Below are 57432 nucleotides of genomic sequence, written 5' to 3'. Positions count from 1 at the left end.
GAGGCGTGCGGCGTTCCGGGTTGGCCGATATCAAGGGTTTTATGTCCTGGCTGGTGCCTCCGCAAGCGCGATAGCCTCGTCAATGCTGAGCGCATCGTTCTCGGCGCCCTGATCCGCGTTATCAACATTCCAGCCGTAGACCTCCCCGACGTGCAAAAAGCCCGGCAGACGCCGAGGCCATCGCGTTGCCGCGAGGGGGGACATGGACTAGATTTTTTGACCGGCACGCCGTGATTTGCCGGTCTTCAGCAAGGAGACAAGATGAGTTCGTGGTCGCAAACAACTTCGACCAAAAGCACATGCGAACAGAAGGACCCCATGGTTTATGTGGTCGATGACGACGAGTCGATGCGGCTGGCGCTCGAGGGTTTGCTGCGCTCCATCGGATTGCGCGTCGAGACGTTCGAATCGTCCCAGGAATTCCTGGCCTTCCCGAAGAACAATGTCCCCAGCTGCCTGATACTCGACGTCAGGCTGCGCGGTGAGAGCGGCCTTGCCTTCCAGGAACAGGTGGAGAAGAGCGGCTTGCGCATGCCGATCGTGTTCATGACCGGGCATGGCGACATCGCGATGACGGTCAAGGCCATGAAGGCCGGTGCGGTCGATTTCCTGGCCAAGCCGTTTCGGGACCAGGACATGCTGGATGCAGTGGCCAATGCACTGGCGAAGGATGGCGAACGCCTGGCCGCCGAGCAGTCCATCGCGACGCTGCGTACCGCATTCGATTCGCTCACCGTGCGTGAGCGGGAAGTCATGGGGTTCGTGGTCGCCGGCCTGATGAACAAGCAGATCGCCTCCGAACTGAACCTCAGCGAAGTCACCGTGAAAGTCCATCGCGGACAGGTCATGAAGAAGCTGGCCGCGCGCTCCGTCGCGGACCTCGTCAGAAAATCGGAATCCCTGGGCATCCAGCCGCAGTCACGCAAGTCGTCCTGATTTCGGCATCAGCGGCAGCGCCCTTGCGGCCCTGTCGCTGACCCGCCGAGGCGCCAGCGTCCATCGCAATGACGGGCGGCAGCCTGATGGCAGGGTGCGTCATTCAAGAAATCCTACTTATGGCTCCGATACCAATGGGCAACAGACTCCAGATTTGCTGGGACGATGGCGAGCGTGCCTTCTGCCGAGGACCGCACCCGAAGGAGGGGGGCGACGACGTGCTGGTGGCGCGGGCCGCCGCTGAACAGCCTTTGCCGGCCAGCCTCGAGCGCCTCGCACATGAGTTCGGCCTCAAGGACGAGCTCGATGGCGCATGGGCTGTCCGGCCGCTTGAGCTGGTGCGGGAGAGCAGCGGGCTGCTGCTGGTGCTGGAGGACCCGGGCGGCGAGCCACTCGAGCGGTTGCTCGGCGCACCCATGGAGATGGGCGCTTTCCTGGACATCGCCGTGGGCATTGCCACGGCGCTGGGCAAGCTCCACCAGCGCGGGCTCGTTCACAAGGACCTCAAGCCCACGCACATCCTGGTCAATTGCACCGATGGCCAGGTGCGTCTCACCGGCTTCGGACTCGCCTCGCGGCTGCCGCGCGAGCGCCAGGCGCCCGAGCCGCCCGAGACCATCGCCGGCACGCTTGCCTACATGGCGCCGGAGCAGACCGGCCGGATGAATCGTTCGATCGATTCGCGCAGCGACCTCTATGCGCTCGGCATCACCCTCTACCAGATGCTGACGGGCGTATTGCCGTTCACCGCCACCGACGCCATGGAATGGGTGCACTGCCACATCGCCAGGAAGGCGGTGCCCCCGAGCGAACGGGTGACCACGGTGCCGGCGGTGATCTCGAACATCGTCATGAAGCTGCTGGCCAAGACCGCCGAGGAGCGCTACCAGACGGCAGCCGGCGTCGAACATGACCTGCGCCGCTGCCTGGAAGACTGGCAATGCCGTCAGCGCATCGACGACTTCCCCCTGAACGAGCACGGCACGCCCGACCGCCTGCTGATCCCCGAGAAGCTGTATGGGCGGGCTTACGAGGTAGACACGCTGGTCGCTTCGTTTACCCGCATCGTCAACAGCAGTGCGCCGGAACTGGTGCTGGTGTCCGGTTACTCCGGCATCGGCAAGTCTTCGGTGGTCAATGAGCTGCACAAGGTGCTGGTACCGCCACGGGGACTCTTCGCCTCCGGCAAGTTCGACCAGTACAAGCGCGATATTCCCTATTCGACCCTGGTACAGGCTTTTCAGAACCTGGTGCGGACGCTGCTCGGCAAGAGCGACGCGGAGCTGGAGGGCTGGCGCGGGGCGATGCTGGAGGCGCTGGAGCCCAACGCGCGGCTGATGACCGACCTCATTCCCGAACTGAAGCTCATCATCGGTGAACAGCCGGCGGTCCCGGAGCTGGAACCGCAACAGTCGCAACGCCGGTTCCTGCTGGTGTTTCGGCGCTTCATCGGCGTATTCGCGCAACCGGAGCATCCGCTCGCGCTGTTTCTCGACGATCTTCAATGGCTCGACGCGGCAACCCTCGACCTGCTGGAGGACCTGCTGACCCGTTCGGACCTGCGCCACCTGATGCTGGTGGGCGCCTACCGGGACAACGAGGTGGATGCCGCACACCCGCTGACGGCCAAGCTCCAGGCCATCAGGAACGCGGGTGTCAGGATCGACGAGATCAGGCTGGCGCCGCTGGCCAAGGCGCATATCGAACAACTGATTGCCGAAGCCCTGCACAGTCCGCAGGAGCGCATCGAGTCGCTGGCCCGGCTGGTGCAGGACAAGACCGCCGGCAACCCGTTCTTCGTCATCCAGTTTCTCCAGGCTCTGGTCGAAGAAGACCTGCTGACGTTCGACCATGACGCTCGGCATTGGCGCTGGGAGCCTGATCGCATCCATGCAAAGGGCTACACCGACAATGTCGTGGACCTCATGGTCGGCAAGCTGGCGCGCCTGCCCAGCGACACGCAGCTGGCGTTGCAGCAACTGGCCTGTCTCGGCAACGTCGCCGAGATCACCGTCCTTTCAAGCGTCCTGGGCATTCCCCAGGCCCAGGCTCACGCCGTGCTGTGGGAGGCGATCCGCCAGGAACTGGTGGAGCGGCAGGAGAGCGCTTATGCCTTCGTCCACGACCGGATTCATGAAGCTGCCTACTCACTGATCCCCAAGGCGTCGCGCGCCGAGGTCCATCTGCGTATCGGCTGGTTGCTCGCCGCGCAGACCGCCCCGAAACGGCGCGAAGAGGCGATTTTCGAGATTGCCGGCCAGCTCAATCGGGGCGCCGCGCTGCTGACCGAAGTCTCCGAGCGTGAGCAACTGGCGGAGTTCAACCTGCTGGCCGGCCAGCGTGCCAAGGCATCGACGGCCTACGCGTCGGCGCTTACCTATCTGTCCGCCGGTGCGGAACTGCTGGGTAGCGATTGCTGGGCGCGGCGCCATGAGCTGAGCTTCGCCCTGGAGCTGAACCGGGCCGAATGCGAGTTCCTCACCGGGCAGCTGCCGGCGGCGGACGCGCGCCTGGTGACGCTGGCCGAACGCGCCCGTACGACGGTGGAAAAGGGACTGGTTGCGTGCCTGCAACTGGATGTCTGCCTGGTCCTCGACCAGAGCGACCGCGCCGTCGCGGTGTGTCTCGCGTACCTCCGGCATGTCGGTATCGACTGGTCGGCGCATCCCGACGATGAGGAAGTGCAGCGCGAGTACCAGCGGATCTGGACGTTGCTGGGCGAGCGGCAGATCGAGGACCTGATCGATCTGCCGTTGATGGAAGATGCGGCCTCGCTGGGGACCGTGGAGGCGCTGAGCAAGCTTTTCGCGCCGGCCTTGCAGACGGATGCGAACCTGGCTTGCCTGACGATCTGCATGGCGGTGAGCATCAGTCTGGAACGTGGCAACTGCGATGCCTCGTGCGTGCTCTATGCCAACGTCGGCCGGGTGGCGGGGCGGCGCTTCGGTGATTACCAGGCCGGCTTGCGCTTTGGCCAGCTCGGCTGCGACCTCGTCGACCGACGCGGGCTGAAGCGCTTCGAGGCCAAGACCTATCTGTGTTTCTCGATCTTCGTCATGCGCTGGCTGCGGCCCGTGCGGGAATGCCGTGCGCTGCTGAGTCGCGCCTTCGCCGCGGCGAACAGGATCGGCGACCTTCCATATGGTGCCTATGCCGGCAACAGCCTGGTCTCGGACCTGTTGTACTCCGGCGAATCGCTGCCCGCGGTGCAGGCAGAAGCCGAGCGCGGACTGGCCTATGCGGAGAAGGTGGGTTTCGGCCTGGTGGTCGACTTCATCGCCACGCAACTGGCGCTGGTACGCACACTTCGTGGTCTGACGACGGCATTCGGCAGCTTCGACGACGCGAACTTCACCGAGCTTTCAACCGAACGGCATCTGGCCGGCAGTCCCGACCTGGCGCTCGCCGAATGCTGGTACTGGACGCGCAAACTGCAGCTGCGCTACCTGGCCGGCGACTATCCCTCGGCCATGGAGGCTGCCAGGAAGGCGGAGGCGTTGCTCTGGACCTCATCCTCATTCTTCGAGGAGGCCGAGTATCACTTCTACAGCGCGCTGGTCCACGCGGCTGCGTGCGATGCGAGCCCGGCGGTCGAGCATTCGACGCACCGGGTTGCCATGGCCTCGCATCACCGGCAGTACCAGGTCTGGGCAGACAACTGCCGCGAGAACTTCGCGGACCGTGCCGCCCTGATCGGCGCCGAGATTGCCCGCATCGAAGGCCGTGTGGCGGAGGCCGAGCAGCTTTATGAGCACGCCATCCTGGCGGCGCAGCAGAACGGCTTCATCCATGTCGAGGCGCTCGCCAATGAGCTCGCGTCGCGCTTCTACGCGGCGCGAGGCCTCGGCAAGATCGCCCGTTTGTACATGCGCGACGCACGCTATGGCTACCTGCGTTGGGGCGCCGATGGAAAGGTGTGGCAACTCGAGACGAAGTACTCCTACCTGAGAACGGAAGAGCCTGCCCTTGGCGCGACCACCACCATCGCGACTCCGGTGGAGCACCTCGACCTGGCGACCGTACTTAAGGTGTCGCAAGCGGTCTCGGGTGAGATCGTCCTGGAGAAACTGATCGACATGGTCATGCGCACGGCCATCGAGCAGGCCGGTGCCGAGCGGGGCCTGCTGATCCTCTCGGATGGCGGCGAACATCTGATTGCGGCGGAAGCGACGACCGCCGGCGACGCGACGGAGTTGCTACTGAGAGCTGTGCCGGTGAGTGCGGCGCTGCTGCCGGAATCGATCCTGTTCAACGTGCTGCGTACACGCGAGAGCGTCGTCCTCGACGATGCCGTGGCCGAACCCTCGTTTGCCGCGGACCCTTATATCCGCGAGCGGCGCACCCGTTCAATCCTCTGCCTGCCCCTGATGAACCAGGCGAAGCTCACCGGCGCGCTCTATCTCGAAAACAACCTGACAGCCCGCGTGTTCAGCCCGACCCGCATCGCCGTGCTGAAGCTGGTGGCCTCCCAGGCGGCGATCTCCCTGGAAAACGCGCGTTTGTACCGTGATATCGCGGAGCGCGAGGCGAAGATCCGGCGTCTCGTCGATGCCAACATCATCGGGATCATTGTCTGGAATGCCGAAGGCGACATCATCGAAGCCAACGACGCCTTCCTGCGCATGGTGGGGTACGAACGGGAGGACCTGGTATCGGGCAGCGTGGGCTGGCGCGACCTGACGCAGCCGGATTTGCGACCGCAGAGCGAAACAGCCCTGGCCGAGGCGTTGCGGGTGGGGCATGCGCAGCCCTTCGAGAAGGAGTACGTCAGGAAGGATGGCAGTCGCCTGCCGGTTATCGTCGGCCTGGCCACGTTCGAAACCAGTCGCAAGGATGGCGTGGCGTTCGTACTCGATCTCACCGAGCGCAAGCTGGCGGAGCAGAGGGTCCGCGAGGGCGAGCAACGCTATCGCGAGGTGCAGGCGGAACTGGCCCATGCGAACCGGGTGGCGACCATGGGACAGCTCGCCGCGTCGATCGCCCATGAGGTCAACCAGCCGATTGCCGCGACCGTGACCAATGCCTACGCCGCACAGCGTTGGCTGAACGCGCAGCCGCCGGAAGTCGGTGAGGTGGGGCAGGTCCTGGGCCGCATCATCAAGGATGCCAACCGGGCGGCGGACGTCCTTGGGCGGATTCGTGAACTGATCAGGAAGGCGCCGCCGCAGAAGGAGCCTGTGGACATCAACGCGGCGATTCGCGAGATGGTCGAGTTCACTCACGGCGAGGCCAGCAAGTGCGGTGCGGTGGTGCAGACGCAACTCGCGGAGGGCTTGCCACTCATCGAAGGCGACCGTGTCGAGCTGCAACAGGTGCTGCTCAACCTGATCATCAACGCGCTGGAGGCCATGGGTGGCATCAATGATGGCGTACGGCAACTGCACATCAGCACCGGACCCGACGAGTCAGGCGCTGTGCGGGTAACGGTGAGCGATTCGGGGCCGGGCTTCGCGGAAAGCGCCGAACAGGTGTTCGCACCTTTCTACACCACCAAACCCACCGGCCTCGGGATGGGCCTTTCGATCTGCCGATCGATCATCGAGACCCACGGTGGCCAGTTGTGGGCGAGCGCCAATCAGCCTCGCGGAGCCGTCGTCCAGTTCACCGTGCTTGCCCATTCGCCGGTCTGATCGTGCCCCCGTGGTGTCCGCCCGGCAGAAGCCACGTTTTTGTAGGAGCGAGCTTGCTCGCGAACAGTCCGAGCACGATCCTTCGCGAGCAAGCTCGCTCCTACAGTCAGTCCACGTTACGACTTGCCGGCCGCTATCGCCGTGACTTCCACGCGCATGCCTTCCACGGCCAGCTCGGCCACGCCCACAGCGGCGCGAACGGGCCAGGGCTTGGCGAAGAAACGCTGGTAGACCTCGTTGAAGGCGGGGCGGTCGGCCATGTCGGTGAGGTAGATGGTCAGGTGCATGACCCGGTCCATGGAACTGCCGGCGCGCTCCAGCGCGACCTTCAGCGCCTGCAGGGTGCATTCGCTTTGCGCGACGATGTCACCCAGTTCCAGGCTGCCGTCGGCGCGGGTTGGAATCTGGGTGGAGACCAGCAGGCCGCCGAAGCTGGCGACGTCCGAGGAGATGGATTCCGGATCGGGATCGGGGAGGAACGTGAGGTCGTAGTTTGCCATGGCTATCTTGCTCGAATGGAAGGGAGGTGGCGGCTCCAGATGGGAGCAGTTCCGTCAGGTTTATGCAGAATCAGGTGGGACAAGGTTGGGCGGGATTGGGACGCGCAGCCCCAATCCCGTCCGTTCCATCTTCAGCCGCGCGCCAAGGACGGGGTGCGCGGGGGAATCAGGCGCTTCGAGCCGGTCGACTCGAAGGCCGACGCAAAGCGCAGCAGGGCCGAATCATCGTAGGCGCGGCCGGCGAAGGTCAGTCCGATGGGCATGCCGATATCCGCCATCACGCCCATCGGCACGGTGACGGTGGGTACGCCCAGGTGACGGATGGCGAGGTTGCCGTTGGCGACCCAGATGCCGTTGCTCCAGGCGATGTCGGCCGATTCCGGGTTCACGTCGGCGTCCGCCGGGCCCACATCGGCTACGGTGGGGAACAGCACGGCGTCCAGCTTCAGGCCGTCCATCCAGTCTTCCAGGTCGAGCTTGCGGGTCTTTTCCAGGCCGCGCAGACCGTCAGGCAGGGTCTCGATCTGGTCCCAGGTCTTCAGGCCGCGCTTGGCCATGTTGACGTATTCGTCCATGCCCGCGCAGAGGTCGTCCTCGCGGTTCGGCAGGGTGCCCGGGTCGTGGGGGAAGATCTGCGGCCCGTCGACGTCGGCCAGCGTGTTCAGCTTGGGATCGCCGTTGGCACGGAGGAAATCGTCGAAGCCCCAGCCGGACAGTTCCCAGAGCTCGTCATGGAGGAACTGCTCGGAAACGAAGCCGCGGTTGAACACGGTCGGCGCGCCGGGGCGGTCGCCCTCGCAGTTGGAAACCAGCGGGAAGTCCACTTCGATGACTTCGGCGCCAGCCGCTTCCAGGGCCTTGCGGGCTTGTTCCCAGAGGTCGATGACCGAGGCACGGGTGTTGATGCGCTGGCCGGTCGGGCCGCCGATGCCGGGCTTCTCGCTGGTACCGGCCAGTTCGTCCTTGTTGATGAACATGCGCGGCACGCCCAGCCGCTTGCCCTTGAGGGCTTCGGGGCCGGCGGCGAGGTCCAGGTAGGACGCCGGGCGCACTTCGGAAACGGCGGGGATCGGCACCCAGGGCTGCAGGCGCCACAGGTCGCCTCGCTTGTCGGTGTCTTCGGCGACCACCACGTCGAGCACTTCCAGCAGGTCGGCCATGGTGCGCGCATAGGGCACTACGACGTCCATGGTCGGCGTCAGCGGCCAGTTGCCGCGCACCGAGATCACCCCGCGCGAAGGCGTGTAGGCGCAAAGGCCATTGTTGGATGCTGGTCCGCGTCCGCTCGACCAGGTTTCTTCGGCCAGGCCGAATGCCGAGTAGCTGGCTGCGGTCGCGGTGCCCGCCCCGTTGGACGAGCCCGAGGCGAAGGGGGCGGTGAGGTAGTTCGCGTTGTAGGGACTCTCCGCACGGCCGTAAACGCCGCGCTGCATACCGCCGTTGGCCATGGGCGGCATGTTGGTCTTGCCCAGGCAGATGGCGCCGGCAGCGCGCAGGCGTTCGATGGTGAACGCATCGCGATAGGCGACCAGGTCCTTGAAGGCCGGGCTGCCGGACGCGGCGGTCAGTCCCTTCACCAGGTAACTGTCCTTGGCCGTATAGGGAATGCCATCCAGCGGTCCGAGCGTCTCGCCGCGCGCGCGGCGGGCATCGGAGGCTTCGGCTTCCTTGAGCGCCTCGGGATTGCGCACCACGACGGCGTTGAGGGCGGTAGGCGTCTCGGGACCGTCGTAGGCATCGATCCTGGCGAGATAGGCCTTGACCAGCTCGACGGCCGTCGTGCGGCCGGACTCGAGCGCGGCGCGCAGTTGGGCAATGGAAACCTCGGTTACCTCGATCATGCTGTCACCGCCGGTGGTTGTTGGGTTGTGCATCGAATCTCTCCATCACGCTGGACCCAGGGTCCAGGAACATCAACTTGCCAGGAAACGGTACTCATCTCGGCCCCCGTTGCAGCGCATCATGCGGCAGGGGCGGCACTGGAACCAGGGCCGGAAAATTCAGCGCACTATTTTGCACCAAGCGCGAAGCCGCGGCATCGCTGGCGTGCATCAGCTAACGAGGTTCCTCGCATGACGATGTGGGGAGGGTAGTCGGATCGTGGCCAGTCGGACGGCTGAACCTGAAATGACGAACCGCGACGCTCACACGGAAACGTCGCGGCTCATGGCTATACCGAGTGCGATGACCCAGCAGTCGTTCGGAGCCTTTCGGGAGGAAAAGCCACGAATGGCTCCTCAGTCGACGGGGATTACCGGCGGCTTGCCCACGTCCTTCAGCAGTAACACCAGGAACTTCGCAGGCTTGTCCTGGCTGGCGTTGCGTCCGACCGTGTGCAGGTCCTGCGGGCCTTCATGGAAACTCTGTCCGGGTATCAGCGTCACCTCCTGCCCGCCTTTCACGCCCATCACGATGGTGCCTTCCAGCACGTAGATGAAGCCGTGGGCATCGTGGCGATGGACCGGGTCGGCGCCACCGGGGGGATATTCAACCGTAAGCATCAGCACTTCCTTGCCGGGGTAGTCCGGAAGCGCCTGGGTCATGACCGGCTTGACGATCGGGTGCGGGGCGGACGTTCCCGTGTCCTGCGCGATGGCGACCGTGATGCATGAGAGGGAGAAGAGGGCGACGAGGTGAGGGATTGGCATGTGGCGCTCCTGGTTCCGTCGAGCGGGAAGTGGTGGCCCGGCCGCTAGCGCGGTGCGGCGGCTTGCTTGAGCCATTCCTCGAAGTGGGTCTCGCCGACGATCGGGTTGGCCCCTGGGGTCAGCGACTGGTCGTCGACCGGTGCACCGAAGTAGGTGGCTCCGGAATCCGCAATCACCTCCCGCCGGTCGTTGTTGTGGTCGAGGTAAGCCTTGACGAACCAACCCATGGGCTTGCGGTCAGGCCCGGCGACTTCCGTCGTCTGGTTGCTCGGCGGTTGCCCGGCGAGGTTGGCCAGGGCCTCTGCGACATCCGCCGAGGCGATTGGCTGCAGGGCGGCGGGCGGCAGGCGAACGCTATTGCCCTCGGTGCCGGAATGCGCGATGGCACCGACGAACTCGAAGAATTGCGTGGCCCTGAGGATGGAGTAGGGGACGCCCGATTCCTTGATCAGCTTTTCCTGGGCCATCTTGGCGCGGAAGTAACCGCTGCTGAGCATCCGCTCCGTACCGACGACCGAAAGGGCGACATGGTGCTTTACCCCTGCAGCCTTTTCCGCAGCGGCCAGGTTGCGTCCGGAGGCCTCGAAGAATGCCAGTACGGCAGCGTCTTCGAATGACGGTGAATTCGCGACGTCGACGACCACATCGGTACCTTGCAGTGCCGCCTGCAGCCCTTCGCCCGTCACGGCGTTGACCCCGGTCTTCGGTGACGCCGGCAGGACGTCATGCCCCTGCTGGCGAAGGTTGTTGCAGAGCTGGGTTCCGATCAGGCCAGTTCCGCCGATAACGACGATCTTCATGTGCATGCCTCCTGTTGGATGACGCAGCGCAGGGTGCATCTGTCGGGGGGCAGCGGGTGCATGGCAGCCCGGAGCTACACTCGTGGCTGTATGGCGTGCGGGAACCGCAGCGGTCGCCAGGTGGCGTGACGCGCTTCGCCGCATCGCCAGTGATCTGCAATGACGATCACGTTATGGCCGGGGACTTTTCCCGGAAAGGACATTGATCGTGGGATTTCAGCCATGAACCGGCACATCGGTTTTCTGGTCTATCCGGGCTTCGAGTTGCTGGACCTGAGCGGCCCGCTCGAAGCCTTCTCGAACGCCAATCAACGCTCATCCGCTGACTACCAGCTGACCACCGTATCCCTGGACGGGGGGATGGTGAGCAGTGCCTGCGGCCTTTGTGTCCATACGGAGCCGTTGCGGGTGGTTGCCTTCGACACCTTCATGGTGGTGGGCGCGCCCGAGCCTCCCGAAGGTGAATGGGCTGCGGTGCTGGCCAGGGCAGTTGGCAACGTCGCTCTGCATGTGCGCCGAACCGCCAGTGTCGGTACCGGCGCCTTCCTGCTGGCGGCGAGCGGACTGCTCGATGGGCGCACCGTGACGACCCACTGGCATTACGCAGCGCAGTTGCAGGCGTGCTATCCGACTGTGAGGGTCGATGGTGACCGGACCTGGAGCGAGGACGGTGGTTTCTGGACGTCGGCGGGGATGGCCGCCGGCATCGACATGAGCCTGGCGATGATCGAGCAGGACATGGGGCGGGAAATGGCGCTTTCCGTGGCACGCATGCTGGTCGTCTATTACTGGCGACCGCGTGGGCAATACCAGTTTTCGTCGTTGCTGGATTTCGATCCGGGGTCGGACCGGATTCGTTCCACGCTGAGCTTCGCGCGTGAGCACCTGCGGGAGAACCTCTCGGTCGAGCGCCTGGCCGAGGTCGCGAACCTGAGCGTCCGCCAGTTCGGGCGCGCCTTCACCTCGTCGACAGGCGTGACGCCGGCCAGAGCGGTCGAACGCATGCGGGTAGAGGCGGCACGGCCGCAAGTCGAGGATGGGCGGCAGACGTTCGAGGAAATCGCGCGCCTGAACGGCTTCATCGATGCGGGACGCATGTGTCAGAGCTTCCTGCGGGTCGCGGGTCGAACGCCCCAGGAGCTTCGACGCAGCGCACGAGGTGAACGTGGAATTTTCCGGTCTGCGTCATGACCTCTCTCAGCGACGCCGCCTGGCGACTCCACCGCCGGTTTCGGGAGAATCGGTTGTAATGAAAGAAGCGGTTACCCCAAGGTCAGAGGAGGTTCACGTCATGCCTGTTACTCGATTCCCCGTATGGGTGGTTGCCATGTGCCTGACGGTTTCGGCAGGCGCATCCTGGGCCACCGAACAGGCCAATCAACGCCGCGCCGCCCGCGATGTAAGGCAGGAAACACGGCAGGATGCACGCCAGATCAAGCAGGACTGCCGTGCCGCCGACCAGCAGTACAACGCCCAGTGCCGACAGGACAAGCGCCAGACCAAGCAGCAGGGGCGGGAGAGGGCGCGGGACATCAAGTACTGAGTATCCAATGGCCTGGTGGCTGTGCTTTGTGTAGGAGCGAGCTTGCTCGCGAATGGTCGGGCTCAGGAGGTTCGCGAGCAAGCTCGCTCCTACAGTACGTATGCCCACATGGCTTCGCGATTGCCGGAGGGCATGGTGCATCCGGCGCGAGTCACCCCTCTCCTGCGGGAGAGGGGCTGGGGGGGAGGGGTTAGCCGGCCGGCTCGGATTCTCGGGTGCAGTCCAGATTCGCGAGCAAGCTCGCTCCTACAGTACGTACCCCCCCCACATGGCTTCGGGATTGCCGGATGACATGGTGCATCCGGCGCGAGTCACCCCTCTCCTGCGGGAGAGGGGCCGGGGTGGGCGGGGGTGTCAGTGCTCCGCCATCGATCGTTCGTGGACGTACTGCCTGAACTGTTCGGCCGGCAGTGGGCGGGAGAACAGGTTGCCCTGGTAGGTGTGGCAGCCGTGGCTGACGAGGAAGGCACGCTGGGCCTCGGTTTCCACGCCTTCGGCAATCACCGAGAGCCCGAGGATCTGGCTCAGGCTCACGATGGCGCAGGCGATGGCCGCGTCGTTGGGGTCGACCAGCACGTCGCGGATGAAGGATTTGTCGATCTTCAACTGGTCCAGCGGCAGGCTCTTGAGGTAGGAGAGCGACGAGTAACCGGTGCCGAAGTCGTCCAGTGACAGGCCGATGCCGATCTCCTTCAGTTCGATCATCTTGGCAACGGTATTTTCCATGTCTTCCACCAGCATCCCCTCGGTCAGCTCGAGCTTGAGCCTCCTCGGGTCGGCACCCGTGAAGCGCAGCACGGTCAGCACTTCTTCGACGAAATCGGGATGGTGGAACTGGCGCGCGCTGACGTTCACCGCCATGACCAGGCGGGCGGTTTCCGGCTGCTTGGCCCAGGTCACCAACTGGGCGCAGGCGGTGTGCAATGCCCAGCGGCCGAGTGGCAGGATGAGCCCGGTTTCCTCTGCCAGGGGAATGAACTCCGCCGGCACCACGTTCCCACGCTCAGGGTGCTGCCAGCGCATGAGCGCTTCCGCCCCCACGATCCTGCCCTGACTGTTCACCTGCGGCTGGAAGTGCAGTGACAGTTCCTTGTTCTGCAGGCCCTGCCGCAGGTCGGACTCCAGCCGTGCGCGGGCGGTGGCGACCGCCTGCATCTCCGGGTCGAAGAAGCGCATGGTGTTGCGACCGGCGGCCTTGGCGCGGTACATCGCCAGGTCCGCGCGCTTCATGATGTCGTCGACGGTATTGAGCTGTCCCTGGAACAGGGCGATGCCCAGGCTGGGCGTGCTGTGATGCTCGTAACCATCCAGTTCGTAGGAGAGGTTCAGCGAGCTGAGAATCTTCTCGCAGATGGTCTTGGCCTGGATGGCGGCATCCGGGGGATTCTCGCTGAGGCCCTCCAGCAGGACCACGAATTCGTCTCCGCCGAGGCGGGCGACGGTATCGCTCTCACGGATGCAGGCGGACAGGCGATGGGCGACCTGCTGCAGTAGCACGTCGCCGCGGTCGTGACCGAGGGTGTCGTTGAGGGCCTTGAAGTTGTCCAGGTCGATCAGGATGACCGCGCTCGTATGCTGGCTACGTGCGCTGCTGGCCAGCGCATGCTGCAGGCGGTCGAGCATGAGCCGCCGGTTGGCCAGACCCGTGAGCTGGTCGTAGAAGGCCAGCCGCTTGACCTCCTGTTCCGCGGCCTTGCGATGGGAAATGTCGGTGTTGATGGAGAGGACGCACTGGGGCAGGCCGCTGTCATCGCGAACCAGGGTGCGGTGGCTCTCGAAGTTGATGGTGCTGCCGTCGCGGCGTCGCAGCGTCACTTCGCCTGACCAGTCGCCCAGTTCGATAAGACTGTGGGTGGTGGTTTCGATGAAGGCATGGCTCGGGTAGATCAATCCCTGGGCCGATTTGCCCAGCGCCTCGTCCCTGGGCAGCCCATAAAGGCGCTCGGCGCTCTTGTTCCAGTAGAGGATGCGGTGATTCATGTCGTGCACGACGATGGCGTCCTGCGCCTTGTCCAGCAGCGATGCCTGCTGGCGGAACTGCCGTTCGCTCTCGCGCAGCACCGTCAGATAACGTTCGCGCTCGGCGGCGTGGGATTCCATCTCACGGCGGATGCGGCGCCCATAGAACATGGCCGCAGTCACCATCAGCAGCACGAACATCATGATGGCGTATTCGATGCGGCGCAGTTCATCGACCGACTCCAGTTCCTCTTCGAGCAGCTTGCTCTGGATCAGGCCGACGCGCTCGCGCACGGTGGCGAAGGCGGCGAGCAGCAAGGCGTACTTCCGGTCCATGGTCGCCATGCGTTGGGCTGCCTCATCCGACTTGCCATCTCGGAAGAAGGAGAAGATCAATGTGGCCTCTTTCACCATCTCGTCCATCGCGGAATCGATCTCCGCCACTTCTCCCTTGAGCGCGAGCGTAAAGGTCTGGATGTCTTCGCTGTGCTCTGCCTGATTGGCAATTCGCACTTCCAGTTGTTCCTTGACTTTGGCCAGGTGCGCGTCGAATGCGTGCAAGGCTGCGGTCATGTTCCGCGACTCGGATTCGGCATCAAGCGTGTCGAACACGTTGTTGCCCGGCGCGTTCACTTCCGACGCGAGGCTGCCCAGCGTCGAATAGGACGAAAGCTGCTGGACCCAGGATTGGTTGGCCTTGATCGAGCGGTGGTAGGTATCGACGATCAGGTGGTTCAGCAGGACGCTCAGCACCACGACCAGCACGTCGAAGCCCGCAAGGAAGAAGTACATGCGGTGCCATCGGGTCGTGGGTTGAGTGTTCGAGTGCGCGGATATGACCTGGTTGGCGGCGCTTTCCCTCTCGAACGAATCCATTTCGCGATCTCCAGCGAACGTCCTTCTTATGGACTTGATAAGCGAAGCTCAAGAAAGCCAGGCGTCCTGTCGTTTGAATTTCAGCGCCGGAATCCCCCGGGACGGGCGCCGCATGCCCAATCCGTTCGGCATGATGACACTCAAAGCATAGCCACGGATTTGCCATTATTTCGCGGCCCGACTGCTGGTGTGCAGGCGGCGACGGGATGTCGTGTGAATATTCTGCCCGCTGTGGCTGAGGTGTCAGGAAAGCAGGGGCCGACACCCCGAGGCGCTTTCGCGCGCAGCTGGTTTGAGGGGAAAAAGTGGTCGGGCGTTAGATTGAATATTCACTAGGGTTATTTGCTAATTCCTGAAGTGCATATCCATTGCGCGGACAATGACGTTATCGATTCCACGTCGTTCGGGATTGCGTTCATGCCGCTGCTATCGCAGACAGAAGCGCTGTCATCGGTGGCGAAAGTTTTGGCAGGACGTACCCCATCGACGCTGCCTCGTCATCTTGTTCGACGGATTCGCCTCCCTAGAATCGGCCCCATTCCGGTTACACATTCCATCCTTTGAGGGAGCGCCACCATGATGAATGCCATGCAAATGCCGATGTCCGCCAACTCCATGATGCCGATGATGGGCATGCCCATGATGATGGCCACCATGCAGTGCGACATGCAGGACGACGGCATGATGTGCACGATGATGCCGGCCATGGGCATGGACATGACGATGTTCCGCAACAGCGCGGAAATGATGGCGATGATGATGAACTGCGGCATGCCGATGATGATGCACTGCGGCAACATGTCGATGATGTGCATGTCCCAGGCCGGCATGGCCATGATGCCGATGATGGGCATGATGAATATGATGCCGATGATGGGAATGGGCATGGGGATGGGCATGCCCATGCCCATGCCGTCCATGAAGTGCATGATGGAGTGCTCCATGCAGGGCGACGCCATGATGTGCAAGATGATGCCGATGCAGGGCATGAACATGGAGATGTTCAAGAGCTGCTGCGCGCTGATGACGAAAATGATGGAATGCGGCATGCCTATGATGATGAGCTGCAACGGCATGCCGATGATGTGCTGCACCTGCTGATCGGCAGGATGTAAAAAAGCCCGGCCGGGAAACCCGCCGGGCTTTTTTGTGCTCGCCGGGGCTCCTATGGTGGATCGATGAAGCGTGATCCACCCTACACACCGCCTCGGCTCGGGGCTTTGTGTAGGAGCGAGGGGGACGCCCAGTTCTTGCTCGCGAAAGGTCTGCTCAGGAGCTTCGCCAGCAAGCTGGCTCCTACATTTACCTCAGTCGAGTCTTTCGGCGTAGGTGGTGACGAGGTAGGCCACCGCTTCGCTGTTGGATGGGTTGCGGTAGGCGTGGGGCTGGTCGGCGTAGAACAGGATCGAATCGCCAGTGGCGAGCAGGAAGCGTTCCTCGTTCACGCTGATTTCCAGCACGCCCTGGGCGATCACCAGGTTCTCCTGCGTGCCGGGGGCGTGGCCGGGAGAGTCCTCGGTGGCCAGACCCGCCAGCCGCAGTTCGTAGAATTCCACCTGGCGCGAGCAATCGAAGGGGAACAGCGCGCGGCTGACGAAGCTGCCGTCGCCGTTCACCAGTCGCTTGCTCTGGCTGGCCGGCAGCACCGAGACGCCATCGAAGGCTCGGTCATCGAGAAATGCCGCCACCGAGACCTTCAGACCCTGGGCGATCTTGCACAGGACCTTGATCGAGGGAACGCTGCGCCCGGACTCGATCTGCGCCAGCATCGCCCGGCTCACGCCGGAAACGCGGGCCAGGCCGTCCAGTGAGAGATTGCGCTTGGCGCGCAGGCGCAGCAGGTTGCTGGCGACGCGCTGGCCCACCGGGTCGTCCACGGCGGCGGCCGCGAGCAACACCTGGTCAACGGCGTCGACAGGTAGCGAATGACCCATGACTCACGCCTCGCGAATGCCGTTTTCCCGCTGTTGCTGGATGAGCTGGAACGCACCGTAACCGGCCCGGCAGGCATACATCGTCCACATCAGCTCGGCCATGCGGCGCGCTTGGCGGCGCGTGCGATAGCGGGCGAGGTCGATGACGTTGTCGGTGCGGTCCATGGTGCAGCTCCTTGGGGAGTCCTGAGGGGTGACGGGGCTAGACTAGCCGCTCCTCCTTTAGACCGATAAATACTTAATTAGTATTTATTAATTCCTTTTTGAGCTATTTGGGCCGGAAGCTGCTGTGGGAATCAGTCCGCAGCAGCTCGCGAAGATCAGATCTCGACCTGGGTGCCCAGTTCGATCACCCGGTTAACCGGCAGCTGGAAGTAGCGCAGGCTGCTGTTGGCATTCTTGTGCAGGAAGGCGAATAGCCCTTCGCGCCAGAGCGACATGCCCAGGCCCCGCGTGGGAATCACTGTTTCACGGCTCAGGAAATAGGTGGTGCGCATGGGGGTGAAGTCCAGGCCCTCCAGGCGACAGGAATTCAGGGCTTCCGGCACGTTGGGTTCTTCCATGAAGCCGAAATGCAACAGTACCCGGTAGAAGCCGCCGTCGTAGCGGGTGACTTCAAAGCGCTGGGCATCCTCGATACGCGGCGTGTCGCGAGTCATGACCGTGAGCAAGACCACCTGCTGATGCAGCACCTGGTTATGCAGCAGGTTGTGCAGTAGCGCATGGGGGACGGCGTCGGGGCTGGCGCTGAGGAACACCGCGGTGCCCTCGACACGGTGCGGCGGCTGCAGGCAGATGCTGTCGATGAAGCCGCGCAGGGGCAGGGCGGTTTCGTCGAGGCGTTCGATGAGGATGCGCTTGCCGCTTTTCCAGGTGGTCATCAGGACAAAGAGGATCACCCCGGCGATCACCGGGAAGGCCCCGCCCTGGAATATCTTCGGCACGTTGGCGCTGAAGAACAGCGTGTCGACGAACAGGAAGCCCAGCAGCAGCGGCACCGCCAGCCAGCGCGGCACGCGCCAGAGCAGCAGCATGACGGCCGAAACCAGCAGGGTGTCGATCAGCATGGTGGTGGTCACCGCCACGCCATAGGCCGCCGCGAGTGCGCCGGATGAGCCGAAGCCGATAACCAGCAGCACGACGCAGGTCATCAATGCCCAGTTCACGACACCGACATAGATCTGTCCCTGCGCCGCACTGGAGGTGTGCTGGATCTGCATGCGCGGAATGTAGCCGAGCTGGATGGCCTGCTGGCTCAGCGAGAAGGCGCCAGAAATCACCGCCTGCGAGGCGATGATTGTCGCCAGGGTGGCCAGGCCGATCATGGGCAGCAGCGCCCAGTCGGGGGCCAGCAGATAGAACGGGTTGCGGGCAGCTGCCGGATTGTCGAGCAGCAATGCGCCCTGGCCGAAGTAGTTCAGCACCAGGCCAGGCAGGACCAGGCTGAACCAGGCGTGGGCGATGGGTTTGCGGCCGAAGTGGCCCATGTCGGCGTAGAGGGCCTCGGCGCCGGTCAGCGCCAGCACCACTGCACCGAGGATGGTGACGCCGATATCCGGGTGGGCCAGGAAGAAGTTGAAGGCCCACCAGGGATTCACCGCCTGGAGCACTTCGGGATGCCGGACGATGCCGTGGATGCCCAGAACGCCCAGCACCACGAACCAGACCACCATCACCGGGCCGAAGAGAATGCCGATGCGCGCGGTGCCGTGCTTCTGGATCAGGAACACGCCGATCAGCAGCACCACGGTCACCGGCACCACCCAGTGGCTGACGCCAGGCAGGGCGACGTCCAGGCCTTCGACTGCGGAGAGTACGGAGATGGCCGGGGTGATCATGCTGTCGCCGTAGAACAGCGCCGTACCGAACAGGCCCAGCAGCACCAGTATCCCGCTCAGTTTCGGGTACGCCGCCGTGGCGCGACGGGCCAGGGCGGTCAGGGCCATCACACCGCCTTCGCCGTCGTTGTCGGCGCGCAGCATGAACATCACGTACTTCAGCGACACCACCCAGAGCAGCGACCAGAGCACCAGGGACAGGATGCCGTAGACGCCTTCCGGGTTGACCTGCACGCCGTAGTGGCCGGCGAACACTTCCTTCAGGGTGTACAGCGGGCTGGTGCCGATGTCGCCGTAGACCACACCGGCCGCGGCCACGAGCAGGCCAAGCGAAGAATGTGGGCGAGCATGGCTGTGCTGCTCCAGGGCGTTGGAACTCATTGGATCACTCCTGGGGTGGGGCGTGGTGCGGATGTCGAAGGGGAAAGAATGAGAGCGCGAATCGCGTATGGCGGCTGGCCACAATGGGGAGGCAAGTATCCATTCTGGTTGGACCCAGCGGCGTAAAAAATGCGTAAAAAGTCAGCGCACGACCGGTTGGCGCCCGCCACTTGTGGGCGTGTGCGGGGCTTGTAAGCTGACTGTTGTAATCGGTTGAATGAGTCGGAGGTGTGCGATGAGCGTCAATGCACTGGGCCTGATCGTCATCGGTTGCCTGTTCTTCGGTTGCATCGGCATGGTGCTGTGGGGCAACCGTCCGGAAATCAAGGAGTGGTTCGAGCACCATCATTGGCACTGGCCACGGTTCCACTGATGCAACGAACCAGCCCCTCTTTGGAGGGGCTGGGTCTTTCGGTGGGATGCGTCGCCCAGAGAGGGTCCTTAAAAAGGACCGTCACGGTGCCAAGGCGCAATGAGGCACTTCATACCGTGACGGCCAAGCTCAAGAACGATGAGCAGCTCTAAAATGCATCTTTTTCGCATCTGGCGGTGTGCCACTAGTGCTGGCCAATCGACCGTAGAGCGCGTGCTGTATCCAGATACCGTGCCCGCCGATGACAGCCCTCATCCGAACGCGGCCCGCCCCGGCCCCTCTCCCAGAGGGCGAGGGGTGACTCCCGGCTCACCTTCGGCACAGTCCTGTGGGGGCGAATTCATTCGCGAAATGGCGAGGCACGGAGCCTGCCCGTAGGCGTCGATTTTCATTCGCCAACCAGGGCGGTGGCCGTGCTGCTCCAGTGGGCCGACTCCAGGCGATTACGGCCGCGCTGCTTGGCCTGGTACAGCAGCCGGTCGACGGCCTGGATGAAGGGCAGTGACGACTCGTCATGGCGGGGTACGACGGTACCGACGCCCAGGCTGATGGTGAGCAGTGAGGCGATGCTGGATTTCTCGTGTGGAATGCACTGCTCGCGGATCAGCTTGCGACAGCGCTCGGCCACTTGGCGGGCTGCGGGTTCGTCGGTGCCCGGGAGGATCAGGACGAACTCTTCGCCACCGAAGCGGGCAACAAAGTCACGGGGGCGGATGGCCGCATTCATCAGCGCGCGACCGACGCTCTTCAGGCAGTCATCGCCCTGAATGTGGCCATAGTGGTCGTTGTACTGCTTGAAGTAGTCGATATCGAGGAGGATCAGCGACAACGGCTCACCCGTCCGCTGGGCGTTGGCCCATTCCACGGCGAGCATCGAATCGAACATGCGCCGGTTGGCTACTCCGGTCAGGCCATCCTTGTAGGAATACTCCTCCAGCTGCTTCTGCAGGTCGATGAGCTGCTGCTCGGCCTTCTTGCGCTCGCTGATGTCGAACATGAAGCCGATCAGCGCTTCCACCTCACCGTCGGCATCACGCATGACATGCACCACGTCGCGAATCCAGACGTAGTCGCCGGTGGTCGTCAGCGCGCGGTAGTCCGCTTCGTGATCGGTGCCCGCCTGGGACTGGGAAACGCAGAAGGCGACGACCGCGTCGCGATCGTCCGGGTGCATGCGTTCCGCCCAGTCGTTCACCGTGAGCCAGCTCGACGGGCTCCAGCCCAGCAGCTCCTCGATCTGCGGGCCGATGTAGGCGAAGGTCATGGTCTTCCAGTCGATCTTCCAGGGGATCGCCCGGGTGGATTCCAGCAGGGCCTTGTAGACCTCCTGGGTGGTGGATTCGCTGTCGTCGCTCATGGCTGCCCCCGTACTGGCCGACTCGGTTGGCGCCTTCCCTTGCGCAAAGCCTTCTTATACCGAATCGAACGCCGCTCAGGCAGTGGCTTCGAACGCCACGTGGTAGCTGACGTCGCCTGCAGGCCACTCGCTGCTGAAGGACAGGGCCTGGAAGTACTCCGCCGGTACGCCGGGGAGCACCAGGCCTGGCCGTACAACGAAGCCGAAGCGGCTGTAGTAGGCAGGGTCACCCAGCAGCACGCAGCCTTGCGCGCCCAGTTCGCGCAGCGCCGCCAGGGCTGCTCCCATGAGTCGCGAGCCGATCCCCGTACCCTGGCGCGCTGGCGCCACGGAGATCGGACCCAGGCCGTACCAGTTCTGCGCACCGGAGGAGATCGTCACCGGCGAAAGGGCCACATGGCCGACGATTTCTCCGTTCTCCTCCGCCACTAGGGAAATCGACAATTGCCCAGCGCGGCGCAAGGCATTGACGATGAACTGCTCGGTGCCGCTGCTGTGCGGGGCAGTGGCGAACGCCGCGGCAGTAAGGGCCTCGATGGCCGGGATGTCGGCGGGTGTTTCCGCGCGGATGCCGAGACTCATGACTTACCTCCTTGAACCTGTGTTGCGGACGAACCAGGCAACGGAACGCCCTTGGGCCAGAGCAGCCAGATCTGTCCTTGCTGTTTCATGTTGCCGGCCAGTTCCCCCGCTTCGGCGCCAGTGCCCCAGAACAGGTCCGCGCGGACTTCGCCGGCAATGGCGCCACCGGTGTCCTGGGCGGCGACCGGACGGATCACCGGGCTGCCATCGGGGCGGGTGGTGGAGAGCCAGAGCAGGCTGCCGAGGGGGATCACCTTGCGGTCGATGGCCACACTGTAGCCGGCGGTGAGCGGCACGTTGAGCGAGCCACGCGGGCCTTCGTTGCTGTCCGGGTTGAGGCCGAAGAAGACGAAGCTCGGGTTGCTCGCCAGCAGTTCCGGCACCCGCTGCGGATTGGCTTTCGCCCAGTCGCGAATCCTGCCCATGCTGACTTCTTCCTGCTTCAACTGGCCCTGTTCCACCAGCCAGCGGCCCACCGGGCGATAGGGGTGGCCGTTCTGGTCGGCGTAACCGATGCGCAGTTGCCGGCCGCTCTCCAGTTGAATGCGTCCGGAGCCCTGGATCTGCAGGAATTGCAGGTCCATCGGGTCGGCCAACCAGGCCAGGACAGGCGCCTTGACGCCTTGAGTGCGGATGGTGGCGGCATCGTCATAGGGTTTGAGCACGCGGCCTTCCAGGCGGCCGCGCAGGCGCTTGCCCTTGAGTTCCGGATAGAGGCTGTCGAGGGCGACCACGATCATGTCTTCGGGAATTCCGTAGACGGGAACGGGCGTCTGCTCGCTGTGTTCCAGGCTGCCGGCATAGACCGGCTCGTAATAGCCGGTAATCAGGCCCTGCGGGCTGTTGCGCGCGTTGCGCAGGCTGTAGACCTCCAGCTGCGCCTTGAGCCAGGTGCGGATGGCGGCCGGGTCTTGTGGCACTTGAGCGGCGCTGCTGCAGGTAGCGGACCAGACTGGGTCCTTGGCCAGGCGTGCACAGGCCGAGCGCCAGGCGCTGAAGCCTGCGATGACGTCGGCGTCGCTGCTGGTGGGGAGTTCTTCCCAGGTCGCCTTGGTGTAGGTGTCGACCTTAGGTGGCTCGGGCTTGGTGGGTTCCTTGTCGCAACCAGCGAGCAAGGAGAGCAGGGCGGCGACGCACAGCGCCAGCCGGCCCCGACGGTAGAGAGGGGCAATCACGTCGTGATGTTCCTGATGAGCGATTCGAGGGCGGTAGCTTGGTGAATGGCGCTGGCAACGTCAAATTGGGCGGACCGAAGCATTGATCCAAGCCACTGAAATCAAAGAGAAATATTCATCTAATAGGGTGCACACAGATTTTCTGGAGCCTTTGGTGTGACCCGTACCGTTAGAAACTTCCGCAAGACCCTGGACGCCGTGGCGATGAACAACGAGGACGCCGCCCTGGCCGTGATGCGCGCGGCCGATCGCATTGGTGACGCCGTGCTGAAGGAGCAGTTGTTCAATGTGATCCAGCGAATGAACCAGGACGCGGCCGAGCTGCGGATCGTGCGCGACCATGTCTCCTGACGGTGCGGTTATCGGCCCCTTCCTTTTTCGTTGAGTGCATTTTCTTCTTGACCTGTAGGACTGCGGGCCTCTAGATTGCCCGCCATGACTCAATTCCCTTGGTTGTCCGGCCCCGCGATTATTACCGCCATTCCAGCAGTGGCGGGTTAGCCGACGACCAAACAGAAACCCGCCCTCGAGGCGGGTTTTTTCCTTCTGTCTCCTGGGTGCCAAGATCGAAACCAGGAGCCCAGCATGACCACCTTCACCAGCCACCCCGACGAACCACTCACCGAGCGCCCGCTGGATGAGCGCGAAAGCCTGCTCAAGCATTACGTGCGCAAGATCCTCGCCGCGCCGGTGTACGACGTGGCCATCGAGACGCCCCTGCAGCCTGCGCGGCAACTGAGCGAGCGCCTCGGCAACCAGGTACTGCTCAAGCGTGAAGATCTGCAGCCGGTGTATTCCTTCAAGATTCGTGGCGCCTACAACCGCGTGGTGCAGTTGAGCGCTGAAGAGCGCGCGCGTGGCGTGATCGCCGCTTCGGCGGGCAACCACGCCCAGGGCCTGGCCCTGGCGGCCCGTGAGCTGGGAGTGGCGGCCACCATCGTGATGCCGCGCACCACCCCCGAGCTGAAGGTGCAGGGCGTGCGTTCCCGGGGCGGCAAGGTGGTGCTGCACGGCGATGCCTTCCCCGATGCGCTGGCCCACGCGCTGGAACTATCGGCGGAGCAGGGGCTGACCTTCGTGCCGCCCTATGACGACCCGGATGTGATCGCCGGGCAGGGCACCGTCGCCATGGAAATCCTCCGCCAGCATGCCGGCCGCCTGGACGCCATCTTCGTGCCCGTGGGCGGCGGCAGCCTGATCGCTGGCATCGCCGCCTATGTGAAATACCTGCGACCCGAGGTGAAGGTGATCGGCGTCGAGCCGGAGGATTCCAATTGCCTGCAGGCCGCAATGGCCGCCGGGGAAAGGGTGGTGCTGAACCAGGTCGGGCTGTTCGCCGATGGGGTGGCGGTGGCGCAGATCGGCGCGCACAACTTCGAGGTCTGCCGGCATTTCGTCGATGAGGTGCTGACCGTGAGTGCGGACGAGATCTGCGCGGCGATCAAGGACATCTACGACGACACCCGTTCCATCACCGAACCCGCTGGCGCACTGGCCGTGGCTGGGATCAAGAAGTACGTGGAGCGCGACGGCGCCAGTGGCCAGACCCTGGTAGCCATCGATTCGGGCGCCAACGTCAACTTCGACCGCCTGCGCCATGTGGCCGAGCGTGCCGAACTGGGGGAGAAGCGCGAAGCGATCATCGCCGTGACACTGCCGGAGCGCCCCGGTTCGTTCAAAGCCTTCTGCGAGGCGCTGGGGCGGCGGCAGATCACCGAGTTCAACTATCGCTACAACTCGGGTGACGAGGCACACATCTTCGTCGGCGTGCAGACCCATCCGCTTACCGATCCTCGCGCGGCCCTCGTGGAAAGCCTGCAGGAGCAAGGTTTTCCGGTGCTCGACCTGACCGAGAACGAACTGGCGAAGATGCATGTCCGCCACATGGTCGGTGGCCGCGCCGCGTACATCGGCGAAGAGCGGCTTTTCCGCTTCGAATTCCCTGAGCGTCCGGGGGCGCTGTTCAACTTCCTCAACAAGCTGGGCGGGCGCTGGAACATCACCCTGTTCCACTACCGCAATCACGGTGCCGCCGACGGTCGCGTGTTGGCCGGACTGCAGGTGCCGGAAGACGAGAATCACCTGATCTTCGAAGCGCTGGACGAGATCGGTTACCCGTATTGGGAAGAGAGCGACAACCCGGCCTGCAAGCTGTTCCTCGGTTGAGACTGTTCAGCCGAACAGGCGCAGGAATGCTTCTTCGATCTCGTCGAGGCGGGTAGGGCGCACCAGCCGGGCCAGTTCCCGGCCGTCGCGCAGGAAGATCAGGGTCGGCCAGAGACGAATCTGGAAGGAGCGACCCAGGGGGCGCCCCTTGGCGTCTTCGATCTTCAGGTGGCGCACTTCGGGATAGGCATCGAACGCCTCTGCCAGCAGTGGCTGTATGGCGCGGCAATAGCCGCACCATGAGGCGCCGAACTCGAGCAGCGTCGCGCCCGAGAGCGCCGCTACCGCGGTGGGGCTGGGCTCGTTGTCCAGGTAGCTGGTGGTCATGGACACGGGCTCACTCCTGCTTTTCGGCCGGCGAGGGAGTGGGCGCATTGGACGGCATGGCGATGCTCCTGGTGGCTTCATGTCTGTTCCGAGCCCGCGTCGGCGCGGAAGGTTCAATCCGATCACGCCAATCGTTCGAACCCTGGTCGGCACTGGCCTGTCCTCCATAGAACCGCGAGCAGGAGAACCAGGGTATGAGCCGGTTGCGAATCGCCACTTTCAACGTCAACGGGCTGCGTTCGCGCTTGCCTGCTCTGCTGCACTGGTTGGAGAAAGAGAAGCCGGATGTGGCTTGCCTGCAGGAGCTGAAGATGCAGGACAAGCAGTTTCCAGCAGCGGAGCTGCGCAAGGCTGGCTATGGCGCCATCTGGCATGGGCAGGCGTCGTGGAACGGCGTGGCGATTCTCGCGCGTGACGAGGAGCCGCTGGAGTCCTCCCGGGGGCTGCCGGGCGACCCTGAGGACATTCAGAGTCGATACCTGGAAGCGGCCGTGCGCGGCGTGTTGGTGGCGTGCCTGTATCTACCCAATGGCAACCCGCAGCCAGGTCCGCGGTTCGACTACAAGCTGGCGTGGTTCGAACGACTCATCGCGCGCGCCGGGGAACTGCAGGCCAGCGGGCACCCCGTTGTTCTGGCGGGGGACTTCAATGTCGTGCCCACGGACTTCGATATCTACAACCCGCGTTCCTGGCAGAAGGATGCCCTGCTACAGCCGGAGAGCCGGGCCTGTTACCAGCGTCTGCTGGAGCAGGGCTGGACCGATGCGCTACGAGCCCTATATCCGGAGGAGCGCATCTACACCTTCTGGGACTATTTCCGCCAGCACTGGCAGCGCAACGCCGGTCTGCGGATCGATCATCTGCTGCTCACCCCGTCGCTGGCCCCGAAGCTACGAGATGCTGGTGTCGATCGCTGGGTACGCGGCGAACCAAAGGCCAGCGACCATGCACCGACCTGGGTGGAGTTGGAAATCGATTAAAGGACGAGTGGAAACCGGGTAGAAGAAAAATCTGACAAGCGTGATGTTAACGCTAACAATCTGGTGTTAGAGTGCGCCCCATTCGATGACCGATCCTTTGGAGGACTGCCCATGTTGACCTGCGGAGAACTGCTGGTTGAGCTGCTGGAAGGCTTTGGCGTGGATACCGTTTTCGGTATCCCTGGCGTGCACACGGTGGAGCTGTATCGCGGCCTGCCCAATACCGCTATTCGTCACGTGACCCCGCGCCACGAGCAGGGTGCAGGCTTCATGGCCGATGGTTACGCCCGCGTGTCCGGCAAGCCGGGCGTGTGCTTCATCATCACCGGCCCGGGCATGACCAACATCACCACCGCCATGGGCCAGGCCTACGCCGACTCCATTCCGATGCTGGTGATTTCCAGCGTCAACAACACCGAACAACTGGGCATGGGCGGCGGCCGTCTCCACGAGCTGCCTTCCCAGCGCAACCTGGTTTCCGGTGTCGCCGCCTTCAGCCACACCCTGATGCGCCCCGACGAGCTGCCGGACGTACTGACCCGCGCCTTCGCCGTGTTCAATGGCGCGCGCCCGCGTCCGGTACACATCGAGATTCCGATCGACGTCATCACCGCTCCGGCCGACCACGTGCGCCGCAAGCTGGGCGCGCTGCCGAGCCGTCCCGGTCCTTGCCTGGACGCCATCGCCCGCGCTGCCGACATGCTCAAGGGTGCCCGGCGTCCGCTGGTTCTCCTGGGCGGCGGCTGCGCCGACGCGGGCGCTGAAGCCCAGCGTCTGGTCGAAGCGCTGGATGCGCCCACCGCCTACACCATCAACGCCAAGGGTGTGCTGCCCAAGGGCCATCCGCTGGCGCTGGGCTGCAACCAGGCCTGGGTGCCGGTGCGCCAGATGGTGCTGGAGTCCGACGTGGTGCTGGCCATCGGCACCGAGCTGGGCGAGACCGACTACGACGTGGTGTTCGACGGCAACTTCCGTATCGAGAGCCAACTGATCCGCATCGATATCGACGCCGAGCAGCTGAACCGTAACTACCCGGCCGATATCGCCATCCTCAGCGACTCCCGCAAGGCCATGGCTGCCCTGGCCGATGCGCTGGGCGCGACCGCTTCCTTCAATGCCGAGAGTGCCGGCTCGAAGCGCGCCGCCGCCGTGCGTGCCGAGCTGGACGCCCAATGGCCGGAAACCTGGAATGGCCAGCGCAAGGTCCTGGAAACCCTGCAGCAGACCCTGCCGGACCTGATCGTCGCAGGCGACTCCACCCAGCCTGTGTACTCCGGCAACCACCTGTTCGAAGCCACCCGCACCCGCAGCTGGTTCAACTCCGCCACCGGCTACGGCACCCTCGGCTACGGCCTGCCTGCGGCTGTCGGAGCCAAGCTGGCTGCGCCGGATCGCCCGGTGATCGCGCTTATCGGCGACGGTGGCATCCAGTTCACCCTGCCGGAACTGGCCTCGGCCGTGGAGGCCGGCGCGCCGATCATCGTGCTGCTGTGGAACAACAGCGGCTACGGCGAGATCAAGCGCTACATGAAGAACCGCGACATCCCCACCATCGGCGTCGACATCTACACCCCGGACTTCCAGGGCCTTGCCCGCGCCTTCGGCTGCAACGCCGAGAAGGCCGAAAGCCTGGAACACCTGGCCGAGCTGCTGAAGACTGCCGCCAAGGCTGACCGCCCGACGGTGATCGAGGTGTGGGAGCACGCGGAGTTCCTGCAGTAACGAAGCAGGTGTCCTGTGGGGGCGATTTCAATCGCTGAGCGGACCGCAGGTTCGCCTTTCGAGACCCAGGGGGCAGCTGCGCTGCCCTTCGCGAATGAATTCGCCCCCACAAATTCGTGCTCCTTGGGGTGCCGATAGGGATAATGCGCCTCCCTGAACGCGGCGCCAGAGGCCAGGATGTCGACCAAGAGCAAACCCACGCTGCACGACGTCGCCCAATTGGCCGGGGTTTCTGGCATGACGGTGTCGCGGGCGCTGAGCAAACCGGACATGGTTTCCGAGCGGACCCGGCAGAAGGTCGAGCAGGCGGTACGCGAACTGGGTTACGTCCCCAACCTGGCGGCGAGCCAACTGGTCACGCGACGTAGCGGCATCATCGGTGCCCTGATCACCACCATCACCAACCCCATCCTCGCGGCCACCATCGAGATCCTCCAGCAAGGGCTGGCACGAGCCGGCTACCACCTGCTGATCGGTGAAACCCGCTTTTCCCAGGAAGAGGAAGGCAAGCTGCTGCGCGCTTTTCTCGGACGTCAGCTGGACGGGCTGATCCTCGCCTACGGCTACCACGCCCCCGAAACCCTGGAACTGTTGCAAGCCACGGATATCCCCCTGATCGAACTCTGGGACCTGCCGGAAGGCGACGTGCCGCGTACGCCCGTGGGGCAGGTCGTGGGCTTCTCCAACTGGGCAGCGGGTGCGGCGGCCGGTCGCCACCTGGTGGAATGTGGTTATCGCAAGCCGGCGTTCTTCGGCTTCGATGACGAGCGGGAGAACCTGCGCTTCGCCGGATTCCGCCAGGCCGTGGTCGATGGTCTGGGCATCGAACCCCTGCGTCTCAACACCTCGCCCGTGCCGCATATTGATGACGGCGTGGACGTGATCCAGCGCTTCGCGCGTGGCGAAGTCGACTGCGACGGAGCCTTCTTCACCAACGACATGCCGGCGATCGGCGCGATCTTCACCTGCCAGCGCCTCGGCATCCGGGTTCCGGATGAACTCGGTATCTGCGGCTTCGGCGACCTGCCCATCGCCCGAGTGGCCACGCCGTCACTTACCAGCGTGCGGATTCCCGCCGAGCGCGTGGCCAACGCAACGGTCGAACTGCTTTGCCAGCGTATTCGCGGCGAAGGCGAATGGGATGCCCTGGTGGACGTGGGCAGCGAACTGATGGCGAGGGAGTCGACAGCGCTTCAGCGTTGACTTGGCTTTTCTGTGGGGGCGAATTTATTTGCTTAGGGTGGCGAAGCCGCCCCCGTATGTCTCAGGGGCGAACCTACGGTCCGCTTAGCGATTGAAATCGCCCCCACAGGGCGTCAGCGCAACAGCCAGTCGGCGAACGCCCTGACCTTGGCATCCCGACATCCCTCCGGTACCACCAGGTAGTAGTCGCCACACTCGAGCGGCTCCTGGCTTACGACCACCAGCCGACCGGCCTCCACCTCAGGCGCCACGAAATAGCGCGGCAGTACGGTTATGCCGAGGCCGTGCAGGGCCGCGTCGAGCACGAACTGGAAATGCTCCAGGCGCTGGCCGGGGAGGGCGTCGATTTCCCTGGGCGACAGACCAGCGCTTTGGAGCCAGATCTGGGTGGAGGACTTGCCCTGGTCGGCCAGGGCACTGTGGTGGAGCAGGGGGTAGCGCAGGATGTCCCGGCGCTCGATCACCGGGCCGTGACGCTGGAGCAGTTCCGCCGTGCAGACCGCCACCATCTCGCCGCCCATCAGGCGTCTGGCCTCGAACCCCGGCCAGTGGCCGTCACCGAACAGCACGGCGAGGTCGAAGCCCTCCAGTAGCCCGTAGAGGCGATGCAGGTCGTTCATCACCTGCAGTTCGATCTCCGGGTGCAGCTGTCCGTAGGCCTTCAGTTTCGGCAATAGCCAGCGGGTGGTGAGCGAGGGTTCGGCGCCAACCCGCAGACGCCCCGAGTTGGTGGCGCTGATGCGCTGGGTGGCGGCTTCCAATTGGTCCAGCAGCGGGCTGATTTCCTCGACGTAGCGGCGGCCGTATTCGGTCAGCAGCAGGCGTTGGCGCACCTTCTCCACCAGGGGGCGGCCCAGCAGGTCTTCAAGGTTCTTGATCTGTCGGCTCACGGCACTCTGGGTGAGGCTCAGTTCTTCTGCCGCGCGGGTGACACTCATGTGCCGGGCGAAGGCGGCGAAGCAGGTGAGGGAGATCATGCTGGGCAGCTGTCGGCGCATGGGGTTCATTACGATTTGGAATGAATTTGCGGAAGATAAATCGATATCCCGTAACCAGCAAGCGGCCATAGGCTGGCCGCTTTCGACCACGCCATTTGCCTGCGGGAGAACCGATGAACACGACAGAACAACAACTGCGCACCGACCTTGCCGCTGCCTACCGACTGCTGGACCTCAACGGCTGGAGCGACCAGGTCTTTACTCACATTTCCGTGCGTCTGCCGGGGGACGAACCGGCCTTCCTGATCAACCAGTACGGCCTGCGTCCGGAAGAGGTCAGCGCCTCCAACCTGGTGGCCATCGACGTCGACGGCAACAAGCTCGAAGCCGGCTCGCCGGACGTGAACCCAGCCGGCTTCACCATCCACAGCGCCGTCCACATGAATCGCCACGACGCGGTGTGCGTGATGCATACCCACACCATGGCCGGCATGGCCGTGGCGGCGCTGGAGGAAGGGCTGCTGCCGCTGAACCAGACCAACATGACCTTCTATAACCGGCTGGCCTACTACGACTACGAAGGCGTGCCGCTGGACCTGGAAGTCCGTGCCCGCATCGTCGCCGCCCTGGGCGACAGCAAGGCAATGATCCTGCGCAACCACGGTCTGCTCACCGTCGGCCGCAGCGTGGCCGAGGCCTACTTCCTGATGTATTACCTGAACCAGGCCTGCGAGATTCAGCTGGAAGCGATGAAAGCGGGCCGGCCGCTGATCATCCCCGACCACGACGCCTGTGAGTTCACCGCGCGCCAGTTGAACAACGACCGCTACCACCTGGAAAGCGTCGACCTGGTCTGGCAGGCGGAATTGCGTCGGCTGGATCGGATCGATTCGTCGTTCCGCAGCTGAGGGCTGGCTGTGCTTTTTGTGGGGGCGAATTCATTCGCTGAGCGGACCGAAGGTTCGCCCTTGGAGGGGCAGTGGGGCAACTGCGCTGCCCTTAGCGATTGAAATCGCCCCCACAGGGTTTCGCGATTGCCGGATGGCATGGCGCTGCCGGCGCGAGTCACCCCTCTCCTGCGGGAGAGGGGCGGGGGTGAGGGTGGTAACAGGCCTGCTCCGACCTCCAAGATTCGCGAGCAAGCTCGCTCCTACAGTCCGTATTCCAAAACAAAAAAGCCCGGATCAGGTCCGGGCTTTTTCGTATCAGGCTGGCGCGGTCGCCGCCCTGGTCGTGGCCTCCCTGGCCTTGCGCTCTGCCAGGTACTGCAGCAGTAGCCGCGCGCAGAGTACCAGCAGCGTCACCCCGATCAGCAGCACGGAAATGGCTGCCACGCTCGGGTCGACGTTGTCCCTCAGCCCACCCCAGATACGACGGGGCAGGGTGTTGACGTCGACGCTGGTGATGAACAGGGTCACCGCCACTTCCTCCCACGACAGCGCGAAGCTGAGCAGGGCGGTGGAGGCGATGCCGAGTTTGAGGTTGGGCATCACCACCAGGAAAGTGGTCTGCATCAGGCTGGCGCCGAGGTTGCGCGAGGCCAGTTCAATGCGGCGATCGATCTGGCTCAGGGCGACCAGCATGGTCACCACGCCGTAGGGCACCACCATCACCACGTGGGCGATGATCACGCCGGGAATGGTGTCGTAGCCGAAGCCGGGAGCGATGCGACCGAGGTTGGTCTCCATGAAGTACAGGACCAGCGCGGAGATCACCGGCGGAATCGCCATGGGCAGCAGCACCAGACCGATCAGCACGGTGGCCAGGCGCGAGCGCAGGTACCAGATGCCGAGGCTGAAGCTGACCGCCAGGGCGGTGGCGATCAGGCTGGTGGCGAAGGCAATACCGAGGCTCTGGAGGATGCTCGCCATCCACTCCGGGTTGCCCAGCAGGGCTTCGTAGTGGCGCAGCGACCAGTTGCCGTTGGGCATCGACAGGTAGCGCTTGCTGGTGAACGACACCGGGATGACCGTCAGCAGCGGGAACAGCATGAAGGCCATGGCCACGGTGGCGAGCAGGCGGGTGGAAAGGCCCGTTTTATGTGTATTCATGATTGACCTCAGCCCACCAGGCGGTTGACACGGGTTATGCGCAGCAGCAGCCAGATCAGGGCGCTGACCAGGGCCAGCAGCACCACGCTGAGTGCGGCCCCCAGGCCCCAGTTACTGGTCTGGAACATCTGCAGGAAGACGTACTCGGCGATCATCACGGTCTGGCCACCGCCCAGCAGCACCGGGGTGATGAAGAAGCCCAGGCAGAACACGAAGACCATGATGAAGGCGCCCAGCAGGCCCGGTACGGTCTGCGGCAGCAGGACTTGCCAGAAGGTGCGCAGGGCGCCGGCACCGAGGCCTCGCGATGCCAGCAGTACGCGCTGGTCGAGCTGGCGCATGCTGGAAAGCAGCGGGAACAGGGCGTAAGGCACCATGAAGTGGAGCATGCCGATGACCACGCCAGTTTCATTGCGGGTCAGCTGCAACGGCGAGTCGATGAGGCCGAGGCCCATCAGGCCGCCGTTCAGCACGCCGTTGCTGCGCAGGGCGATCAGCCAGCCGAACGCCCGCACCAGTACCGAAATCCAGAACGGGATGAAGATGCAGATCTCCACCATGCGTTGCCAGAACGGCGGGCTGAACACCCAGCAGTAGGCCAGCAGGTAGCCGATGACCAGCGCCAGGGTGCTGACCGTCAGGCACAGGCGCAGCGTGCGCCAGAGCATGTCGTGGATGGCGGGATCGGTAGCGATGCGCTGGTACTGCTCGATACCGGGCTCCGGCAGGGTGAAGCTCCAGCCCACTACGCCGAGGAACGGCAGCAGGTAGAAGACCACCAGCAGCAGGGGCAGAGGGATCAGCAGCAGGCTGCGCTCCAGGTTGGCGGAGTGGGTTGTGCTCATGCGCGGCGGCTCACTTGGAAAGGTGGGTCAGGTACTGTTCCAGGGTGGTGGCGTAGTTGTCGGCGTACCACTCGGTGTTGAGGAAGATCTGCTTCTTGAAGTTCTCCTCGGACGCGCAATCCGCCTCGCGTTGCTCCGCCGTCATCAGCTTCTGGGTGGCGCCGTTGGACGGACCATTACCCAGCAGTTCGAAGAGCTTGAGCTGGCCTTCCGGCTGCAACGCGTGCTGGATGAAGCCCATCGCTGCCTGGCTACCGGCCGGGTTGTCTTGCAGGACGGCCCAGCTGCTGGCGTTGAGGAAGCCGTTGTCGTAGCCCCAGCGGATGCGGCCTTCGCTGTCTTCGGCGAGCAGCTTGGCGCGGGTGCTCCAGATGGCGCCCATGGAGACTTCGCCTTCGATCATTAACTGCTGGCTCTCTGCACCGGAGCTCCAGAACGACAGGACGTGGGGCTTGAGCTCGTCGATCTTGCGCAGGGCACGCGGGACGTCCAGCGGGTAGAGCTGCTCTGCCGGTACGCCGTCGGCCAGCAGGGCGGCTTCCAACATGCCGTTCATCCACTTGTAGAGGGTGCGCTTGCCAGGGAATTTCTCCACGTTCCAGAAATCGGCCCAGTTGGTCGGCCCCTGGTCGCCGAATTGCTCGCTGTCCCAGGCCATCACGTAGCTGAACAGGTAGCCGGCGATGCCGTGGTCGTGGGACAGGCCGGGGGCGACCTGGCCACGCTGGATGACGCTGTAGTCCAGCGGCTGGAGGATCTTGTCGCGGCCAAGGGTCATGGCGCTGTAGCTGTCCACGTCGACGACGTCCCAGCTCGGCTTGCCACTGGCCAGCTGCGAGCGGATGGCGCCTTCGGTCGGGCCGGCGCCGTCGATGCGAACCTGGATGCCGGTGCTCTTGCTGAAGCTGTCGGTCCAGGCGCGGCGGAAGGCGTCCAGGGCATCACCGCCCCAGTTCACGACGACCAGCGGCTTGCCGTCGGCGGCCCAACTGATACCGCTGCGCATGGCGAGCGGCGCGGCGGCCAGCAGGCCCATGGCCTGGATGAAGGTGCGGCGGTTGATCTGCCCGTTACGGGCTTTCTCGATGAGGACTTCGATGCAGTCGCGCTGATGTTCCTGGCTCATGGGCAATTCCTCGCGTGGCCCGCCCTTCGGGGCGCGGCCGATTGTTGTTGTAGGGAGGCAGTCGAACTAATGGGGTTCGCGGGTTCAGGCATCCAGCAGGAAGCTGCGCTGTACCGGCCAGCTCAGCCATACCGGTGTACCACTGGCCAGTTGGGCGCCGGGGTGGTTGCCCGGTACCGCCAGGTTGATGGCCGGGGCGTCCTGGCCCAGCTTCAGGGCCAGGTGGGTGCTGGCGCCCTGGTAGACCTTTTCCGTGAGGTGCGCGGCGACGATGTTGTGCCCGCTGAGGTCGGGGCGTTCGGTGTGCAGGTCCATGTGCTCGGGGCGTACCGCCAAGAGCTTCGGTTGATCGCCCAGTGCCTGGGGTGCGGCGGCGTGCAACTGGTTGTCGCCGCAGCGGCCGCTGGCGTTGGCGCCATTGCGGGTCAGGTCCGCCAGGGGGAAGAGGTTCATCTTGCCGAGGAACTCTGCGACGAAGCGACTGTTGGGGCGGTCGTAGATGTCTTCCGGGCTGTCGACCTGGGCTAGGCGACCCTGGTTGAAGATCGCAATGCGAGTGGAGAGGGCCAGCGCCTCGCCCTGGTCGTGGGTGACGAACACGAAGCTTGTGCCCACCTGGCGGTGGATGCGTTGCAGTTCTGCCTGGAGCTGCTCGCGCAGGTTCTTGTCCAGCGCGGAGAGGGGTTCGTCGAGCAGCAGCAGGTCCGGCTCGAACACCAGCGCGCGGGCGATGGCGACGCGTTGTTGTTGACCACCGGAGAGCTCAGCCGGCTTCTTCTTCATGTGCGCGCCAAGGCCTACGACTTCGAGGATGTGCCTGACGCGCCGCTGGCGCTCTTCTGCCTTCACGCCACGGATGCGCAGCGGGTAAGCGACGTTGTCTTCCACCGACATGTGGGGGAACAGCGCGTAGCCCTGGAACACCATGCCGAAGTTGCGTTTCTCGGCGGGACGGCGACTGATATCCACGCCGTTCTCCATGAGTTGGCCGGCGCTGGCTTCGAGGAAACCCGCGAGGATCATCAGAAGGGTGGTCTTGCCTGAACCCGACGGGCCGAGGAGGGTGAGGAACTCACCCTGGCGGATGTCCAGGTCGATGCCGTCCAGGGCGGTGAAATGTCCGTACTGCTTCCTGATCCCCTGGGCGCTGAGCTGGATGGCCTGACTGCTTGGCACGCTGGTTACTCCCCTTGTTGTGCTGGGACTCGCAAATGGGTCCCGGATTGGGCGTTTTGGCCATTATTGTCAAAGGGAGCGCTACATCAATGGAATTATTTCTCCCTTAATGTTTAGTTTTTTTGGACATTCAGTGGGCCGAAATTCGCGGGTTGTACGCCGTCCTTCTGTAGGAGCGAGCTTGCTCGCGAACGAGCCAGCACCAAAGCTTCGCGAGCAAGCTCGCTCCTACAAAAGCAGGCTCAGCGGTGTTCGTGCCAGATCTGTGTAGAGGCTTGCAGCTGTGTCTTCACCCAGTTGCTGAAGGCTTGTACAGCCGGGCGTTCAGCCTTCTGCGGGTCGGCTACCAGGTAATAGCCACGATGGGAGTCGATGGCGATTTCGAATGGACGCACCAGCAGGCCACGCGCCAGGGCGTCGCCGCTGATCAGGTTGTCGCCCATGCCGACGCCCTGAGCGGCAATGCACGCGGACTGCGCGCAGTGGGCATCGGAGAAGACGATGCCGGTGCCGGCATCCACGCTGGAGGCACCGGCGGCGGCGAGCCAGACCCGCCAGTCGCTGTAGTCGCTCATGTGCAGCAGCGGGAATCCGGCCAGTTCCTGCGGGTTCTTGAGGCCGCCCATGGCGTTGATCAGGCGCGGACTGCACACGGGGAAAAAGCGCAGGGCGACGATCTGCTCCACCGACATGTCAGGCCAGTCGCCAATGCCATAGGCGACGAACAGGTCGACGTTTGTATTGGCAACGTGGTCTGGCGTGCGGGGCGAAATCAGCTGCAACTGGATTTGCGGGTACTGGCGCAGGAAGCCGCCGATGTGATGGCACAGCCAGTAGGTGGCGAAGCCGGGATTGCAGCTGACGCAGAGGCGTCCGGAGATTTCCTGGTCATCCAGGCGTCGGCTCGCTTCCTCCAGGTTGGAAAGGATGCGGTGGACCTCCCGGGCATAGCGTTCGCCGCGATAGGTGAGGCCAATGCCGCGGCCGATGCGTTCGGTCAGGGTGAAGCCAAGACTCTCTTCCAGGCTGCTGATCTGGTGGCTGATGGCGCTTCGGGTCAGGTTCAGCTCATGGGCGGCGGCGGACACACTGCCCAGACGGGCGACGGCGTCCAGGGCGCGCAAGGCGGTCATCGAGGGGAAGCGCATGGCAGCTCCGGAATACTGGTGTGAGGTGAAAATATCTAAACATTAGTGGCGAAATAAATCGATTGTTGTATCGCTCGACTCAACAATACTAGGGCCAGCCCACCGCTGGCCCTGCACGGACGGGCCCGGTCACACCATCAAGGAACCTCCTTCATGCACGAGCCCAAGCAATTCGCCCTGGAATGGGTGGCGCAGCAGCACAAGACCCTTTCGGACTGGCACCAAGTCATCTGGCATTACGCGGAACCGGCATTCCGCGAGTACAAGTCCTGTGCCTGGTACGTCGAGTTGCTGCGCAAGGAAGGCTTCGAGGTTGAGGAGGGCAGCGGTGGCATGCCCACGGCATTCTGCGCCACCTTCAAGAACGGTGAAGGCCCGGTGGTGGCCACCTACGGCGAGTACGACGCGGTGCCCGGCAACTGCCAGGCCGCGGCGACCCGCAAGATGCCGCGTGACGGCCTGTCGCGCTTCGCTCCCGGTCATACCGACCCGCATTCGGCACTGGGCATCAGTGCCCTCGGTGGCCTGCTGGCGGCCAAGGCGGCGATGCTGGAGCACGGTATCCAGGGCACCCTGAAGTTCTTCGGCGAGCCGGCGGAAAAGCTGCGCGCCTCCAAGCCGGTGCATGCTGCCAAGGGCTATTACGACGATATCGATGCGGCCATCAGCTTCCACCCCACCTACATGCTGCCGCTGAACAACACCACCACCTGGGATACCCATTGCGGTATCGCCTACGCGTACATCTACACCTTTACCTGCGATGACCCGCAGAACTGGATCGCCTCGGACAAATACAGCCCGATTCCGCAGAACCACTTGGCAGCCCGCGCACCGGGCGCCAACGATGCGCTGGTGCACTTCTACACCCTGAACGAAAGCCTGCGCCGTTCCACCCTGCCGTTCACCGGCCTGTGGAGCTATAACGAGGCCATTCTCACTGCCGGGCAGGCGACTGCCGACAACCTGCCGCCGCACATTTCGCAGATCCAGTACCTGCTGCGTTGCGATTCCATCGAGCAGGCCGAAACCATCGCCCAGGTGATGGACAACAACGCTGCCGCTACAGCACTGGCCACCGGTTGCCAGTGGAAGAAGACCTGGGTGTGCAAGTCCCGTGGCGGCTTGCCCAACCACGTGATGGCCCAGGCCACCTACGACAACCTGGCGCTGGTCGGCGCACCGCGCTGGGGCAATGAAGCGATCGAGATCGCCCAGGAGATCCAGGCCAACCTGGGTCTGGAACCGATGGAAAAACCCTTCCTGCCGGCCACCGAAGAACTGATCGAGCCGCAGGAGTGCGAGCGCCAGATGCGCCTGCAGATGCCGGCCTGGCAGAAGCACCTGACCTCCGACGACTACCCGGAATACACCTGGCATTGCCCGACCGTGCGCCTGCTGGTCGCGCGGCCGATGCTCTCGGCGCCGGCTGGCTACACCTATCCCGATTGGGTGGCCAACGCCCTAGGCGGCATTCGCCAGACCATCGACCCGATGATCCAGGTTGCGGCCAAGACCATCGCCGCGACCCTGGTGGACCTGCTGACCCGCCCGGACCTGCTGGCTGCAGCGCGCGCCGAGTTCGTCGAGCGCACCGGTGGCGGCATCGGCGGCAGTCGCTGGCAAGCGCCGCTGCTGCCGAAGGATTTCCAGGCGCCGCACCGCTATCGCTGGCCGGAGTACATCCGCACCGTGCGCGGTGAAGAGTGGTGGATTCCCGCCCGCGACGACGAATGAAACGGCGGTGCGCCTGCGAACCGGGCGCGCCCTCATCACGGTCCCAACGATTCAAGACTGACTCTGCCAAGACGGGTGGAAAGCCCGCGCTTTTTCCGAAGAAGGTGTCACTGCCATGGGTAACCCCACCGATTACCGCTCCAGCAACGTTCCAGGCCCGACCGGTGCTGCCGACCTGGTGCTGACCAACGGCCGCATCTACACCGTGGACGAGACCAATTCCTGGGCTGAAGCCGTGGCCATTCGAGGCGGGCGCTTCGTCGCGGTGGGGGCAACCTCCGACATGGCCAGCCTGATCGGTCCGCGCACCCAGGTGCTGGACCTGAAGGGCCGTTTTGTCATGCCCGGCCTCTACGACATGCACACCCATCCGGACCTGAAGCTGGCCCCCGGCTATGCGGGCTATCTGGAAGTGGGCGTGGAAGACCCGACCCCGGAGCAGGTGCGCCAGTCCATCCTCGACTATGCAGCGGCCCACCCCGGTGATGGTTGGGTGTACGGTCAGTACTTCGTCCGCTACACCTTCCGCCAGGCCGGCCTGGTGCCTGATCGTCACTGGCTGGACAGCGTCCTGCCAGGTCGTCCGGTGGCCATCCTCGACCGTTCCTGGGGCTGCATGATGGTCAACTCCCGTGCCCTGGAGTTGGCTGGCATCGATGCCGACACCATGGACCCGCGCCACGGCTACATCGAGCGCGACAGCGTCACCGGCGAGCCCACAGGCATCCTGGTGGACGGCGCCTATGCGCTGATGCACGCCGCCATGCCGCCCACCCCGCAACACGCGCTGAAGCGCGCCTACCGCGAGGGCGTCTGGTTCCAGAGCGGTCATGGCGTGGTGGGCACCAAGTTCGTCCACGTCTGCGAACATCGCCTCAACGCACTGAAAACCATCGACCAGGCCGGTGAACTTTCGGTACGGGTCGAAGCCGCCATCAGTTGGCAGGACGACATCTTCCCGGTGAAGCGTCGCTGGGAACTGCTTGCCGGGGAGCGCCACTACTACCGCAGCGCCCGACTCAACGCCAACGCAGTGAAGTTCCACTTCGACGGCACCCACGAATCCCGTTCGTCCTACCTGTCCAGCGCCTGGCCGGGTGATGCCAGCTGGCGCGGTCACCTCAACCTCACCCCGGAACACATCACCGACATGGTGGTGGACATGGACCGCAGGGGCATCCGCGTGATCGCCCACTGCACCGGCGACGGTGCGTCGGACCTGTTCCTCGATGCCGTGGCCGAAGCGCGTCGGCGCAACGGCTACAGCGGAGTACGCCACCAGTGCGCCCACAGCACCACGCTGCTGGATGCCAACCTGCCGCGCTTCGCCGAACTCAATGTCACTGCCGAGTTCTCCCCGGTGGGCTGGTTCCCGTCCTCCTTCGCCAATGCCCGCGCGGTGTTCGGTGAAGACCGGATGCAGCGCGCCTACAACTTCAAGGGTGTCCTGGAGCACGGCGGTGTGGCGGTCATGGGTACCGACTGGCCGGTGTCCAGCATCAACCCCTGGATTGGCTTCGAGGCGATGGTTACCCGCGAGAATCCCTATGGCGATGAAGAAGGGCGCTTCTACGGCAACCCCATCAGCCTGGAACAGGCCATGCGCGTGATGACCATCAACGGCGCCTGGTGCATGGGTATCGAAGACAAGGCTGGGTCCATCGAGGTGGGCAAGTCCGCCGACTTGATCGTGCTCGACCGCAATCTCTTCGAGGTGGAGCCCAAGGGCAACATCCACAACACCCAAGTACAACTGACCTTGCTGGAAGGCGAGGTGACCTGGGACCGTCATGGCGAGTTCGACGACACCAGCCATGTCGCTACCTGGCGCTTCGAGCTGCCGAACTTCTGATGTAAACGGCCAGGAGACAAGCCCTTGAGCAGACTCGCCCCCATTCCCGTGACCCTGGTCTCGGGCTTTCTCGGCGCCGGCAAGACCACCTTGCTGAACCGCATCCTCAACAGCGACCACGGCCTGCGCATGGCGGTGATGGTCAATGACTTCGGTGCAATCAACATCGACAGCGACCTGATCGTCAGCCAGACGCAGACGACGGTGAGCCTCGCCAACGGCTGCATCTGCTGCACCGTTGAAAGCGACCTGATCGAGCAACTGGGGCGACTCCTGGACGACCGCACCAATCGCCCCGAGTACATCGTGATCGAGGCGAGCGGGGTTTCGAACCCGAGCAAGATCGCCAACACCCTGCGCTATCCGCAATTCCGAGACGCCCTGGCAATCGACAGCATCCTGACGGTGGTGGACGCCGAGCAATTCGAATCCCTGGACGGCGAGATGGCGCAGCTGGCGATGGAACAGCTGGATGTGGCCGACATCATCGTGCTGAACAAGGTGGATCGAGTCAGTCGCGACCAGCTTGACGCCCTCAAGGCGCGCTGGCTGTATCCCAATGCCCGGCTGCTGGAAAGCGAGTACGGAGGGGTTCCGCTGGAACTGGTGCTGGGAGTAGGGCGCTTCAAGGCGGGGTGGAGCTTCCGTCCAGCTGCCATCACGGCCGCTCCGGCGGTGGCGAGCTCGAAGGAGGAGGATCACTCGGCGATCTTCGAGACCTGGAGTTTCACCAGTGAGCGGCCGATGTCGCTGAAAGCTCTGCGCCAAGCGTTGGCTGCCTTGCCGGCGGAGATATACCGCGCCAAGGGGGTTTGTCAGATCGCCGAGGCGCCGGGCAAGCGTTGCATCCTGCACCTGGTGGGAAGCCGCAGCGAGATCCTGCCGGAAGCAGGTTGGGAGGGGCGCGAACGCTACACTCAGCTGGTCTTTATCGGTAAGCGCGGGAGCATTGACGCTGCGCGGATGCAGGCGACCTTCGAAGCGTGTGTGGCCTGAGGCTGTCAGCGGTCCGCATCGCGATTGAAATCGCTCCTACAGGGCCAGCGCGAAAGTGGGCTTTTGTTGTGGGGGCGAATTCATTCGCTAAGGGCAGCTCAGCTGTCGTTGTATCTCCGAAGGGCGTACCTGCGGTCCGCTCAGCGATTGAAATCGCCCCCACAGGTCGATCGATTCTTCCTTCCCCAAAAAGAAGAAAGCGCCACATGTGGCGCCTTCTGCCTTTCGAGGAACTGCATACATCGTGATTGCCTGCCTCTGAACGGTGCTCCGGGATCAGCTGATGCGGTTGGCACCAGTGCGGTCGGCGCCACCTTCGGCAACATCGAAGCCTTTGGTGCGATCGGAGCCGCCTTCAGCGACATCGAAGCCGTTGGTGCGATCGGAGCCGCCTTCGGCGACATCGAAGCCGTTGGTGCGATCGGAACCGCCTTCAGCGACATCGAAGCCCTTGGTGCGATCGGAGCCACCTTCGGCAACATCGAAGCCTTTGGTGCGATCAGAACCACCCTCAGCAACTCGCAGAGACTCGGAGCGATCGGAACCGTTCTCGGCGATGCGGTTGGCGCCTGTACGGTCAGCACCGCTTTCGGCTACGCGGTGGATGCTGGTGCGGTCGGAACCCCCTTCAGCGACAACGGCACCCTGGGGCAGGGCAAAAGCAGTGGCGGACAGGCTGGCGATGAACAGGCTGGCGAGGATTTGCTTTTTCATTTTGGGCACCTTGGTGAGGGGGGTGGTGTTCGTCTGTGGGGCCCATGTTACTGATGTGATTTCGATGAAGAAGTGATCCTCGATGATGGTTGCCATCGATGTCAGTGATAGTTATTTAAGTTAAATAAAAACAAAGCGTTAGATGATTCATTGGGATGTTAGTGCCTTTGCTGGAAAGACCTTTTCTGTGGGGCGGAATAATCGATTAACTCGATTTATCTGTTCGATAGAGTCTTCCTAAAGCAATCCCCAACCGACCTTCTGCCCGGCGAAGTCAACCGCATGTCTCGCTGAAAGTGCCGAGATAGAGCGTCTCGTGCACTGTTCGCGTTTTGCAAACACTGTTGTCGCCCGGCCTGGAATTGTTGGCGGCAGGCGCCCCTCGTAACGTTCACTCACCACTACAACAACAAACGGTGAATGAGATGAGCACTGCCGCGTTCCATACCGTCTTCGGCTCGCTCGACGACCATCGCAAGGGGTCGATCGAGATCATCCAGGGCGAAGCCCGCCACTACGCGTTCTCCAACATCTTCGACGTCGCCAGCCGTTCCGCCCCCTATGAAAAGGTGGTGGTCGGCCTGAACCTCGGCTACGTCATCGAAACCCTGCGCGCCGAGGGCACCTCGCCCTGGTACACCGCCGCCCACGACGAGTTCGCCATTTCCGTGGACAGCGAGGTGCGGGTGGATTTCCTCAAGCTTGACGAACCCCTGGTGGATGGCGAAGGCACGCACCTGGCCGGCGAGCAGCCCAAGGGGCGCCCGATGGGTTATGTGCTGCTCAAGCGCGGTCACCAGGCCCTGCTGCCGGCGGGCTGCGCCTACCGCTTCGAAAGTGCGCGTCCCGGAGTGCTGCTGTTGCAGACCATCAAGGGGCCGCTGTCGGTGGAGAAGTGGGCAGACATCTGCCTGAAGTGACCGCCTGACCCACAACCAGAACAAGAGGACATCCACCATGGCCATGCTCGAAACCCTCGACACTTCCGCCAGCTTCGCCGCCGATGAGGTCGAAGCCAGCCTGCCCGATGCCGTCACCGGCTACCGCACCTTCAAACTGGGTGCCTTCACCCTGTCTCGCGACGAGTATTTCGCGCGCATCCAGTGGCCGGCCAAAGGTCAGCAGCGCTCGCACCTGATTCCCGCCGACGCCTTCCTGCGCGCCACCATGCGCGACGTGGCCTGGGGCTTCTTCTATGGGTGGGTGAACTTCGATGAAGTCATCGGCACCCGCAACCATTACGGCAAGGTCGACCTCTACGCCGGCACCTTCAACGGCGTGCTGCGCGAGGCGGGCGTCGATTACACCGAGCAGTTCGAGACGCCGAAGATCATGGCCACCTTCAAGGCCATCCTGCGCGACTGGACCAACGCCGGCTTCGACCCATTCGCTGCACCGGAAGAAACCGGCAGCGCTTTTGGCCGCAAGAATGGCGACAACATCGAGGCCATCGAGCGCTTCCGCGTCGCCACCCGCCGCATGCCGGGCCTGCCGGATGATTCGCCGTTGCGCAACGACCTGCCGGTGAACCGCCAGTTCGCCGACGTCCCCCAGGATGAGCCGGAAATCCATGTCGCCGAAGGCTTCGAAGGCGAGCTGCATGCCTTCAACCTCTACAAATACCTGTCCCGCTCCGACGTGACCTGGAACCCCTCGGTCAGCTCGGTGTGCAAGGCCAGCCTGTTCTGCCCGACCACCGAGGAATTCATCCTCCCGGTGTTCCACGGCAATGACCGCGTGGAGTGGTTCCTGCAACTCTCAGACGAAATAATCTGGGACGTCGGTGACAAGGACGATGGCGCGCCGCGTGCCCGCATCACCATGCGTCCGGGCGACATCTGTGCCATGCCCGCGGACATCCGCCATCAGGGCTACTCCACCAAGCGCTCCATGCTGCTGGTGTGGGAGAACGCCACGCCGAACCTGCCGCAACGCTACGAGAGCGGTGAGCTGCCGCCGTACCCGGTGGAGTTCTGATTCCACTGCCCCTCTCCCTCTGGGGGAAGGAACGATTTCATGCCATTCACAGGCGTCGCGCTCCGTCGCGACGCCCGGGGAGCTTTACCCATGCAGAACCAACTCTTCATCGATGGCCGCTTCGTACCGGCCCAGAAGGGCGGGACGATCGAAGTCCTGTCGCCCCATGACGGCTCGCTGATCACCCATATCGCCGCCGCCGAAGCCGAGGACGTCGACCTGGCCGTGGCCGCCGCCAAGCGTGCCTTTCCGGCCTGGGCCGCACTGTCGGGCGCCGAGCGCGGCCGCCTGCTGCTGAAGCTGGCGGACAAGATCGAGGAGCACCTCGAAGAGCTGGCCCAACTGGAATCCCTGGACACCGGTCACCCGATCCGTGATTCCCGCAGCCTGGATGTGCCACGCACGGCCGGCTGCTTCCGCTACTTCGGTGGTATGGCCGACAAGATCGAAGGTGCTGTGATCCCGGTGGAAACCGGCTTCCTCAATTATGTGCAGCGCAAGCCCATTGGCGTGGTCGGGCAGATCGTGCCGTGGAACTTCCCACTGATGTTCACCAGTTGGAAAATGGGCCCGGCCCTCGCCGCGGGCAACACGGTGGTCATCAAGCCGTCGGAGATCACACCGCTGTCCACCCTGCGCATCGCCGAGCTGATGAAGGAAGTCGGTTTCCCCGATGGCGTGGTCAACGTGGTGCCGGGTTACGGTCACACCGCCGGCCAACGCCTGGCCGAGCACGAGGACGTGGGCAAGATCGCCTTCACGGGCTCGACCGCCACCGGCCGGCGCATCGTCGAAGCCTCCCAGGGCAACCTCAAGCGCGTGCAACTGGAGCTGGGCGGGAAGGGTGCCAATATCGTCTTTGACGACGCCAACCTGGAGGCAGCCGTGAACGGCGCCGCCTGGGCGATCTTCCATAATCAGGGGCAAGCCTGCATAGCCGGTTCGCGGCTGATTCTCCACGAGCGTATTGCTGACGAATTCCTCGAACGCTTCATCGGCCTGGCTCGTTCCATTCGCCTGGGCAGTCCGCTGGACCCGAACACCGAGATGGGGCCGCTGACTTCTGCCCAGCACCGCGACCGCGTGCTGGACTATGTGGACATCGCCCGCGCCCAGGGCGGCCGCATTCTCACTGGCGGCAAGGTGCCCAACGATCCGGCGCTCGCCGACGGCTACTACATCGAGCCCACCGTGGTCGAAGCCCAGCCGGACCACCGTGTGGCCCAGGAAGAAGTGTTCGGCCCCTTCGTCACCGTGCTGCGCTTCTCTTCGGATGAAGAAGCCCTGGCAATTGCCAACGGCACCCAGTACGGGCTCGGCAGCGGCCTCTGGACCCGCGACCTGCAACGCGCCCACCGCATGGCGGCGAACATCCACGCCGGCATGTGCTGGATCAACTGCTACAAGCGCGTCAGCCCGGGCAGCCCCTTCGGCGGTTTGGGCCAGTCCGGCTATGGCCGCGAGATGGGCTTCGAGGCGATCCACGACTACACCGAAGCCCGTTCGGTGTGGGTCAACGTGGACGCGAAGATTCCGCCCCATTTCAAACGTTGAGGTTGAGCATGAATCCTTTCATCTACCAAGGCCTGGCCTCTCGCGTGGTGTTCGGCTGGGGCAAGCTGGAAACCCTGGCCGAGGAACTGGACAAGCTTGGTGCTCGTCGTGCGCTGATCCTCACCACTCCGGAGCAGCGTCACCTCGGCGAGCGAGTGGCGGCGATACTCGGAGAGCGTTCCGCCGGGGTCTATCCGCAGGCGGTGATGCACGTGCCGGTGGAAGTGGCCCGTGCCGCGCGTGAAGAGGCGGTCCGGCTTGGCGCCGACTGCTGCGTCGCCATCGGCGGTGGGTCCACCATCGGTCTGGGCAAGGCGATTGCCCTGGAATCCGGACTGCCGATCCTGGCAGTGCCGACGACCTATGCCGGCTCCGAGATGACCCCCATCTACGGCCTCACCGAGAACCGCCTGAAGAAGACCGGGCGCGATTTTCGCGTGCTGCCGAAGACGGTGGTCTATGACCCGCAGTTGACCCTGACCCTGCCAGCGGCGATCTCCGCGTGCTCCGGCATGAACGCGATGGCCCATGCGGTGGAAGCGCTCTACGCTCAGGACGCCAACCCCATCATCAGCCTGATGGCGGAAGAGTCGATTTGCGCCCTGGCCGAGTCCCTGCCGGGCGTGGTCGCCAATCCGGACGACGCCGACGCCCGCAGCCGTGCGCTCTACGGCGCCTGGCTGGCCGGCATCTGCCTGGGCTCGGTGGGCATGGCCATTCACCACAAGCTCTGCCACACGCTGGGCGGGACCTTCAACCTGCCGCATGCGCAGGTCCACTCGGTGGTGCTGCCCCATGCCGCGCATTACAACCGCAAGGCTGCCGCCGAGCCACTGCGTCGCGCCGCCCGCGCGCTGGGCGGGAAAGAAGCGGAGGAGGTAGGGCCACTGCTGTTCGCCCTCAATCAGAAGCTCGGCATCCCGGACTCGTTGGCGGAGATCGGGCTGCCCGAGGAAGGGCCGAAGGAAGCCGCCGCAATCGCCTGCGCCAGCCCCTACTACAACCCGCGCCCGTTCGAACGTGACGCCATCGAAACCATGCTGCTGCGCGCCTGGCAGGGCCTTCCTCCCGCGTGAAGTACTACTCCCCTCTCCCTTCAGGGAAAGGGGCCGGGGGAGAGGGTGCTCTCACGCCACTCGCCGTCACCGACCCACGGGAACACACAAGATGAACAACATCCCGACTAACGAATCGAAGATTTCCGCACAGGCGGTTGCCGCCTTCGCCAATACGCCCAACCCGCGCCTGCGCCAAGTGGTGCAAAGCCTGGTTCGGCATCTCCACGCGTTCGCCAGCGAGGTGGAGTTGACCGAGGACGAATGGCTGGAAGGCATCCGCTTTCTCACCGATACCGGCAAGAAGTGCGATGGCACCGTGCGCCAGGAATTCATCCTGCTCTCGGATGTGATCGGCCTGTCCATGCTGGTGGACGCCATCAATCACCGCGCCTGCGAGTCGGCTACCGAAACCACGGTGTTCGGGCCCTTCTACATCGCCGGCATGCCGGAGCGTGGCCACGGCGAGAACATGGCCTTCACCCCGGGCGAACCCGCCCTGGTGCTGGGCAGGGTGCTGGATGCCACCGGCGAGCCCATCGCCAACGCCGTGCTGGATGTCTGGCAGACCGCGGAAAACGGCATGTACTCCGGACAAGACCCGGACCAGCCACTGGCCAACCTGCGAGGCCGCTACCGCACGGACGCCGAAGGCCGCTTCGCGATCCGGACCATTGTCCCGGTGAGCTACCCCATTCCCACCGATGGCCCGGTGGGACGCCTGCTCCAGGCCAGCGACCGCCACCCGTGGCGCCCGGCGCACCTGCATTTCATGGTCATGGCCGAGGGTCGGCGTACCCTGGTCACCCACCTGTTCAACCATGACGACCCCTACCTGGAGTCGGATGTGGTGTTCGGTGTGAAGGATTCGCTCAAGGTGGTCTACGAGCCCTGCCAGGGCGACCATCCGCTGGCGGCCGCGCATGGCATCGGCGATGCGTTCCGCCTGGCCAGTTACGACTTCGTGCTTGAGCGCGCAACGTCATGAGCCAGTATTTCGCCGTCTTCGCCACTGACAAGCCGAACCAGATCAGTCTGCGCAACCAGGTGCGTCCGGCCCATCGCGAACACCTGCGCAATCCCTATCCGCACCGGGTTGTGGTGCGTCTCGGCGGTCCGACGCTGGACCACAGCAATGGCCGCATGAACGGCACATTGCTGGTGGTGGAGGCGATGAGCCTGGCCGAGGTGCAGGCCTTTCTCGGCGACGACCCCTACGTGCGCGCCGGGTTGTTCGAGCACATCGAGATCCGCCTCTGGAACTGGGGCCTGGGCAATCCGGAGCTGCGCGGATGAAACTGCTTTGCGCGCTGGAGGCCATCGTCGACGGCGGCGCCCTGGCGCTGGAGGCCACGCTGCAGGGAAGGGCGCAGCCGCTGGTACTGGTCCGTCGTGGCGAAGAAGTCTGGGGATACCACAACCGCTGCCCACACTTCTCAGTGCCGCTGGACTTCCGTCCCGGCGAATTCTCCACCTACCGCAGCCAGGTACTGATGTGCGCCCACCACAGTGCGCTGTTCCGCTTCGAAGACGGCCATTGCATCGAAGGCCCTTGCACCGGTAGTCGGCTGGAAGCCGTACCGGTGGCCGTGGTGCAAGGTAGGGTAGTGCTGGTGCAGTGATGGATAGGCGCCGTTTTTTTGCGCTTTTTTGTGGGGGCGAATTCATTCGCTAACCGGGCCGAAGGCCCGGCAATCCAATGCCCCAGGGGGCAGCTTCGCCGCCCTTCGCGAATGAATTCGCCCCCACAGGGGATTCGAGTCTCGACGATGCTTTTTTTGTGGGGGCGATTTCAATCGCTATGCGGACCGAAGGTTCGCCCATTGGGGTCAGCTGGGCTGCCCTTGGCGAATGAATTCCCCCCTACAGGGATTCGCACGACAACCGCCCCTTAACAAATGCCAATGCCCAAATCCGCTAAACCTGTGATAACGGCCCCTCGTTCCTCACAGGCGGTTAGCGATGAACCTGTTCGAAGACATGCGGGTATTCGTGGTCGTGGTCGAGACCGGTGGCTTCTCGGCGGCGGCGCAGCGGCTGAACATCGTCAAGTCGGTGGTCAGTCGGCGCATGAGTGCGCTGGAGCGGCATCTGGAGTGCCGGCTGTTCAATCGCACCACGCGACGCCTCAGCCTGACCGAAACCGGCCTGGACTATTTCGAGCGCGCCCAGCGCATCCTGCGTGACCTGGCCGAAGCCGAGGAAGCGACCCGCAGCCTGCAGAGCGAGTTGCGCGGACGCTTGCGCCTCGCCGCACCCATGTCCTTCGGGCTGAAACACCTGTCGCCGGCGCTCAACGAATTCATGCGAACCCATCCCGGTCTGGATGTGGAACTGGACCTCAACGACCGCTACGTGGACCTGGTCAACGAGGGTTACGACCTCACCCTGCGCATCGGCCGCCTGCCGGATTCCACCCTGGTGGCCCGTGAGCTGGGGCCTTGTCCCCATGCGGTCTGCGCCAGTCCCGAATACCTGGCGGCCCATGGCACCCCGGAAGTGCCGGAAGACCTGCGCGAGCACCAGTGCCTGGGCTACAAGAACCGCGCGAACAGCAGCCAGTGGCAGTTCCTCATGGGGCGCGAGTGGCGTTCGGTGGTGGTGCGGCCGCGGCTGATCGCGAACAACGGCGAAGTGCTGGTGCAGGCGGCGATGGATGGCCTGGGGCTGGTGTCGCTGCCGCGCTTCCTGCTGGATGAGGGTCTCGCCAGCGGCCGGCTGGTAGAAGTGTTGCGGGACTTCCCGCTGCCCAGTTCGCAAATCTACGCGGTCTGCCCGCCAGGTCGCCGCTTGCCGGCCAAGGTGCGAGCCTTGATCGACTTCCTCGTGCAGCGCTTCGCCACCCACTTGTAGGTTGGGCCAAGCGCAGCGCGGCCCAACGCGGAGGCGTGGATGTTGGGCTTCGCATCGCTCAGCCACAACCTACGGTCCGCGCCTGACGCGATCCCAAGCCACCCACTCGTAGGTCGGGCCAAGCGCAGCGCGGCCCAACGAGGGCGGGGGATGTTGGGCTTCGCATCGCTCAACCACAACCTACGGTCCGTGCCTTGACGCGACTCCGATTGTGATTCCGTCCGATAACCGCCCATGCCGCATCCCTTCGTTCCCGCTCCGGCCGCTCTAGCACCGGCTGCGCAGCATTGTTCGCGAAGCACGAACACTCATATCGCCGAAACCGGAATTGTTGGCGGGGAGGGCCGCTTGTAGCTTGCGACCCAACCGAGCAACCAGACCCGCACTGCCAGCGGTGCACACCTCGGTCTCAGGCTGACTAATAACAACAAGGTAGCTGCCATGATCTCTCGCAAGCCCCTTATCGCGTCCTCGCTGTGCGCACCGGTCCTGGCGGCCGCTGCGCTGTTCCCCGCCTTCACCCAGGCTGCCGAGCCGGGGCCGTCCGGTTCGCTGTTCCGCAGCGCTTTCGGCGACGGCCTGGAAAAGGATTACGGCATCAAGGTCCACGGCTGGGCACAGGCTGGCTGGATCTACAACGACAACGGCAGCGATGACGTAAGCAAGCAGGCCTTCTTCAACAATGACGAAGGCTTCAACCTCAACCAGTTCGCCCTGGCCATCGAAAAAACACCCAAGGGCAATGTGATCGGTCGCGTCGGTCCGTTCCCCGGCCCGATGCCACAGGAAGCCGACTGGGGCTTCAACGTCACCGCTCTCTATGGCAAGGACGCGCGCTTCTTCAAGACCTACGGCTTCGACGAAGACCTGGGCGTCAACCGCAGCGCGGATGCCAACGACGAGAACTTCAACATCGCCCAGGCCTATCTGGATTTCTACATCCCGGTACTTGGCGGCTCCAACCTGATGCTCGGCGTGTTCCACACCCCGCTGGAAAACGAGATCGGCTTCGCCCTGCCCAGTCCGGCGCCCACGGACTTCTACAGCCACACCTATTCCTTCATGCACGGCCCGGCCAAGCACACCGGCGCGCTGTACTCCTTCAAGCTGCCGCAGGAGGAGGGTGGCAGCATGCTTGGCTTTGAGCTCGGCGTGGTGCAAGGCTGGAACAACATGCAGGACCCCAATGGCGACCCGGACGTGATCGCCAACCTGCGCTGGCGTTCGGCGGACTTCCGCACCTGGGTGGATTGGGAAAACATCTACGGCAATGGCGCGGGCGATAGCTTCGCCGAGTGTGCCTGCGGCTCGCCGATTCCGGCCGGGACCGATGACCAGGACCTGACCCGCTATGCGTCGTACCTGACCGTGTCCCACGTGCTCGATGAGCGCAATCGGGTCGCGGTGGAGTTCAACTACGGCCAGCAGGAGGACGCCGCTTTCGCCGGTTTCGCCGACAAGAGCAACGCCCATTGGTACGGCACCGACGTCAACTGGTACCACCGCCTGGACGACAACCTGATGTGGAACAGCCGCGCCGAGTGGTTCTACACCGACGCGCCGGTGCATGTGGTGATGGCCAACATCGACCCGCAGACCGGCATTCCCGACCCGAGCTGGGGCAGTTTCTACGGCTTCACCACCAACCTGGCCTGGACGCCCGTGCCGAACGTTCGCCTGCGCCCCGAGCTGCGCTACGACATCCACAGCGGCAACGGTCGCGACGCATTCGGTGGCGGCCAGGAAGACAGCCAGTTGATCGGCTCCTTCGACATCACCGTCTTCTTCTGATCCATCCGCACCTACTGCCTTCCCAGCCGGGCCCTTTGCGCGCCCGCGCCGGGTCTCATTCTCCAGTCGAGGTATCCGTCATGGACAACAACAAGAAACTCCTCGGTGCCGGGCTTTCCCGGCGTGATTTCCTGCGGGCCAGCGGCGTCGTGGCTGGCGGCTCGCTGCTCGCAGGCTTTTCTTCAGGACCGCTGCTGGCGGCAGAGAAGGTCATCCGCATCGGCTATGTCAGCCCGCAGACCGGACCGCTGGCGCCTTTCGCCGCGGCGGATGGCTACATCATCGAAAGCCTCGCCTCGGTGCTGAAGAACAGCATCACCGTTGGCGGCCAGCGCTGCCGCCTGGAAGTGATCGTCAAAGACAGCCAGTCCAACCCCAACCGCGCCGCCGAGGTGGCCAACGAGCTGATCCTCGAAGACGGCATCGACCTGATGCTGGTGTCGTCCACACCGGAAACCACCAATCCGGTGTCGGACCAGTGCGAGATCAACGAAGTCCCCTGCATCTCCACGGTGGCGCCGTGGCAACCCTGGTTCTTCACCCGTGGCGGCAAGCCGGACGAAGGCTTCCAGTGGACCTATCACTTCTTCTGGGGCCTGGAAGACGTCATCGCCACCTACACCGCCATGTGGGGCGGTATGGGCGGCAACAAGGTGATTGGCGGACTGTTCCCCAACGATGGCGACGGCAATGCCTGGGGCGACAGCAAGCTGGGCTTCCCGCCTGTGCTCGCGCAGAAGGGCTTCCAGCTGGTGGACCCGGGGCGCTTCCAGAGCCTGACCGACGATTTCTCCGCGCAGATTTCCGCCTTCAAGAAAGCCGAGGCGGAGATCGTCACCGGTGTGGTCATTCCGCCGGACCTCACCACCTTCTGGACCCAGGCGCGCCAGCAAGGCTTCCAGCCCAAGGCGATGTCGGTAGGCAAGGCGCTGTTGTTCCCGTCGGCGGTAGAGGCCCTTGGCAAGGCCGGGCACAACCTCTCCACGGAAATCTGGTGGAGCCCGAGCCATCCCTTCAGCTCGTCCCTCAACGGCCTCACTGCCGGGCAGCTCGCCGAGCGTTACACCAAGGCCACCGGCAAGCAGTGGACCCAGCCGCTGGGCTTCGTCCATGCGCTGTTCGAGCTGGCGGTGGACATCCTCCAGCGCACCGAGGAAGTGGGTAATCCCGAGGCCACTCGCGATGCCTTGCTGAAGACCGAGCTGAACACGGTGGTCGGCCCGGTGAGCTGGAAGAACGGCCCGGTGAAGAACGTCGCCAAGACTCCGCTGGTGTCCGGCCAGTGGCGCCTCGGCGGGCCCTTCACCTACGACCTGGTGATCACCAGCAACCAGACCGCGCCGCAGATTCCCCTGGGTGGGGAGATGCAGGCGATTACTTACGGTTGAGTCCGAGTTCTGGCGGGCTTCCCTCACCCCAACCCTCTCCCAGAGGGAGAGGGAGCTTGTCCGTGCGGTATGTCAGTTCGTAGCCCGGATGCAGTCTGGGAATTCCGGCCAGCATGGCCGCAAACAGGTATCACGACATGCAACAACTCCTCGTACTGGAGCAGGTGCACAAGAGCTACGGCTCGGTGAAGGTGACCGACGATCTCAGTCTGGCACTGGCGCCGGGTGAGGCGCTGGGCATCATCGGGCCCAACGGCGCCGGCAAGAGCACGCTGTTCAACCTCATCGCCGGCGGCGTGGCCGCTGATAGCGGGCGCATTCACTTCCAGGGTGAAGACGTCACCCGCGAGCCGGTGTTCAAGCGCTGCCAGCGTGGCATCGGCCGCTCCCATCAGATTCCCCATCCGTTCGTGAAGATGACCGTGTTCGAGAACCTGCTGGTGGGCGCCACGTTCGGCGCCGGCCAGAAGGAGAAGGACGGCCATGCCTGGTGCGCTCACATCCTCGAATTGACCGGGCTGATGAAGAAGGCCAACGCCCTGGCCGGTTCCCTCACGCTGCTGGAACGCAAGCGCCTGGAAATGGCCCGCGCCCTGGCCACCCGACCGCAACTGCTGTTGCTCGACGAGATCGCCGGCGGCCTCACCGAACCGGAATGCCTGGAGCTGGTAGGTACCATCCAGGGCATCCACCGTTCTGGCACCGCGATCATCTGGATCGAGCACATCGTCCATGCGCTGCTGGCGGTGGTTGGCCGCCTGGCGGTGATCAACTTCGGCCGCAAGCTGGACGAAGGCGAGCCCAACGCGGTCATGGCCAATCCGAAGGTGCAGGAAATCTACATGGGCATCGGGAGCTGAAGGCATGCTGACGATCCGCAAATTGCGCGCCGGCTACGGCGACTTCCAGGCCCTGTTCGGCATCGACCTGGACCTGGCCGAAGGGGAAACCCTGGCCATCATCGGCTCCAATGGCGCCGGCAAATCCACCTTCCTGCGTTCGCTGGCCGGGTTGATCCGCAATGACCCCGGTGCCATTCGTTTCAAGGGCGAGTACATCGGCAACCTGCCGGCCAACCGGGTACTTGAACGCGGCATCGCCCTGGTGCCGGAAGGCCGCAAGCTGTTCCCATCGCTGAGCGTCGAGGAAAACCTGCTCATCGGCGCCTACAGCAAACGCCAGGGCGCCTGGGACCTGGAACGCATCTACAGCCTGTTCCCGGTGCTGGCCGACCTGCGCAAGCGCCCCGGCACCGCGCTGTCCGGCGGCCAGCAGCAGATGGTCGCCATCGGTCGCGCGCTGATGTCGAGCCCGAGCCTGCTGCTCTGTGACGAAATCAGCCTGGGGCTGGCGCCCACCACCATCAAGGACATCTACGCCGCAGTGCCCTCGATCAAGGCCGATGGCACTGCGGTAATACTGGTGGAGCAGGACATCAACCAGGCCCTGGCCGTGGCGGACCGCTTCTATTGCTTCCAGGAAGGCCGGGTCTCGCTCTCCGGCAAGCCGGGCGAGGCGAGCAAGGAGCAGATCAAGGCGGCCTATTTCGGCCTGGCGGAGGCATGACGATGGAATGGCTAGATACCCTGGCGCAGGGTGTACTTCTCGGTGGGCTCTACGCCCTGTTCGCGGTCGGCCTGTCGCTGATGTTCGGCATCATGCGCCTGGTCAATATTGCCCATGGCGACTTCATCGTCCTGGCCTCCTACCTGGCCCTGGTGGTGGTGGAAACCCTCGGCCTTTCGCCGTTGGCCAGCCTGGTGCTGGTAGTGCCGCTGATGTTCGTGATCGGCTACGGACTGCAGCGCCAACTGCTCAACCGCACCCTCGGCAATGACATCCTGCCGCCGCTGCTGGTGACCTTCGGGATGTCGATCATCCTGCAGAACGTCCTGCTGGAATTCTTCAGCGCCGATAGCCGCAAGCTGTCCCAGGGCGAGCTGGAAGTGGCTAGCGTCGCCGTCGGTGGGCTCAACCTGGGTGTCATGCCGTTGATGGTGTTCGGTTGCGCGCTGCTGGTGATCGGTGGATTGCAGCTGCTGTTCTACAAGACCCGCCTGGGGCGCGCTTTCCGCGCCACGTCGGATGACCAGCACACCGCGCAGCTGATGGGCATCGATAACCGCCACATCTTCGGCCTGGCCATGGCCCTGGCGATGGCGGTGGTGTCCATTGCCGGCGTGTTCCTCGCGGTGCGCACCAGCTTCGACCCCAGCGTCGGCCCGGCGCGCCTGCTCTACGGCTTCGAGGCGGTGATCATCGGTGGCCTCGGCAGCCTCTGGGGCACCCTGGCGGGCGGCGTGATCCTCGGCGTCGCCCAGGCGGTCGGTGCGCGCATCGATCCGGGCTGGCAGATCCTCGCCGGTCACCTGGTGTTCCTGCTGATCCTGGTTTTCCGCCCGCGCGGCCTGTTCCCCCGGAGTGTCGACTGATGAATGCGATGAACAATGCCTACCTCGTCCAGCGGGCTACCCGCAGCAGCCAGGTCGGTCTGGCGCTGCTGGGCGTGCTGGTGCTGGTCCTGGCGTCCCTGCCGTTCTGGGCGGATCGTGCGGTGCTGCGCCTGGTGGTGGAGTTTTCCTATTACCTGGCCCTGGCGCAGATGTGGAACCTGCTGGCGGGCTATGCCGGGATGGTTTCCGTGGGCCAGCAGGCCTTCGTCGGCCTCGGCGGCTACCTGCTCTTCGTACTGGCTTCACAACTGGGCGTGCCGCCGCTGGCAGCGGTGTTCCTCTCCGGGCTGGTTGTGGCGCTGCTGGCAGTGCCCACCGCGCTGGTTCTGTTCCGCCTGCGCGGCGCCTACTTCGCCATCGGCACCTGGGTAGTGGCCGAAGTGTTCCGCCTGGGCCTGGCCCAGGTCGGCAGCCTTGGCGGTGGCTCCGGGCAGAGCCTGCCGGCGTCCATCGTGCGGCAGATCGGTAGCAGCCGCGATGGTCGCGAGATGTTGCTGTACTTCAGCGCCCTGGCCATTGCCGTCGGCGCGGTGCTGGTGGTCTACCTGCTGCTGCGCTCCCGCCAGGGCCTGGCGCTGACCGCGATCCGCGATTCCGAGCCGGCCTCGGGAAGCCTGGGCATCAACGTGTTTCGCACCAAGCTGATGGTCTACGTGCTGGCTGCCGGCTGCACCGGGGTGGTGGGCGCGCTGATCTTCCTGCAGAAGCTGCGCATCTCGCCGGACGCCGCCTTCAGCGTGCAGGACTGGACCGCAGCGGTGATCTTCATCGTCATCATCGGCGGCATCGGCACTTTGGAAGGGCCCCTGATCGGCACGCTGATCTATTTCATCCTGCGCAGCTGCTTCGCGGAGTTCGGCGCGCTGTACATGATCATCCTCGGTGGCGTAGCGGTGCTGATGATGCTCAAGGCGCCCCAGGGCGTCTGGGGTGTGGTGAGCGAGCGCTTCGGCTGGCAGCTGTTCCCGATGCAGCGGCGGTTGATTGGAGGCTAACGTCAGGGGCGAATTGCTCTTCCTGTGGGGGCGAATTCATTCGCAATGCAGGCCGAAGGACTGCCGTTCTGGGGTCGCTTCGCGCCCCTTAGCGAATGAATTCGCCCCCACATGTTTCTATCCTGCAACTCATTGCCAGATCGGAATCGAACATGGATCGCCTGCTCAGCATCGAAGCCTTCGTCCGCGTCGCGGAAACCGGCAACTTCGCCAAGGCCGCCCAGCAACTGGGGGTGACGCGCTCGGTCATCAGTCACCGCATCCAGCAACTGGAAGAGTTCATCAGCGCGCCGCTGTTTCACCGCAGCACGCGCCATGTGCGGCTCTCGGAAGTCGGGGAGACCTACTACAAGGAATGCGCCGACATGGTGGCGAGCTTCAACAGCCTCACCGAGCAGATGCGCGACCTGCGCGCCAAACCCACTGGCAAGCTGCGCATCCAGATGCTGCCGGGCTTCGCTCTTGGTCACTTCGGTGGCCTGCTGGCGGAGTTCACGGACCTGTATCCGGATATCGAGGTGGACGTGATCGTCAACGACCGGGTGGTGGACCCTATCGAGGAAGGCTTCGATGTGGCCTTCCAGATGTTCCCGCCACTGGCCGAGTCGCTGATCGAGCGCAAGCTGTTCTCGGTGCGCCGGCTGTTCTGCGCCTCTCCGGAATATCTGGAAAAGCATGGCGCGCCCAGCGTGCCGGCGGATTTGCAGGCGCACAAGGTGGCGCTGTACGAGGGCTACCCGTCACGCAACAAGTGGGTGTTCAACGGCGATGAGCAGGTGGAGCTCAATCTCACCGGCCAGGTGCGTTCCAACTCGGTTCACCTGCTGCGGGACTACGCCGTGACCGGCACTTGTGTGGTGTGCCTGCCGACCCTGGTGGCCAGCGCGGACCTGCTGGCCGGACGTCTGGTGCCGGTGCTCACCGACTATTCGCTGACGTCCTTCAATTTTTCCGCCGTTTACCCCGCGACCCAGCGTCGGGCGCTGAAGGTGCGCACCCTGATCGACTTCCTGGTGGAGAGCATCAGCGACGAGCCGGCCTGGGATCGGCCACTACTGGAGCGTGGGTGGGTACAGCCGTGATCCGGAAACCATCGGCTATTTCAGGCAACTTGTAGGAGCTAGCTTGCTAGCGAAAAGGAGCCATTCGCTGGCAAGCCAGCTCCTACAGGCAGTGCAGTTGATAGTTCGACAGTCGGCCCAGGCGCCTTGTAGGAGCTAGCTTGCTAGCGAAAAGGAGCCATTCGCTGGCAAGCCAGCTCCTACAGGCAATGCGGCTACTTGCAACACTTCGTGCAGACACAGCCGATGGGTATCGCAGGCTCCACCCATCCTACGAAGTGCCAGATCGCACAACCTCAGCCCCAAAAAGACTGAAGGCGCCACAGGTGGCGCCTTCTGCCTTTCGAGGGTTTGCATACATCGTGATTGCCTGCCTCTGAACTGCTCCAGGATCAGCTGATGCGGTTGGCGCCAGTGCGGTCGGCACCACCTTCGGCTACACGCAGGGCCTGGGAGCGGTCGGAACCGTTTTCAGCGACGTCGAAAGCCTTGGTGCGGTCGGAGCCACCTTCGGCAACCCGCAGGGACTCGGAACGCTCGGAACCACTTTCAGCAACCCGCAGGGATTGCGAACGCTCGGCACCACTCTCAGCGACGCGGTGGACGTTGGTGCGATCAGCGCCACCCTCGGCAACCGAAAGGGCGAAAGCAGAGGCGGACAGGCTGGCGAAGAACAGGCTGGCGAGGATTTGCTTTTTCATTTTGGGCACCTGGGTTTTGGGGGTGGTGTTTGTCTGTGGGGCCCATGTTACTGATGTGATTTCGATGAAGAAGTGATCCTGGGTAATGGTT

Annotated in this window: 50 protein-coding genes; 30 read left to right on the top strand and 20 right to left on the bottom strand. The window is 64.0% G+C overall.

Features of this window, described 5'->3' with window-relative positions; translation table 11 throughout:
• Positions 1-261: 261 nt before the first annotated feature.
• A complete protein-coding gene (locus tag DM872_RS08820) occupies positions 262-936 on the top strand; it encodes a response regulator transcription factor (protein ID WP_179059114.1) in 675 nt (224 codons plus the stop codon).
• A gap of 134 nt (positions 937-1070) precedes the next feature.
• On the top strand, positions 1071-6566 hold the full coding sequence (locus DM872_RS08815) for a trifunctional serine/threonine-protein kinase/ATP-binding protein/sensor histidine kinase (RefSeq protein ID WP_179059229.1): 5496 nt from the start codon (positions 1071-1073) through the stop codon (positions 6564-6566).
• 116 nt (positions 6567-6682) lie between these two features.
• Here DM872_RS08815 and DM872_RS08810 read toward each other — a convergent pair whose 3' ends face one another.
• The 4 genes from DM872_RS08810 to DM872_RS08795 form a co-directional block, all read right to left on the bottom strand.
• On the bottom strand, positions 6683-7066 hold the full coding sequence (locus DM872_RS08810; RefSeq protein ID WP_179059113.1) for a RidA family protein: 384 nt from the start codon (positions 7064-7066) through the stop codon (positions 6683-6685).
• A gap of 131 nt (positions 7067-7197) precedes the next feature.
• Entirely contained in the window at positions 7198-8907 is a 1710-nt protein-coding gene (locus DM872_RS08805; RefSeq protein ID WP_179059228.1) for an amidase, read from the bottom strand.
• A gap of 396 nt (positions 8908-9303) precedes the next feature.
• A complete protein-coding gene (locus DM872_RS08800; RefSeq protein WP_179059112.1) occupies positions 9304-9714 on the bottom strand; it encodes a cupin domain-containing protein in 411 nt (136 codons plus the stop codon).
• A gap of 44 nt (positions 9715-9758) precedes the next feature.
• Positions 9759-10514, bottom strand: coding sequence for an SDR family oxidoreductase (locus tag DM872_RS08795; RefSeq protein ID WP_179059111.1), 756 nt, complete (start codon positions 10512-10514; stop codon positions 9759-9761).
• Positions 10515-10736: 222 nt separating this feature from the next.
• On the opposite strand from DM872_RS08795, the gene DM872_RS08790 reads away from it, so the two are divergent.
• Entirely contained in the window at positions 10737-11705 is a 969-nt protein-coding gene (locus DM872_RS08790; protein ID WP_179059110.1) for a GlxA family transcriptional regulator, read from the top strand.
• 100 nt (positions 11706-11805) lie between these two features.
• Positions 11806-12057, top strand: coding sequence for a hypothetical protein (locus DM872_RS08785; protein ID WP_179059109.1), 252 nt, complete (start codon positions 11806-11808; stop codon positions 12055-12057).
• A 354-nt stretch (positions 12058-12411) separates the two neighbouring features.
• On the opposite strand, the gene DM872_RS08780 is transcribed toward DM872_RS08785, so the two are convergent.
• Positions 12412-14892, bottom strand: a complete 2481-nt coding sequence (locus DM872_RS08780) for a putative bifunctional diguanylate cyclase/phosphodiesterase (RefSeq protein ID WP_179059108.1) — start codon at positions 14890-14892, stop codon at positions 12412-12414.
• A gap of 576 nt (positions 14893-15468) precedes the next feature.
• On the opposite strand from DM872_RS08780, the gene DM872_RS08775 reads away from it, so the two are divergent.
• Positions 15469-15993 carry a hypothetical protein gene (locus tag DM872_RS08775; RefSeq protein ID WP_179059107.1) on the top strand — a complete coding sequence of 175 codons (525 nt, stop codon included), beginning with the start codon at positions 15469-15471 and terminating at the stop codon, positions 15991-15993.
• A gap of 206 nt (positions 15994-16199) precedes the next feature.
• On the opposite strand, the gene DM872_RS08770 is transcribed toward DM872_RS08775, so the two are convergent.
• The 3 genes from DM872_RS08770 to DM872_RS08760 form a co-directional block, all read right to left on the bottom strand.
• Positions 16200-16826, bottom strand: a complete 627-nt coding sequence (locus DM872_RS08770; RefSeq protein ID WP_179059106.1) for a helix-turn-helix domain-containing protein — start codon at positions 16824-16826, stop codon at positions 16200-16202.
• A 3-nt stretch (positions 16827-16829) separates the two neighbouring features.
• Complete coding sequence (locus DM872_RS08765; protein ID WP_162945807.1) at positions 16830-16991, bottom strand: hypothetical protein; 162 nt, start codon at positions 16989-16991, stop codon at positions 16830-16832.
• A gap of 155 nt (positions 16992-17146) precedes the next feature.
• Positions 17147-19045 (bottom strand): potassium transporter Kup, encoded by a 1899-nt coding sequence (locus tag DM872_RS08760; RefSeq protein ID WP_179059105.1) that lies wholly within the window; start codon positions 19043-19045, stop codon positions 17147-17149.
• 235 nt (positions 19046-19280) lie between these two features.
• Between DM872_RS08760 and DM872_RS08755 the strand changes: the two genes are divergently transcribed.
• Positions 19281-19418: a hypothetical protein gene (locus DM872_RS08755; protein WP_179059104.1), complete on the top strand. Its 138-nt coding sequence runs from the start codon at positions 19281-19283 to the stop codon at positions 19416-19418.
• 388 nt (positions 19419-19806) lie between these two features.
• Here the strand turns inward: DM872_RS08755 and DM872_RS08750 are convergent, their stop codons facing one another.
• The 3 genes from DM872_RS08750 to mltA all read right to left on the bottom strand — a co-directional run bounded on the left by DM872_RS08750 (position 19807) and on the right by mltA (position 22532).
• A complete protein-coding gene (locus tag DM872_RS08750; RefSeq protein ID WP_179059103.1) occupies positions 19807-20775 on the bottom strand; it encodes a sensor domain-containing diguanylate cyclase in 969 nt (322 codons plus the stop codon).
• Positions 20776-20850: 75 nt separating this feature from the next.
• Positions 20851-21357: a GNAT family N-acetyltransferase gene (locus DM872_RS08745; RefSeq protein WP_179059102.1), complete on the bottom strand. Its 507-nt coding sequence runs from the start codon at positions 21355-21357 to the stop codon at positions 20851-20853.
• Positions 21354-22532 (bottom strand): murein transglycosylase A, encoded by a 1179-nt coding sequence (mltA, locus tag DM872_RS08740; RefSeq protein ID WP_179059101.1) that lies wholly within the window; start codon positions 22530-22532, stop codon positions 21354-21356. The genes DM872_RS08745 and mltA overlap by 4 nt, the downstream gene beginning before the upstream one ends.
• Before the next feature lie 156 nt (positions 22533-22688).
• On the opposite strand from mltA, the gene DM872_RS08735 reads away from it, so the two are divergent.
• Both DM872_RS08735 and ilvA read left to right on the top strand, forming a co-directional pair.
• Entirely contained in the window at positions 22689-22883 is a 195-nt protein-coding gene (locus tag DM872_RS08735) for a hypothetical protein (protein ID WP_179059100.1), read from the top strand.
• A 234-nt stretch (positions 22884-23117) separates the two neighbouring features.
• Positions 23118-24698 carry a threonine ammonia-lyase, biosynthetic gene (gene ilvA / locus DM872_RS08730; protein WP_256873334.1) on the top strand — a complete coding sequence of 527 codons (1581 nt, stop codon included), beginning with the start codon at positions 23118-23120 and terminating at the stop codon, positions 24696-24698.
• 6 nt (positions 24699-24704) lie between these two features.
• On the opposite strand, the gene DM872_RS08725 is transcribed toward ilvA, so the two are convergent.
• A complete protein-coding gene (locus DM872_RS08725) occupies positions 24705-25025 on the bottom strand; it encodes a thioredoxin family protein (protein ID WP_179059226.1) in 321 nt (106 codons plus the stop codon).
• Between the two features lie 194 nt (positions 25026-25219).
• Here DM872_RS08725 and xth point away from each other — a divergent pair, with 194 nt between their 5' ends.
• The 3 genes from xth to DM872_RS08710 all read left to right on the top strand — a co-directional run bounded on the left by xth (position 25220) and on the right by DM872_RS08710 (position 28930).
• Positions 25220-26005 carry an exodeoxyribonuclease III gene (gene xth, locus DM872_RS08720; protein WP_179059099.1) on the top strand — a complete coding sequence of 262 codons (786 nt, stop codon included), beginning with the start codon at positions 25220-25222 and terminating at the stop codon, positions 26003-26005.
• A 111-nt stretch (positions 26006-26116) separates the two neighbouring features.
• On the top strand, positions 26117-27727 hold the full coding sequence (locus tag DM872_RS08715; RefSeq protein ID WP_179059098.1) for a 5-guanidino-2-oxopentanoate decarboxylase: 1611 nt from the start codon (positions 26117-26119) through the stop codon (positions 27725-27727).
• A 177-nt stretch (positions 27728-27904) separates the two neighbouring features.
• Entirely contained in the window at positions 27905-28930 is a 1026-nt protein-coding gene (locus DM872_RS08710; RefSeq protein WP_179059097.1) for a LacI family DNA-binding transcriptional regulator, read from the top strand.
• Positions 28931-29043: 113 nt separating this feature from the next.
• Here the strand turns inward: DM872_RS08710 and DM872_RS08705 are convergent, their stop codons facing one another.
• Positions 29044-29928 (bottom strand): LysR substrate-binding domain-containing protein, encoded by an 885-nt coding sequence (locus tag DM872_RS08705; protein WP_256873333.1) that lies wholly within the window; start codon positions 29926-29928, stop codon positions 29044-29046.
• A gap of 113 nt (positions 29929-30041) precedes the next feature.
• On the opposite strand from DM872_RS08705, the gene DM872_RS08700 reads away from it, so the two are divergent.
• Positions 30042-30776, top strand: coding sequence for a class II aldolase/adducin family protein (locus tag DM872_RS08700; RefSeq protein WP_179059096.1), 735 nt, complete (start codon positions 30042-30044; stop codon positions 30774-30776).
• A 297-nt stretch (positions 30777-31073) separates the two neighbouring features.
• Here the strand turns inward: DM872_RS08700 and DM872_RS08695 are convergent, their stop codons facing one another.
• From DM872_RS08695 to DM872_RS08675, 5 genes are all read right to left on the bottom strand, one after another.
• Positions 31074-31919: an ABC transporter permease gene (locus tag DM872_RS08695; protein ID WP_179059095.1), complete on the bottom strand. Its 846-nt coding sequence runs from the start codon at positions 31917-31919 to the stop codon at positions 31074-31076.
• A gap of 8 nt (positions 31920-31927) precedes the next feature.
• Complete coding sequence (locus tag DM872_RS08690; protein WP_044874530.1) at positions 31928-32764, bottom strand: ABC transporter permease; 837 nt, start codon at positions 32762-32764, stop codon at positions 31928-31930.
• A gap of 10 nt (positions 32765-32774) precedes the next feature.
• Positions 32775-33890, bottom strand: a complete 1116-nt coding sequence (locus tag DM872_RS08685) for an ABC transporter substrate-binding protein (protein WP_179059094.1) — start codon at positions 33888-33890, stop codon at positions 32775-32777.
• Positions 33891-33974: 84 nt separating this feature from the next.
• A complete protein-coding gene (locus DM872_RS08680) occupies positions 33975-35066 on the bottom strand; it encodes an ABC transporter ATP-binding protein (RefSeq protein WP_179059093.1) in 1092 nt (363 codons plus the stop codon).
• A gap of 242 nt (positions 35067-35308) precedes the next feature.
• Positions 35309-36214, bottom strand: coding sequence for a LysR substrate-binding domain-containing protein (locus DM872_RS08675; protein ID WP_179059092.1), 906 nt, complete (start codon positions 36212-36214; stop codon positions 35309-35311).
• Between the two features lie 153 nt (positions 36215-36367).
• On the opposite strand from DM872_RS08675, the gene DM872_RS08670 reads away from it, so the two are divergent.
• From DM872_RS08670 to DM872_RS08660, 3 genes are all read left to right on the top strand, one after another.
• Positions 36368-37951: an amidohydrolase gene (locus DM872_RS08670; protein WP_179059091.1), complete on the top strand. Its 1584-nt coding sequence runs from the start codon at positions 36368-36370 to the stop codon at positions 37949-37951.
• Positions 37952-38066: 115 nt separating this feature from the next.
• Positions 38067-39803 (top strand): amidohydrolase, encoded by a 1737-nt coding sequence (locus DM872_RS08665; protein ID WP_179059090.1) that lies wholly within the window; start codon positions 38067-38069, stop codon positions 39801-39803.
• A gap of 24 nt (positions 39804-39827) precedes the next feature.
• Positions 39828-40799 carry a CobW family GTP-binding protein gene (locus DM872_RS08660; RefSeq protein WP_179059089.1) on the top strand — a complete coding sequence of 324 codons (972 nt, stop codon included), beginning with the start codon at positions 39828-39830 and terminating at the stop codon, positions 40797-40799.
• Positions 40800-41075: 276 nt separating this feature from the next.
• On the opposite strand, the gene DM872_RS08655 is transcribed toward DM872_RS08660, so the two are convergent.
• The gene (locus DM872_RS08655; RefSeq protein WP_179059088.1) at positions 41076-41513 is read right to left on the bottom strand and encodes a hypothetical protein; all 438 of its coding nucleotides are present in this window, start codon (positions 41511-41513) and stop codon (positions 41076-41078) included.
• Between the two features lie 425 nt (positions 41514-41938).
• Between DM872_RS08655 and DM872_RS08650 the strand changes: the two genes are divergently transcribed.
• The 15 genes from DM872_RS08650 (at position 41939) to DM872_RS08580 (ending at position 56661) form a co-directional block, all read left to right on the top strand.
• Positions 41939-42433 (top strand): hydroxyquinol 1,2-dioxygenase, encoded by a 495-nt coding sequence (locus DM872_RS08650; RefSeq protein WP_179059087.1) that lies wholly within the window; start codon positions 41939-41941, stop codon positions 42431-42433.
• A 37-nt stretch (positions 42434-42470) separates the two neighbouring features.
• Complete coding sequence (locus DM872_RS08645; RefSeq protein WP_179059086.1) at positions 42471-43490, top strand: hydroxyquinol 1,2-dioxygenase; 1020 nt, start codon at positions 42471-42473, stop codon at positions 43488-43490.
• A 90-nt stretch (positions 43491-43580) separates the two neighbouring features.
• On the top strand, positions 43581-45044 hold the full coding sequence (locus DM872_RS08640; protein ID WP_179059085.1) for an aldehyde dehydrogenase family protein: 1464 nt from the start codon (positions 43581-43583) through the stop codon (positions 45042-45044).
• 8 nt (positions 45045-45052) lie between these two features.
• On the top strand, positions 45053-46120 hold the full coding sequence (locus DM872_RS08635) for a maleylacetate reductase (protein WP_179059084.1): 1068 nt from the start codon (positions 45053-45055) through the stop codon (positions 46118-46120).
• Positions 46121-46211: 91 nt separating this feature from the next.
• Positions 46212-47087, top strand: a complete 876-nt coding sequence (locus DM872_RS08630; RefSeq protein ID WP_179059083.1) for an intradiol ring-cleavage dioxygenase — start codon at positions 46212-46214, stop codon at positions 47085-47087.
• Positions 47084-47395, top strand: a complete 312-nt coding sequence (locus tag DM872_RS08625) for a YciI family protein (RefSeq protein ID WP_179059082.1) — start codon at positions 47084-47086, stop codon at positions 47393-47395. The genes DM872_RS08630 and DM872_RS08625 overlap by 4 nt, the downstream gene beginning before the upstream one ends.
• Positions 47392-47721: a Rieske (2Fe-2S) protein gene (locus tag DM872_RS08620; RefSeq protein WP_179059081.1), complete on the top strand. Its 330-nt coding sequence runs from the start codon at positions 47392-47394 to the stop codon at positions 47719-47721. Before DM872_RS08625 ends, DM872_RS08620 begins: the two co-directional genes overlap by 4 nt.
• A gap of 340 nt (positions 47722-48061) precedes the next feature.
• Positions 48062-48952 (top strand): LysR family transcriptional regulator, encoded by an 891-nt coding sequence (locus DM872_RS08615; RefSeq protein ID WP_179059080.1) that lies wholly within the window; start codon positions 48062-48064, stop codon positions 48950-48952.
• Between the two features lie 441 nt (positions 48953-49393).
• Complete coding sequence (locus DM872_RS08610; RefSeq protein WP_179059079.1) at positions 49394-50743, top strand: outer membrane beta-barrel protein; 1350 nt, start codon at positions 49394-49396, stop codon at positions 50741-50743.
• An 80-nt stretch (positions 50744-50823) separates the two neighbouring features.
• On the top strand, positions 50824-52131 hold the full coding sequence (locus tag DM872_RS08605) for an ABC transporter substrate-binding protein (protein ID WP_179059078.1): 1308 nt from the start codon (positions 50824-50826) through the stop codon (positions 52129-52131).
• A 137-nt stretch (positions 52132-52268) separates the two neighbouring features.
• A complete protein-coding gene (locus tag DM872_RS08600; RefSeq protein ID WP_179059077.1) occupies positions 52269-52991 on the top strand; it encodes an ABC transporter ATP-binding protein in 723 nt (240 codons plus the stop codon).
• Between the two features lie 4 nt (positions 52992-52995).
• Positions 52996-53697: an ABC transporter ATP-binding protein gene (locus tag DM872_RS08595; RefSeq protein ID WP_179059076.1), complete on the top strand. Its 702-nt coding sequence runs from the start codon at positions 52996-52998 to the stop codon at positions 53695-53697.
• 2 nt (positions 53698-53699) lie between these two features.
• Entirely contained in the window at positions 53700-54563 is an 864-nt protein-coding gene (locus tag DM872_RS08590) for a branched-chain amino acid ABC transporter permease (protein WP_179059075.1), read from the top strand.
• The gene (locus tag DM872_RS08585) at positions 54563-55579 is read left to right on the top strand and encodes a branched-chain amino acid ABC transporter permease (protein ID WP_179059074.1); all 1017 of its coding nucleotides are present in this window, start codon (positions 54563-54565) and stop codon (positions 55577-55579) included. The genes DM872_RS08590 and DM872_RS08585 overlap by 1 nt, the downstream gene beginning before the upstream one ends.
• 152 nt (positions 55580-55731) lie before the next feature.
• Positions 55732-56661: a LysR family transcriptional regulator gene (locus tag DM872_RS08580; RefSeq protein ID WP_179059073.1), complete on the top strand. Its 930-nt coding sequence runs from the start codon at positions 55732-55734 to the stop codon at positions 56659-56661.
• Positions 56662-57032: 371 nt separating this feature from the next.
• On the opposite strand, the gene DM872_RS08575 is transcribed toward DM872_RS08580, so the two are convergent.
• Positions 57033-57341, bottom strand: a complete 309-nt coding sequence (locus DM872_RS08575) for a hypothetical protein (RefSeq protein ID WP_179059072.1) — start codon at positions 57339-57341, stop codon at positions 57033-57035.
• Positions 57342-57432 lie beyond the last annotated feature (91 nt).

It is taken from the genome of Pseudomonas taiwanensis, from assembly GCF_013393345.1.
Taxonomy (GTDB): domain Bacteria; phylum Pseudomonadota; class Gammaproteobacteria; order Pseudomonadales; family Pseudomonadaceae; genus Metapseudomonas; species Metapseudomonas resinovorans_C.
Note: the sequence above shows the minus strand (reverse complement) of the source record. Positions and strands in the feature narration are given on the sequence as shown.

Coding starts and splice junctions, on each gene's coding strand:
- DM872_RS08820 (WP_179059114.1), top strand. CDS start 262: ATGAGTTCGTGGTCGCAAACAACTTCGACCAAAAGCACATGCGAACAG.
- DM872_RS08815 (WP_179059229.1), top strand. CDS start 1,071: ATGGGCAACAGACTCCAGATTTGCTGGGACGATGGCGAGCGTGCCTTC.
- DM872_RS08810 (WP_179059113.1), bottom strand. CDS start 7,066: ATGGCAAACTACGACCTCACGTTCCTCCCCGATCCCGATCCGGAATCC.
- DM872_RS08805 (WP_179059228.1), bottom strand. CDS start 8,907: ATGATCGAGGTAACCGAGGTTTCCATTGCCCAACTGCGCGCCGCGCTC.
- DM872_RS08800 (WP_179059112.1), bottom strand. CDS start 9,714: ATGCCAATCCCTCACCTCGTCGCCCTCTTCTCCCTCTCATGCATCACG.
- DM872_RS08795 (WP_179059111.1), bottom strand. CDS start 10,514: ATGAAGATCGTCGTTATCGGCGGAACTGGCCTGATCGGAACCCAGCTC.
- DM872_RS08790 (WP_179059110.1), top strand. CDS start 10,737: ATGAACCGGCACATCGGTTTTCTGGTCTATCCGGGCTTCGAGTTGCTG.
- DM872_RS08785 (WP_179059109.1), top strand. CDS start 11,806: ATGCCTGTTACTCGATTCCCCGTATGGGTGGTTGCCATGTGCCTGACG.
- DM872_RS08780 (WP_179059108.1), bottom strand. CDS start 14,892: ATGGATTCGTTCGAGAGGGAAAGCGCCGCCAACCAGGTCATATCCGCG.
- DM872_RS08775 (WP_179059107.1), top strand. CDS start 15,469: ATGATGAATGCCATGCAAATGCCGATGTCCGCCAACTCCATGATGCCG.
- DM872_RS08770 (WP_179059106.1), bottom strand. CDS start 16,826: ATGGGTCATTCGCTACCTGTCGACGCCGTTGACCAGGTGTTGCTCGCG.
- DM872_RS08765 (WP_162945807.1), bottom strand. CDS start 16,991: ATGGACCGCACCGACAACGTCATCGACCTCGCCCGCTATCGCACGCGC.
- DM872_RS08760 (WP_179059105.1), bottom strand. CDS start 19,045: ATGAGTTCCAACGCCCTGGAGCAGCACAGCCATGCTCGCCCACATTCT.
- DM872_RS08755 (WP_179059104.1), top strand. CDS start 19,281: ATGAGCGTCAATGCACTGGGCCTGATCGTCATCGGTTGCCTGTTCTTC.
- DM872_RS08750 (WP_179059103.1), bottom strand. CDS start 20,775: ATGAGCGACGACAGCGAATCCACCACCCAGGAGGTCTACAAGGCCCTG.
- DM872_RS08745 (WP_179059102.1), bottom strand. CDS start 21,357: ATGAGTCTCGGCATCCGCGCGGAAACACCCGCCGACATCCCGGCCATC.
- ilvA (WP_256873334.1), top strand. CDS start 23,118: ATGACCACCTTCACCAGCCACCCCGACGAACCACTCACCGAGCGCCCG.
- DM872_RS08725 (WP_179059226.1), bottom strand. CDS start 25,025: ATGACCACCAGCTACCTGGACAACGAGCCCAGCCCCACCGCGGTAGCG.
- xth (WP_179059099.1), top strand. CDS start 25,220: ATGAGCCGGTTGCGAATCGCCACTTTCAACGTCAACGGGCTGCGTTCG.
- DM872_RS08715 (WP_179059098.1), top strand. CDS start 26,117: ATGTTGACCTGCGGAGAACTGCTGGTTGAGCTGCTGGAAGGCTTTGGC.
- DM872_RS08710 (WP_179059097.1), top strand. CDS start 27,905: ATGTCGACCAAGAGCAAACCCACGCTGCACGACGTCGCCCAATTGGCC.
- DM872_RS08705 (WP_256873333.1), bottom strand. CDS start 29,928: ATGCGCCGACAGCTGCCCAGCATGATCTCCCTCACCTGCTTCGCCGCC.
- DM872_RS08700 (WP_179059096.1), top strand. CDS start 30,042: ATGAACACGACAGAACAACAACTGCGCACCGACCTTGCCGCTGCCTAC.
- DM872_RS08695 (WP_179059095.1), bottom strand. CDS start 31,919: ATGAATACACATAAAACGGGCCTTTCCACCCGCCTGCTCGCCACCGTG.
- DM872_RS08690 (WP_044874530.1), bottom strand. CDS start 32,764: ATGAGCACAACCCACTCCGCCAACCTGGAGCGCAGCCTGCTGCTGATC.
- DM872_RS08685 (WP_179059094.1), bottom strand. CDS start 33,890: ATGAGCCAGGAACATCAGCGCGACTGCATCGAAGTCCTCATCGAGAAA.
- DM872_RS08675 (WP_179059092.1), bottom strand. CDS start 36,214: ATGCGCTTCCCCTCGATGACCGCCTTGCGCGCCCTGGACGCCGTCGCC.
- DM872_RS08670 (WP_179059091.1), top strand. CDS start 36,368: ATGCACGAGCCCAAGCAATTCGCCCTGGAATGGGTGGCGCAGCAGCAC.
- DM872_RS08665 (WP_179059090.1), top strand. CDS start 38,067: ATGGGTAACCCCACCGATTACCGCTCCAGCAACGTTCCAGGCCCGACC.
- DM872_RS08655 (WP_179059088.1), bottom strand. CDS start 41,513: ATGAAAAAGCAAATCCTCGCCAGCCTGTTCATCGCCAGCCTGTCCGCC.
- DM872_RS08650 (WP_179059087.1), top strand. CDS start 41,939: ATGAGCACTGCCGCGTTCCATACCGTCTTCGGCTCGCTCGACGACCAT.
- DM872_RS08645 (WP_179059086.1), top strand. CDS start 42,471: ATGGCCATGCTCGAAACCCTCGACACTTCCGCCAGCTTCGCCGCCGAT.
- DM872_RS08640 (WP_179059085.1), top strand. CDS start 43,581: ATGCAGAACCAACTCTTCATCGATGGCCGCTTCGTACCGGCCCAGAAG.
- DM872_RS08635 (WP_179059084.1), top strand. CDS start 45,053: ATGAATCCTTTCATCTACCAAGGCCTGGCCTCTCGCGTGGTGTTCGGC.
- DM872_RS08630 (WP_179059083.1), top strand. CDS start 46,212: ATGAACAACATCCCGACTAACGAATCGAAGATTTCCGCACAGGCGGTT.
- DM872_RS08625 (WP_179059082.1), top strand. CDS start 47,084: ATGAGCCAGTATTTCGCCGTCTTCGCCACTGACAAGCCGAACCAGATC.
- DM872_RS08620 (WP_179059081.1), top strand. CDS start 47,392: ATGAAACTGCTTTGCGCGCTGGAGGCCATCGTCGACGGCGGCGCCCTG.
- DM872_RS08615 (WP_179059080.1), top strand. CDS start 48,062: ATGAACCTGTTCGAAGACATGCGGGTATTCGTGGTCGTGGTCGAGACC.
- DM872_RS08610 (WP_179059079.1), top strand. CDS start 49,394: ATGATCTCTCGCAAGCCCCTTATCGCGTCCTCGCTGTGCGCACCGGTC.
- DM872_RS08605 (WP_179059078.1), top strand. CDS start 50,824: ATGGACAACAACAAGAAACTCCTCGGTGCCGGGCTTTCCCGGCGTGAT.
- DM872_RS08600 (WP_179059077.1), top strand. CDS start 52,269: ATGCAACAACTCCTCGTACTGGAGCAGGTGCACAAGAGCTACGGCTCG.
- DM872_RS08595 (WP_179059076.1), top strand. CDS start 52,996: ATGCTGACGATCCGCAAATTGCGCGCCGGCTACGGCGACTTCCAGGCC.
- DM872_RS08590 (WP_179059075.1), top strand. CDS start 53,700: ATGGAATGGCTAGATACCCTGGCGCAGGGTGTACTTCTCGGTGGGCTC.
- DM872_RS08585 (WP_179059074.1), top strand. CDS start 54,563: ATGAATGCGATGAACAATGCCTACCTCGTCCAGCGGGCTACCCGCAGC.
- DM872_RS08580 (WP_179059073.1), top strand. CDS start 55,732: ATGGATCGCCTGCTCAGCATCGAAGCCTTCGTCCGCGTCGCGGAAACC.
- DM872_RS08575 (WP_179059072.1), bottom strand. CDS start 57,341: ATGAAAAAGCAAATCCTCGCCAGCCTGTTCTTCGCCAGCCTGTCCGCC.